General features: G+C 72.9%; 50 protein-coding genes. 21 read left to right on the plus strand and 29 right to left on the minus strand.

Features of this window, described 5'->3' with window-relative positions; genetic code table 11:
- Both M8C17_RS29045 and wecB read left to right on the plus strand, forming a co-directional pair.
- A partial coding sequence (locus M8C17_RS29045) for an NAD-dependent epimerase/dehydratase family protein (protein WP_252419759.1) occupies window positions 1-1,125 on the plus strand: 1,125 nt, incomplete at its 5' end.
- Window positions 1,126-1,183: 58 nt separating this feature from the next.
- Complete coding sequence (wecB, locus tag M8C17_RS29050) at window positions 1,184-2,308, plus strand: non-hydrolyzing UDP-N-acetylglucosamine 2-epimerase (RefSeq protein WP_252419760.1); 1,125 nt, start codon at window positions 1,184-1,186, stop codon at window positions 2,306-2,308.
- 78 nt (window positions 2,309-2,386) lie between these two features.
- On the opposite strand, the gene M8C17_RS29055 is transcribed toward wecB, so the two are convergent.
- The 4 genes from M8C17_RS29055 to M8C17_RS29070 form a co-directional block, all read right to left on the minus strand.
- Window positions 2,387-4,258 (minus strand): polysaccharide biosynthesis protein, encoded by a 1,872-nt coding sequence (locus M8C17_RS29055; RefSeq protein WP_252419761.1) that lies wholly within the window; start codon window positions 4,256-4,258, stop codon window positions 2,387-2,389.
- 146 nt (window positions 4,259-4,404) lie between these two features.
- On the minus strand, window positions 4,405-5,049 hold the full coding sequence (locus M8C17_RS29060; protein WP_252419762.1) for an acetyltransferase: 645 nt from the start codon (window positions 5,047-5,049) through the stop codon (window positions 4,405-4,407).
- Window positions 5,046-6,194 (minus strand): DegT/DnrJ/EryC1/StrS aminotransferase family protein, encoded by a 1,149-nt coding sequence (locus M8C17_RS29065; protein WP_252419763.1) that lies wholly within the window; start codon window positions 6,192-6,194, stop codon window positions 5,046-5,048. Before M8C17_RS29065 ends, M8C17_RS29060 begins: the two co-directional genes overlap by 4 nt.
- 22 nt (window positions 6,195-6,216) lie before the next feature.
- Window positions 6,217-6,909: a sugar transferase gene (locus M8C17_RS29070; RefSeq protein WP_308209601.1), complete on the minus strand. Its 693-nt coding sequence runs from the start codon at window positions 6,907-6,909 to the stop codon at window positions 6,217-6,219.
- Window positions 6,910-7,153: 244 nt separating this feature from the next.
- Between M8C17_RS29070 and M8C17_RS29075 the strand changes: the two genes are divergently transcribed.
- Window positions 7,154-8,101, plus strand: coding sequence for a DUF389 domain-containing protein (locus M8C17_RS29075; RefSeq protein WP_252419764.1), 948 nt, complete (start codon window positions 7,154-7,156; stop codon window positions 8,099-8,101).
- Here the strand turns inward: M8C17_RS29075 and M8C17_RS29080 are convergent.
- Both M8C17_RS29080 and M8C17_RS29085 read right to left on the minus strand, forming a co-directional pair.
- Window positions 8,031-8,498 (minus strand): hypothetical protein, encoded by a 468-nt coding sequence (locus M8C17_RS29080; protein WP_252419765.1) that lies wholly within the window; start codon window positions 8,496-8,498, stop codon window positions 8,031-8,033. The genes M8C17_RS29075 and M8C17_RS29080 overlap by 71 nt on opposite strands.
- Window positions 8,499-8,689: 191 nt before the next feature.
- Window positions 8,690-11,182 (minus strand): Tex family protein, encoded by a 2,493-nt coding sequence (locus M8C17_RS29085; protein WP_252419766.1) that lies wholly within the window; start codon window positions 11,180-11,182, stop codon window positions 8,690-8,692.
- Between the two features lie 125 nt (window positions 11,183-11,307).
- Between M8C17_RS29085 and M8C17_RS29090 the strand changes: the two genes are divergently transcribed.
- Window positions 11,308-12,819: a deoxyguanosinetriphosphate triphosphohydrolase family protein gene (locus tag M8C17_RS29090; RefSeq protein WP_252419767.1), complete on the plus strand. Its 1,512-nt coding sequence runs from the start codon at window positions 11,308-11,310 to the stop codon at window positions 12,817-12,819.
- A 15-nt stretch (window positions 12,820-12,834) separates the two neighbouring features.
- Here the strand turns inward: M8C17_RS29090 and M8C17_RS29095 are convergent, their stop codons facing one another.
- The 7 genes from M8C17_RS29095 to M8C17_RS29125 form a co-directional block, all read right to left on the minus strand.
- Window positions 12,835-13,977, minus strand: coding sequence for an MBL fold metallo-hydrolase (locus M8C17_RS29095; protein ID WP_252419768.1), 1,143 nt, complete (start codon window positions 13,975-13,977; stop codon window positions 12,835-12,837).
- 113 nt (window positions 13,978-14,090) lie between these two features.
- Window positions 14,091-15,119 carry a serine hydrolase gene (locus tag M8C17_RS29100; RefSeq protein ID WP_252419769.1) on the minus strand — a complete coding sequence of 343 codons (1,029 nt, stop codon included), beginning with the start codon at window positions 15,117-15,119 and terminating at the stop codon, window positions 14,091-14,093.
- A gap of 85 nt (window positions 15,120-15,204) precedes the next feature.
- The gene (locus tag M8C17_RS29105; RefSeq protein ID WP_252419770.1) at window positions 15,205-16,134 is read right to left on the minus strand and encodes an SDR family NAD(P)-dependent oxidoreductase; all 930 of its coding nucleotides are present in this window, start codon (window positions 16,132-16,134) and stop codon (window positions 15,205-15,207) included.
- Window positions 16,131-17,315, minus strand: coding sequence for a zinc-dependent alcohol dehydrogenase (locus M8C17_RS29110; protein ID WP_252419771.1), 1,185 nt, complete (start codon window positions 17,313-17,315; stop codon window positions 16,131-16,133). Before M8C17_RS29110 ends, M8C17_RS29105 begins: the two co-directional genes overlap by 4 nt.
- 206 nt (window positions 17,316-17,521) lie before the next feature.
- Complete coding sequence (locus M8C17_RS29115; RefSeq protein WP_252419772.1) at window positions 17,522-18,283, minus strand: succinate dehydrogenase/fumarate reductase iron-sulfur subunit; 762 nt, start codon at window positions 18,281-18,283, stop codon at window positions 17,522-17,524.
- Entirely contained in the window at window positions 18,280-20,217 is a 1,938-nt protein-coding gene (locus M8C17_RS29120; protein WP_252419773.1) for a fumarate reductase/succinate dehydrogenase flavoprotein subunit, read from the minus strand. Before M8C17_RS29120 ends, M8C17_RS29115 begins: the two co-directional genes overlap by 4 nt.
- A 1-nt stretch (window position 20,218) precedes the next feature.
- Entirely contained in the window at window positions 20,219-20,902 is a 684-nt protein-coding gene (locus tag M8C17_RS29125; RefSeq protein ID WP_308209603.1) for a succinate dehydrogenase cytochrome b subunit, read from the minus strand.
- Window positions 20,903-20,985: 83 nt separating this feature from the next.
- Between M8C17_RS29125 and M8C17_RS29130 the strand changes: the two genes are divergently transcribed.
- Window positions 20,986-21,915 carry a LysR family transcriptional regulator gene (locus tag M8C17_RS29130; RefSeq protein ID WP_252419774.1) on the plus strand — a complete coding sequence of 310 codons (930 nt, stop codon included), beginning with the start codon at window positions 20,986-20,988 and terminating at the stop codon, window positions 21,913-21,915.
- 6 nt (window positions 21,916-21,921) lie between these two features.
- On the opposite strand, the gene hrpA is transcribed toward M8C17_RS29130, so the two are convergent.
- Window positions 21,922-25,986 (minus strand): ATP-dependent RNA helicase HrpA, encoded by a 4,065-nt coding sequence (hrpA, locus tag M8C17_RS29135; protein ID WP_252419775.1) that lies wholly within the window; start codon window positions 25,984-25,986, stop codon window positions 21,922-21,924.
- 120 nt (window positions 25,987-26,106) lie between these two features.
- Here hrpA and M8C17_RS29140 point away from each other — a divergent pair, with 120 nt between their 5' ends.
- Window positions 26,107-26,574, plus strand: coding sequence for a cytidine deaminase (locus M8C17_RS29140; protein ID WP_252419776.1), 468 nt, complete (start codon window positions 26,107-26,109; stop codon window positions 26,572-26,574).
- A gap of 16 nt (window positions 26,575-26,590) precedes the next feature.
- Here M8C17_RS29140 and M8C17_RS29145 read toward each other — a convergent pair whose 3' ends face one another.
- Entirely contained in the window at window positions 26,591-26,950 is a 360-nt protein-coding gene (locus M8C17_RS29145) for a YciI family protein (RefSeq protein ID WP_252419777.1), read from the minus strand.
- 141 nt (window positions 26,951-27,091) lie between these two features.
- On the opposite strand from M8C17_RS29145, the gene M8C17_RS29150 reads away from it, so the two are divergent.
- Genes M8C17_RS29150 through M8C17_RS29165 form a run of 4 tightly spaced genes read left to right on the plus strand, consistent with a single transcriptional unit; the run spans window position 27,092 to window position 31,122 of the window.
- Entirely contained in the window at window positions 27,092-28,138 is a 1,047-nt protein-coding gene (locus M8C17_RS29150) for an iron ABC transporter permease (RefSeq protein ID WP_252419778.1), read from the plus strand.
- Window positions 28,135-29,223, plus strand: a complete 1,089-nt coding sequence (locus M8C17_RS29155; RefSeq protein ID WP_252419779.1) for an iron chelate uptake ABC transporter family permease subunit — start codon at window positions 28,135-28,137, stop codon at window positions 29,221-29,223. Before M8C17_RS29150 ends, M8C17_RS29155 begins: the two co-directional genes overlap by 4 nt.
- A gap of 34 nt (window positions 29,224-29,257) precedes the next feature.
- Window positions 29,258-30,175 (plus strand): ABC transporter ATP-binding protein, encoded by a 918-nt coding sequence (locus M8C17_RS29160; RefSeq protein WP_252419780.1) that lies wholly within the window; start codon window positions 29,258-29,260, stop codon window positions 30,173-30,175.
- Window positions 30,175-31,122, plus strand: a complete 948-nt coding sequence (locus M8C17_RS29165; protein WP_252419781.1) for an ABC transporter substrate-binding protein — start codon at window positions 30,175-30,177, stop codon at window positions 31,120-31,122. Before M8C17_RS29160 ends, M8C17_RS29165 begins: the two co-directional genes overlap by 1 nt.
- A gap of 121 nt (window positions 31,123-31,243) precedes the next feature.
- Here the strand turns inward: M8C17_RS29165 and M8C17_RS29170 are convergent, their stop codons facing one another.
- The 4 genes from M8C17_RS29170 to trmB all read right to left on the minus strand — a co-directional run bounded on the left by M8C17_RS29170 (window position 31,244) and on the right by trmB (window position 36,467).
- Window positions 31,244-32,152 carry a hypothetical protein gene (locus M8C17_RS29170; protein WP_252419782.1) on the minus strand — a complete coding sequence of 303 codons (909 nt, stop codon included), beginning with the start codon at window positions 32,150-32,152 and terminating at the stop codon, window positions 31,244-31,246.
- Window positions 32,153-32,365: 213 nt separating this feature from the next.
- Entirely contained in the window at window positions 32,366-33,010 is a 645-nt protein-coding gene (locus M8C17_RS29175) for a hypothetical protein (RefSeq protein WP_252419783.1), read from the minus strand.
- A gap of 155 nt (window positions 33,011-33,165) precedes the next feature.
- Entirely contained in the window at window positions 33,166-35,679 is a 2,514-nt protein-coding gene (locus tag M8C17_RS29180; RefSeq protein ID WP_252419784.1) for an RNA helicase, read from the minus strand.
- 80 nt (window positions 35,680-35,759) lie between these two features.
- Window positions 35,760-36,467, minus strand: coding sequence for a tRNA (guanosine(46)-N7)-methyltransferase TrmB (gene trmB, locus M8C17_RS29185; protein WP_374559537.1), 708 nt, complete (start codon window positions 36,465-36,467; stop codon window positions 35,760-35,762).
- Between the two features lie 130 nt (window positions 36,468-36,597).
- On the opposite strand from trmB, the gene M8C17_RS29190 reads away from it, so the two are divergent.
- Window positions 36,598-37,218, plus strand: a complete 621-nt coding sequence (locus M8C17_RS29190; RefSeq protein ID WP_252419839.1) for a hypothetical protein — start codon at window positions 36,598-36,600, stop codon at window positions 37,216-37,218.
- 7 nt (window positions 37,219-37,225) lie between these two features.
- Window positions 37,226-37,951 carry a class F sortase gene (locus M8C17_RS29195; RefSeq protein ID WP_252419785.1) on the plus strand — a complete coding sequence of 242 codons (726 nt, stop codon included), beginning with the start codon at window positions 37,226-37,228 and terminating at the stop codon, window positions 37,949-37,951.
- A 48-nt stretch (window positions 37,952-37,999) separates the two neighbouring features.
- On the opposite strand, the gene M8C17_RS29200 is transcribed toward M8C17_RS29195, so the two are convergent.
- Genes M8C17_RS29200 through M8C17_RS29210 form a run of 3 tightly spaced genes read right to left on the minus strand, consistent with a single transcriptional unit; the run spans window position 38,000 to window position 40,106 of the window.
- Window positions 38,000-38,323 carry an antibiotic biosynthesis monooxygenase gene (locus tag M8C17_RS29200; protein ID WP_252419786.1) on the minus strand — a complete coding sequence of 108 codons (324 nt, stop codon included), beginning with the start codon at window positions 38,321-38,323 and terminating at the stop codon, window positions 38,000-38,002.
- Between the two features lie 27 nt (window positions 38,324-38,350).
- The gene (locus M8C17_RS29205) at window positions 38,351-39,148 is read right to left on the minus strand and encodes an exodeoxyribonuclease III (RefSeq protein ID WP_252419787.1); all 798 of its coding nucleotides are present in this window, start codon (window positions 39,146-39,148) and stop codon (window positions 38,351-38,353) included.
- Window positions 39,149-39,185: 37 nt separating this feature from the next.
- Entirely contained in the window at window positions 39,186-40,106 is a 921-nt protein-coding gene (locus M8C17_RS29210) for a proteasome assembly chaperone family protein (protein ID WP_252419788.1), read from the minus strand.
- Window positions 40,107-40,527: 421 nt separating this feature from the next.
- Between M8C17_RS29210 and M8C17_RS29215 the strand changes: the two genes are divergently transcribed.
- The 3 genes from M8C17_RS29215 to M8C17_RS29225 all read left to right on the plus strand — a co-directional run bounded on the left by M8C17_RS29215 (window position 40,528) and on the right by M8C17_RS29225 (window position 42,440).
- Window positions 40,528-41,379 (plus strand): peptidase M23, encoded by an 852-nt coding sequence (locus tag M8C17_RS29215; RefSeq protein ID WP_252419789.1) that lies wholly within the window; start codon window positions 40,528-40,530, stop codon window positions 41,377-41,379.
- Window positions 41,380-41,485: 106 nt separating this feature from the next.
- The gene (locus M8C17_RS29220; RefSeq protein ID WP_203122442.1) at window positions 41,486-41,632 is read left to right on the plus strand and encodes a hypothetical protein; all 147 of its coding nucleotides are present in this window, start codon (window positions 41,486-41,488) and stop codon (window positions 41,630-41,632) included.
- A 49-nt stretch (window positions 41,633-41,681) separates the two neighbouring features.
- Complete coding sequence (locus M8C17_RS29225; RefSeq protein ID WP_252419790.1) at window positions 41,682-42,440, plus strand: EcsC family protein; 759 nt, start codon at window positions 41,682-41,684, stop codon at window positions 42,438-42,440.
- Between the two features lie 21 nt (window positions 42,441-42,461).
- On the opposite strand, the gene M8C17_RS29230 is transcribed toward M8C17_RS29225, so the two are convergent.
- Complete coding sequence (locus tag M8C17_RS29230) at window positions 42,462-43,313, minus strand: GDSL-type esterase/lipase family protein (RefSeq protein WP_252419791.1); 852 nt, start codon at window positions 43,311-43,313, stop codon at window positions 42,462-42,464.
- An 83-nt stretch (window positions 43,314-43,396) separates the two neighbouring features.
- On the minus strand, window positions 43,397-44,041 hold the full coding sequence (locus M8C17_RS29235; RefSeq protein ID WP_252419840.1) for an antibiotic biosynthesis monooxygenase: 645 nt from the start codon (window positions 44,039-44,041) through the stop codon (window positions 43,397-43,399).
- 136 nt (window positions 44,042-44,177) lie between these two features.
- On the opposite strand from M8C17_RS29235, the gene M8C17_RS29240 reads away from it, so the two are divergent.
- The 5 genes from M8C17_RS29240 to M8C17_RS29260 are packed head-to-tail and all read left to right on the plus strand — an operon-like array spanning window position 44,178 to window position 48,748.
- Window positions 44,178-44,441 carry a DUF6343 family protein gene (locus M8C17_RS29240; RefSeq protein WP_252419792.1) on the plus strand — a complete coding sequence of 88 codons (264 nt, stop codon included), beginning with the start codon at window positions 44,178-44,180 and terminating at the stop codon, window positions 44,439-44,441.
- A 12-nt stretch (window positions 44,442-44,453) separates the two neighbouring features.
- On the plus strand, window positions 44,454-45,869 hold the full coding sequence (locus M8C17_RS29245; RefSeq protein WP_252419793.1) for an NADP-dependent succinic semialdehyde dehydrogenase: 1,416 nt from the start codon (window positions 44,454-44,456) through the stop codon (window positions 45,867-45,869).
- Between the two features lie 50 nt (window positions 45,870-45,919).
- Window positions 45,920-46,885, plus strand: coding sequence for a TIGR03885 family FMN-dependent LLM class oxidoreductase (locus M8C17_RS29250; RefSeq protein WP_252419794.1), 966 nt, complete (start codon window positions 45,920-45,922; stop codon window positions 46,883-46,885).
- 37 nt (window positions 46,886-46,922) lie between these two features.
- Window positions 46,923-48,494 (plus strand): Na+/H+ antiporter, encoded by a 1,572-nt coding sequence (locus M8C17_RS29255; protein WP_252419795.1) that lies wholly within the window; start codon window positions 46,923-46,925, stop codon window positions 48,492-48,494.
- On the plus strand, window positions 48,491-48,748 hold the full coding sequence (locus M8C17_RS29260) for a UBP-type zinc finger domain-containing protein (RefSeq protein WP_252419796.1): 258 nt from the start codon (window positions 48,491-48,493) through the stop codon (window positions 48,746-48,748). The genes M8C17_RS29255 and M8C17_RS29260 overlap by 4 nt, the downstream gene beginning before the upstream one ends.
- Window positions 48,749-48,796: 48 nt before the next feature.
- Here M8C17_RS29260 and M8C17_RS29265 read toward each other — a convergent pair whose 3' ends face one another.
- Both M8C17_RS29265 and M8C17_RS29270 read right to left on the minus strand, forming a co-directional pair.
- A complete protein-coding gene (locus M8C17_RS29265) occupies window positions 48,797-49,330 on the minus strand; it encodes a GNAT family N-acetyltransferase (protein WP_252419797.1) in 534 nt (177 codons plus the stop codon).
- Window positions 49,331-49,551: 221 nt separating this feature from the next.
- Entirely contained in the window at window positions 49,552-52,161 is a 2,610-nt protein-coding gene (locus tag M8C17_RS29270) for a glycoside hydrolase family 9 protein (protein ID WP_252419798.1), read from the minus strand.
- 272 nt (window positions 52,162-52,433) lie between these two features.
- Here M8C17_RS29270 and M8C17_RS29275 point away from each other — a divergent pair, with 272 nt between their 5' ends.
- Window positions 52,434-53,159 (plus strand): PP2C family serine/threonine-protein phosphatase, encoded by a 726-nt coding sequence (locus tag M8C17_RS29275; RefSeq protein ID WP_252419799.1) that lies wholly within the window; start codon window positions 52,434-52,436, stop codon window positions 53,157-53,159.
- A 6-nt stretch (window positions 53,160-53,165) separates the two neighbouring features.
- On the opposite strand, the gene hrpB is transcribed toward M8C17_RS29275, so the two are convergent.
- From hrpB to M8C17_RS29290, 3 genes are read right to left on the minus strand one after another with little or no spacing between them, the layout of a single operon-like run.
- Window positions 53,166-55,739, minus strand: a complete 2,574-nt coding sequence (gene hrpB / locus M8C17_RS29280; protein WP_252419841.1) for an ATP-dependent helicase HrpB — start codon at window positions 55,737-55,739, stop codon at window positions 53,166-53,168.
- Window positions 55,740-55,767: 28 nt separating this feature from the next.
- On the minus strand, window positions 55,768-55,968 hold the full coding sequence (locus M8C17_RS29285) for a DUF397 domain-containing protein (protein WP_252419800.1): 201 nt from the start codon (window positions 55,966-55,968) through the stop codon (window positions 55,768-55,770).
- Between the two features lie 41 nt (window positions 55,969-56,009).
- Entirely contained in the window at window positions 56,010-56,834 is an 825-nt protein-coding gene (locus tag M8C17_RS29290) for a helix-turn-helix transcriptional regulator (protein ID WP_308209604.1), read from the minus strand.
- Between the last annotated feature and the right edge of the window lie 38 nt (window positions 56,835-56,872).

Raw genomic sequence — 56,872 nt, forward strand, 5'->3', positions numbered from 1 at the left:
ATGAACCTCGCGATCACCGGCGCCGGCGGTTTCCTCGGCTGGCACACACGGGTCCTGGCCCGGGCGCTCGGCTGGCCGGAGCCGACCGTTCTGACCCGGGCCGACCTGGCTGATCCCGAGGCGGTCGCCGCGAAGGCGGCCGGCGTCGACCGGGTGTTGCACCTCGCCGGCGTCAACCGCGGCGACCCGGTCGAGGTGGCGACCGGCAACGTCGAGATCGCCGCCGCCCTCGCCCGCGGCCTGAAGCGGTGCGCCGCGCCGCCCCGGACAGTCGTCTTCGCCAACTCGGTCCAGGCCGGCAACGGCACCCCGTACGGCGATGCCAAGGCGGTCGCGGCGCAGACCCTCGCCAGCACCGGGCTGAATGTCGTCGATGTCAAACTGCCGAACCTCTACGGCGAGCACGGGCGGCCCTTCTACAACTCGGTGGTGGCGACGTTCTGCCGGTTGCTCGCCGACGGCGGTCGGCCGGAGGTGCACGAGGACCGGGAGCTGCGTCTGGTGCACGTCACCGATGCCGCTGCCCACCTGCTGGGGGTGTCCACGACGGGCAGTTGGGACGCCACCATGCCGGAGCTGCGGACCGGGGTACGCGAGGTGGCCGACCGGCTCACCGCGTACGCCGCGCTCTACCGGGCCGGCGAGATCCCGGCGCTGCCCGACCGGCACGCGGTACGCCTGTTCAACTCCTACCGTTCACACTGCTTCCCCGCGCACTACCCGCTGCCGCTGCCGCGGCACGCCGACGCCCGCGGCGAGCTGACCGAGGTGGTCAAGTCGTACGGCGGGCAGGGACAGACCTTCTGTTCCACGTCCCACCCCGGCATCACCCGGGGCGAGCACTTCCACCTGGCCAAGGTGGAACGCTTCGCGGTCGTCCGGGGCAGCGCCGAGATCAGCCTTCGCCGGGTCGGCCACGACGAGGTGGTCCGCTTCCCGGTCGACGGCGACTCGCCCGTGGTGGTGGACATGCCGACCATGTGGGCCCACAAGATCGTGAACACCGGCCCCGGCGAGCTGCTGACCCTCTTCTGGACCAACGAACTCTTCGATCCGCAGCGGCCTGACACGTACGCCGAGCCGGTCGAGAGCGCGCTGCGCGAGCCGGTGGAGTCGGCGGCATGACCGTCGCCAACCGGATCGAGGACATGATGCCCACGCTGACTGCGGGACGGAGTTGACGATGACCCGGATCATGACGGTGGTCGGTACCCGGCCGGAGATCATTCGGTTGTCCCGGGTGCTGGCCAGGCTCGACGAGACGGTCGACCACGTGCTGGTGCACACCGGGCAGAACTGGGACCCGACCCTGTCCGACGTCTTCTTCACCGAGCTGCGGCTGCGCCAGCCGGACCGGTTCCTGGAGGTCGACACCTCCTCGCTCGGTCGGGTCCTCGGCGGCGTGCTGGTCGGCATGGAGCAGGCGATCGCCGAGCTGCGGCCGGACGCGCTGCTCGTGCTGGGCGACACCAACAGCTGTATCGCCGCGCTGATGGCGCGGCGGATGCGGGTGCCGGTCTACCACATGGAGGCCGGGAACCGCTGCTTCGACCTGAACGTGCCGGAGGAGACCAACCGGCGGCTCGTCGACCACGTGGCGGACTTCAACCTGGTCTACACCGAACACGCCCGGCGCAACCTGCTCGCCGAGGGCCTGCACCCGCGCCGGATCCTGCACACCGGCTCGCCGATGCGGGAGGTGCTGGAGCACTACCGGGCGCCGATCGCCAGCTCGACCATCCTGCGCCGGTTGGAGCTGGATCGGGGCGGGTACTTCCTGGTCAGCGCGCACCGGGAGGAGAACGTGGACCGGCCCGACCGGCTCCGTCGACTGCTGGACTGCCTGGTCGCGGTGCGCGACCGGTGGGGCCTGCCCGTGCTGGTCTCCACCCACCCGCGGACCCGTAAACGGCTGGAGACGCTCGCCCCGGACGCCACCGCGTTGGACGGCATCGCCTTCCACGAGCCGTTCGGCCTGCTCGACTACGTGCACCTGCAGACGAAGGCGTACTGCACGCTGTCGGACAGCGGGACGATCAGCGAGGAGTCCGCCATCCTCGGCTTCCCCGCGGTGACCCTGCGCGAGTCGATCGAGCGTCCGGAGGCGCTCGACGCCGGCGGCATCATCATGACCGGCCTCGACCCGCAGGGTGTGGTCGAGGCGGTCGAGGTGACCGTGGCCCAGGTCGCCGCGCAGGGGGTGCCCTGCCCAATCGACTACCAGGTGCCGGACACCTCCCGGAGGGTGGTCGACTTCATCCTCTCCACCGTCCGCCGGCATCACGACTGGGCCGGCATTCGCCGCTGAACCAGCGAGCCAACAGGGCCGGGACCGCGAAGCGCGGTCCCGGCCCTGTTCCGTTCGTCCGACCCGCCTGGTGGTCGGTCAGCGGGACTGCAGCGGTACGCCCAGCGGGCCGCCCACCGGGTCGGTCGGCTGGGTGCAGAGCAGCGCGAGGTGTTCGACGACCTTCGCCGCGTCGTCGTACGGGTCGAGCCCGCTCACCTCCATGGGGTCGAGCGCCGGCACGGCCACGTGGGACACCAGAGGGTGGAACGGCCGGGTGTCGACCTCGCCGGTCCCGAGCAGGTCCTCGTGGAGCTTCTCGCCGGGCCGCAGGCCGGTGTAGACGATCGGCACGGAACTGGACGCCTGGTCGGCCATCTGACGAGCGAGGTCGACGATCCGGACCGGCTCGCCCATGTCGAGCACCAGCGCCTCCCCGTCCCGGCCGATCTCGGCGGCCTGGAGCACCAGGTGGACGGCCTCCTGCAGGGTCATCAGGTAGCGGCTGACGTCCGGGTGGGTGACGGTCAACGGCCTCCCGGTCTCGATCTGCCTCTGGAACGCCGTCACCACCGAGCCGCGGCTGCTCAGCACGTTGCCGAACCGGACGCTGAGGAACGTCCCCGGGAACCGGGATGCGGCGTGCGCGGTCAACCGTTCGGTGATCCGCTTCGAGTAGCCGAGGACGCTGATCGGGTCCGCTGCCTTGTCGGTGGAGATGTTGACGAACTTCGCCACGTCCTGGCAGGCGTCCAGCACCGAGAGTGTGCCCCAGACGTTGGTCTTGATCGCCTCGCCCGGGTGCCGTTGCAGCAGCGTCAGGTGCTTGAGCGCCGCCGCGTGGAAGATGATCTCCGGGCGGCGTTCCCGGATGATCCGTCGGATCCCCTCGTCGTCCCGGAGGTCGGCGAGGATCAGCTCGGGGCCGTCCAGCATGGCCCGCCCGGCGAGCGACATCTGGAGGCTGTGCAGGGCCGACTCGTCGCGGTCCAGCATCATCAGCTCACCGGGGTTGACTTTCATCACCTGCCGGCAGAGTTCGGAGCCGATGGACCCTCCGGCACCGGTGACCAGGATCCGCCGCCCGGTCAGGCTGTTGCTGCTCAGCGGCAGGTCACCGATCACCTGGCGTCGGCCGAGCAGGTCGCTGACCTGTACGTCCCGGACGTCGGTGACGGTGATCCGGTGGTCGACCAGGTCCCGCACCGGGGGCAGCACCTTGAAGACCGCGCCGGCGTCGAGGGTCGCCTCGCGGATCTGGCGGATGAGCGCGGCGTCGGCGTTGGCCACCGAGAAGATGACGGTGGTGGCGCCGGTACGCCGGACGGAGGCGGCCACGTCGTGCCGTCCGCCCAGCACGCGCACCCGGCCGATGCGCAGGTCGCGCTTGTCCGGGTCGTCGTCCAGCGCGCCGACCGGCAGGTACCGCCCGCGCGGGTCGCCGAGCATGGCGCGGAGCAGCCCCTGCCCGGCGTCACCCATCCCGAACAGCAGCACCGGCGTCGACGACCGGACGTCCGGACGCATGGCGAGGTCGCGCCGGTGCCGGTACGCGAACCGGGCGCCCAGCATGAACAGCAGGGCGAGCGCGCCGCCGACCAGCGGGGTGCTCGCCGGGACCGGCCGGTCGTCGGACGGCAGCAGGCCGAGCAGCACGATGGCGGCCGTCGTGATGGTGGTGCCGGCGACGCCCTGGACCTCCTGGAGGCTGCCCAGCGGGTGCCGTCCGGAGTAGAGCCGGCGCAACGCCGCCACCGCCACGTGCACGACCGCCGCGACGATGCCGACGGCCGCCGCCCGGCCCAGTTGGCCCTGGGGAAGCTCGAGCTCGAACCGGGTCCACGCGGCCGCGACGAACCCGCCGATCCAGGCGGTGGTGTCGGTGGCGAGGAATCCGACGGTGCGTCGGCGGGCCCTCGCCCGTCGCGTCCGCCGGTCCGCGTCCTGCCTGTTCTCGGTGTCCTGCGGCATCTGCTGGCTCCCCTGTCCCGTCCCGACTGCTTCCGCCGACGCGGCAGGAAGGAGTACTAGGCTCTTTGTCCTTGTTACATGGCAAAGCAGCACCGTTGGGCGTTTTTGGGCTTAAGCGGTGATTAAGCTGTCTGTCCCGGCTGCTCTCAGCGGGCCGGAACACCCTTGACGGTCATCTGATCGGGCACATCCCGGACGACGCAGGCCCCGGCACCGACCGTGCTGTCCCGCCCGACCCGCAGGCCCTGCAGCACCGCCGCGGTGGTCCCGATCAGCACGCCCTCGGCCAGGTGACAGTCACCGGACACCGCGGCCAGCGGGTTGACGGAGACGAAGTCGGCGAGGCTGCTGTCATGCCCGACGGTGGCGTTCTGGTTGAGGTGCACGTGCCGGCCGATGGTGACGTTCGTGGTGACGCGGGCGCCCGGAAAGGCGACGAACCCCGGCCCGTGCTCGGTGTCCGGTCCGATGGTGGCGTCCGGGTGGACGAGGCTCGCGGCGGGGATGCCGTACCCGTCGATCCGCCTTTCGACGGCTCGGCGGACCCGGGGGTCTCCGATACCGATGACGTACCGGGTGCCGGGGGGCGCGTCGCGCAACCAGGCCACGTCCCCGAGGTACGGCACGTCGAGCCGCTGCAGCCGCTTCAGGTTCTCCTCGGAGGCGCGGTCGTCGACGACGCCCAGCAGCTCCCAGACCGGCCCACCGGCGGCCTCGCTCACCGCCCGGGCGATCGTGAGCACCTCCCGGCCGTGCCCGCCGCAGCCGGCCACCACCAGTCCCGTGGTCACGCCGCGGACCCTCCCGTCCGGACGGTCAGGAACTCGTCGATCGCGGCGAACACCCGGGCGATCTGCGGCTCGGTCAGGGCACTCCCGCTGGGCAGGGTGAGCCCGTCGGCGAAGAGCCGCTCCGCCGCGCCGGTGAGCAGGCTCTCCGCGCCGACGTGCATGGGTTGCAGGTGCATCGGCTTCCACACCGGTCGGGTCTCGATGTCGCGCTCGGCCAGGTGGGCCGCCAGGTCGTCCGCACGCCAACCGCACCGCTCCCGGTCCACGGTGATGACGGTGAGCCAGCAGTTCGACTCGGTGTCCTCCGCGCCGAGCAACTCGACGCCCGGCACCGGGGCGAAGAGCTTGGCGTAGTGGTCGCGCAGTTGACGGCGTCGCGTGATCATCCCGTCCAGCCGGAGCAACTGGGCCCGGCCGAGCGCCGCCAGGAGGTTGCTGAGCCGGTAGTTGTAACCGGTCTCGCGGTGCTCGTAGTGCCGCGCCGGTTCGCGGGCCTGCGTGGAGAGGTGGCGAGCGCGGTCGAGGAGCGCGGTGTCGTCGGACACCAGCATTCCGCCACCGGACGTTGTCATGATCTTGTTGCCGTTGAAGGAGAGGACACCGACCTGCCCGAAGGAGCCGGCCGCCTGCCCCCGGTGGCTGGCGCCGAGGGCCTCCGCGGCGTCCTCCACCAGCGGGACGCCGGCCTCGGCGCAGACCGGGACCAGGGCCTCGTAGTCGGCGCAGCTGCCGAACATGTCCACCGGCACGACCGCGCCGACCCGCTCCCCGCGCGATCGCAGCCGGCCCAGCAGGTCGGCGACGAGGTCGACGTCGACGTTGCCGGTCCGGGGGTCGCAGTCGACGAAGACCGCTCGTGCGCCGATGTACCGGACCGCGTTCGCGGTCGCCACGAACGTGAGCGTGGGCACGACGACCACGTCGCCGGGCCGCACCCCGACGCCGAGCAGAGCCAGGTGCAGGGCGGCGGTGCCGGAACTGACCGCGACGGCTCCGCCGGTGCCGACCCGCTCGGCGATGTCGCGTTCGAACCCCCGCAGATCCGGGCCGGCCGGCGCCACCCAACCCGAGCGCAGGGCCGCGATCAGGTACGACTCCTCGAGCGGCCCGACGTCGGGCGGGGACAGGTGGATGGTCTGGCTCATCGGCCGGCTCCCTGGTGGATCGTCATGCCGGTGTCCGGTCCCGCTGCGGCGGGGCCGGGCGTCGCTGCGTACCGAGGAATTCCGGGGCGGTGGCGGACCCGGCCGCGTTGATGCCCTCGCGGCGCAGCACGGTGCGCGCGGTCGTGACCAGGATCGACAGGTCGAGCCGGAGGTTCCGGCTGTCCACGTACCGGACGTCGAGGTCGAGCTTCTCCTCCCAGCTCAGGCTGTTGCGCCCGCGTACCTGTGCCAGGCCGGTGATGCCGGGCCGCACCTCGTGCCGGCGTGCCTGGTCGGGGGAGTAGCGATCGAGGTATTCCGGCAGCAGCGGGCGCGGGCCCACGAGGCTCATGTCGCCGCGCAGCACGTTCCAGAGCGTGGGCAGTTCGTCCAGGCTGGTGGCGCGCAGCCAGCGCCCCAGCGGGGTGAGTCGGTCGCCGTCGCCGACCAGGCCGCGGCCGTGGTTGGGCGGTCGCATGGTGCGGAACTTGACCACCTCGAAGGGGCGGCCGTGCAGGCCGGCGCGGCACTGGCGGAACAGCACGGGACGGCCGAGGCCCACCATGACCAGGACCGCCACCACCACCAGCACCGGCGCGACCAGCACCAGCAGCACCGCCGCGAGGACCGCGTCGAAGATGCGCTTGCCGGGTGCGGGTCGGGGCAGCAGCAGGGGGTGTTCGGGGGCGTTCGCGAGACCACCAGGCACCGGCACCGTTCCGACCTCCGAGAAGAAGCGACGCAATAACTACTTAAAGGGTTTTACCAGCTCAAGACGGGCGGCAGCTCCGAATGCCGACAGTCAGGCTGCTTCGCCCCGATCAACCCCGAAAAGCCGCGGAGGGACACGGCCTCACCGTGCGCCCTCCTGCCGTGGGTGCCCGCTCCGGTCGAGCGGTAGAGTCGCGACCGGCCGGTCGGGCGAGGGGAGAACTGGCCGGTCGGGCGAGGGGGAGACCGTGCTGCACCTGAGGGTGATCGCTCCGCCGGACCAGTCGGCGGCGGTGGTCGACCTGCTGGCCGCCGAGCCGGGGGTGACCCACCTGGTGGTGCTGCCCGGCGTCGCCCGGCAGCCCCGCGGCGACCTCATCCAGTGCGACGTGGTCCGGGAGAGCGCCGACAGCGTTCTGCAGGGACTGCAACAGCTCGGTGTGGAGGCGCACGGCGGAATCGCCGCCGACGACGTCGAGTTGACCATCTCCGCCGCGGCCGACCGCGCGGCGGAGGTGGCGCCCGGCAGCGGCGCCGACGCGGTGGTCTGGGACGAGATCGCGGCGAAGACCGGCGAGCAGACCGAACTCTCCGGCACCTACCTGGTGCTGATCATCGTCGCCACCATGATCGCCGGCATCGGCGTCCTACTGGACCAGCCGATCCTCATCGTCGGGGCGATGGTGGTCGGTCCGGAGTTCGGCCCCCTCGCCGCGCTCTGCGTGGCGCTGCTGCGCCGGCGGCTCGGCGTGATCGGGCGGTCCGTGCAGGCCCTCGCGGTCGGCTTCCTGGCCGCGATGATGGCAACCGTGCTGAGCACCTGGGCGCTGACCGCCGTAGGGCTGGTCAGTAAGGAGATGCTGCTCGCCGAGCGCCCGCTCACCGACTTCATCTGGCGGCCCGACGCGCTGTCCTGGGTGGTCGGCCTGCTCGCCGGGGTGGCCGGCATGCTGTCGCTGACCTCGAAGAAGTCGGGCAGCCTGGTCGGGGTGCTGATCTCGGTGACCACGGTGCCGGCCGCCGCCAACGTGGCGGTGGCCGCCTCCTACGGGGTGTGGCACGAGGCGGCCGGGTCGGCCCTCCAGTTGGTGATCAACCTGTGCGCGATCGTCGTGGCCGGGCTGCTCACCCTCGTGGTGCAGCAGGTCGGGTGGTGGAATCTCGCCCGCCGGTCCCGTCCTCCAAGAGCCGGGTGAGCAGGGTCCGCAACGGGATCGACTCGCCGTCGCGGCCGCCCGCCCCGACGACCAGCGGCGCCGGGCTGGGCTGCGGGTCCGCTCCGAACAGCCGGGCACGGAGGCCGCCCCGCACGGTCAGCAGGTGGAACCGGCCCGCAACGTCCACGGCCCGTTCTCCGGCCCGGTCGACGTACCAGCCGGTCAGCCCGGTCCGGTAACGTCCGCGCCCGTCGTAGCCCCGGGCGGTCAGCCGGGTGGTGGGCAGCCCTCGTCGGGTCGCCTCGGCCACGAACCAGGCCACCAGCTCCGCCGCCTCGGCCTGCTCGGCGGCCCGCCGCCGCGCGTCCGCGTCGGCGTGCGCCCGCACCGCCTGCCGCTGCCGCTCCCGCCACTCCTGGCCGTCCCGCTCACTCACGACGCCGACGGTACGCCCGCGCGTGCGACCGGGCTCAGTCGAGTACGCCAGCAGGGTCCGCCGGGCGATGGCTGGACCGCCACCTGGCTCCGCCGACCGGACCGGCGGCCACAGAGGCGAGAAGCGCCCCGGCGCTCGGGATGCGCCCGTGCGGAGCGGCATCCCGAGCGAAGTCCCGCAAGGGCGGGCGGTCAGGCCAGACCGGCGCGGCGCAGGGCGTCCGCCATCGCGTCGTTGGCCGGTGCCGGCGCGCCGTTACCCCGGCCCTGTCGCTGCTGCCCGCCGCCCGCACCCTGGCCGCCACGACCGCCCTGCCCGCCCTGCCCGCCCTGTCCGCCACGACCGCCACGACCGCCCTGACCGCCCTGACCGCCGCGCTGGTCCTGTGCGCCGCGTCCGCTCTGGGATCCGCGCTGAGCCGGGCCGCCGCGCGCGTCCTGGCCGGTCCGGTCGCCGCGGGCGCCCTGTCCGTCCCGCCCAGCGGCCGGGGCCGCCGCCGGCTCGTCCTCCAGGCGCAGGGTCAGCGAGATCCGCTTGCGGGGCACGTCGACGTCCAGCACCCGGACCCGGACCACGTCGCCGGACTTCACCACCTCGCGGGGATCCTTCACGAACGTCCGGGACATCGCCGAGACGTGCACCAGGCCGTCCTGGTGCACGCCGACGTCGACGAACGCGCCGAACGCGGCCACGTTGGTGACGACGCCCTCCAGCACCATGCCGGGCCTCAGGTCACCGATCTTCTCCACCCCCTCGACGAAGGTGGCGGTGCGGAACTCGGGCCGAGGGTCACGGCCCGGCTTCTCCAACTCGGCGAGGATGTCGGTGACGGTGGGCAGGCCGAACCGGTCGTCGACGAAGTCGGTCGCCCGCAGCCCACGCAGGATGCTGCTCTGACCGATCACGGAGCGCAGGTCCTGGCCGGTGCTGGCGAGGATCCGGCGCACCACCGGGTACGCCTCGGGGTGCACGCTGGAGGAGTCCAGCGGGTCGTCGCCGCCGGGGATGCGCAGGAAGCCCGCGCACTGCTCGAACGCCTTGGGGCCGAGCCGCGCCACCTTCTTCAGCTCCGTACGCGACCGGAACGGCCCGTTGGCGTCCCGGTGCAGCACGATGTTCTCGGCCAGCCCGGCGCCGATCCCGGAGACCCGGGTCAGCAGCGGCGCGGAGGCGGTGTTGACGTCCACCCCGACGGCGTTGACGCAGTCCTCCACCACCGCGTCCAGCGACCGGGACAGCTTCACCTCGGACAGGTCGTGCTGGTACTGGCCGACCCCGATCGACCGCGGATCGATCTTGACCAGCTCGGCGAGGGGGTCCTGGAGACGGCGGGCGATGGAGACGGCGCCGCGCAGCGACACGTCCATCCCCGGCAGCTCCTGCGAGGCGTACGCGGAGGCGGAGTAGACCGACGCGCCGGCCTCGGAGACCACCACCTTGGTCAGGTTGAGCTGCGGGTACCGCTTGATCAGGTCGCCGGCCAGCTTGTCGGTCTCGCGGGAGGCCGTGCCGTTGCCGATCGCCACCAGCTCGACGCCGTGCGTCCCGGCCAGCCGGGCGAGGGTCTCGATCGAGGCGTCCCACTGCCGGCGCGGCTCGTGTGGATAGATCGTGTCGGTGGCCAGCACCTTGCCGGTGGCGTCCACCACGGCCACCTTGACGCCGGTACGCAGGCCCGGGTCCAGCCCCATGGTGGGCCGGGTGCCGGCGGGCGCGGCCAGCAGCAGGTCGCGCAGGTTCATGGCGAAGACGCGCACCGCCTCCTCCTCGGCCGCCTGCCACAGTCGCAGCCGCAGGTCCGCGCCGAGGTGGATGAGGATCCGCGTGCGCCAGGCCCAGCGGACCGTGTCGGCCAGCCAGCGGTCGGCCGGTCGGCCGGCGTCGGACACCCCGAACCGGCCGGCGATGGCTGCCTCGTACCGGGTCGGGCCGGTCGGCGCGGCGTCCGCCTCGCCGGCCTCCTCCGACTCCATCGTCAGGTCGAGCACGCCCTCCTTCTCGCCCCGGAACATGGCCAGGATCCGGTGCGAGGGCAGCTTCGGGTACGGCTCGGAGAAGTCGAAGTAGTCGGCGAACTTCGCGCCGGCCGTCTCCTGGCCGTCGCGTACCCGGGAGACCAGCCGGCCCCGCGACCACATCTGCTCGCGCAGCGTGCCGATCAGGTCGGCGTCCTCGGCGAAGGTCTCGATGAGGATGGCCCGGGCGCCCTCCAGCGCGGCGGCGGCGTCGGCGACGCCCTTCTCCGGGTCGACGAACCCGGCGGCGGTGCCTCGCGGGTCCTGGGTGGGGTCGGCCAGCAGCGTCTCGGCCAGCGGCGCGAGGCCGGCCTCGCGGGCGATCTGCGCCCGGGTCCGCCGCTTCGGCTTGTACGGGAGGTAGATGTCCTCCAGCCGGGACTTCGAGTCGGCGGCCATGATCTGCGCTTCGAGGGCCTCGTCCAGCTTGCCCTGGCCGCGGATCGACTCCAGCACGGCGGCCCGCCGCTCGTCCAGTTCCCGCAGGTAGCGCAGCCGCTCCTCCAGGGTGCGCAGCTGGGTGTCGTCGAGCAGGCCGGTGGCCTCCTTGCGGTAACGGGCGATGAACGGCACGGTGGCGCCGCCGTCGAGCAGCTCCACGGCCGCCCGCACCTGACGCTCGGCCACGCCGAGCTCGTCGGCGATCCGCTGATGAACAGACTGGGTCACGATCTCGATCCGCCTTCGGAAGTGGGTACCGCCCTGCATTGTGCCGGGCGGCCCGGGGCGCTGTCGCCGCGCCCGGCCGGGCGACCCGGCGGCGCGCCCGCCGAGCCTGCGCTAGCGTGGCGATCATGGAAACAGCTGCGGAGCCGCGCGCCCGGCGGCTCTTCGGCGGCAGCGCCCGGGCCCTCGGTGACCTCACCGGCAACCCGTTCCGCGCCGACCGGGACCGCATCGTCGGCTCGCCGTTCTTCGCCCGCCTCGGTGGTGTCACCCAGGTGATCAGCCCGGTGGGCTCCGGCCTGCTGGTGCACAACCGGCTCACCCACAGCCTGAAGGTCGCGCAGGTGGCACGTGCGGTCGCCGAGCGGCTGACGGCCGACGAGCGGTGGCGCGAGCTGCTGGACAAGCTCGGCGGTTGCGACCCGGACGTCGTGGAGGCCGCGGCGCTCGCCCACGACCTCGGCCACCCGCCGTTCGGGCATCTGGGGGAGCGGGTGCTGGACCGGCTGGCCCGGCAGCGACTCGGCCTCACCGACGGCTTCGAGGGCAACGCCCAGTCGTACCGGATCGTCACCAGCACCGAGATCCGGGGCGCGGCCACCACCGGGCTGGACCTGACCGCCGCGGTCCGCGCGGCGATGCTGAAGTACCCGTGGACCCGGCTGGACCACCCCGACCCGCACCCGCGCACGATGGACCCGCCACCGCGTGGGGCCACCCCGCCGCCGGACGATCCGGAGAGCGGCTCGTCGAAGTTCGGCGCGTACCGGACCGAACTCGACGACCTGCGCCAGGCCCGGGAGCCGTTCGCCGGCCGCATCCCGGACTGGCAGCAGACCGTGGAGGCGTCCGTGATGGACACCGCCGACGACATCGCGTACGCCATCCACGACGTGGAGGACTTCTACCGGGTCGGTGTGCTCCAGCAGGGCGCGGTCTCCGCCGAGCTGATGGCCTGGCAGCGGGAGAGTGGGCACTTCCGGGCGATCACCGACGCGGCGCTGGTCACGGCGGCCCGGCGGCCCGGCGCGGCCATCGAGCGGCTGCGCCGGCAACTGCACCGCAAGGACGCCTGGATCGCCGACGACGACGCGTTCGCCGCCGCCGTCGAGCACGTCCGGGAGGAGCTGGTCGACGGGCTGCTGGCGATGCCGTTCGACGGCTCGATCGAGGCCGAGCAGTACGTGGCGAGGTTCTCCGCCCGCTGGTCCACCCGCTTCGTCGAGGCGATCACGGTCACCGACGAGCCGTCGGTGCGCTCGGGCCACGTGCTGCTGGGCTGTGCCCAGTGGCACGAGGTGCAGGTGCTCAAGTTCGTCCACCACCGGTTCGTGCTGGCCCGCCCGGATCTCGCCCTGCACCAGCGGGGCCAGGCCCGGCTGCTGGGCACGTTGGTGGAGGCGCTGTGGGAGTGGCTGCTCGACCCGGAGGAGGAGTCCCGGCTGCCCCGGCGGCTGCACGACCTGGTCGAGTTGGCCGAGGCGGAGCTGCACCCGCGTACCCCGGATCGGATCGGCCGGGCCCGGGGGCGGGCCATCGTGGACTTCGTGGCCCAGCTCACCGACGGTCAGGCGGTGGCCATGCTGGACGCGCTCTCCGGCCGCTCCGGCGCGCTCTGGACGGACGCCTTCGTGCTCTGAGCGGGCGAGTCCCGGTCAGGCGACGGCCTGCCACCAGCCGTCCACGGCCGGCGGGTCGTCGACCACGACCCGTTCACCCGGGCGGGGCACCGCCAGCCGGACGTCGCGGGCCTTCGCCTCGGCCCACAGGCGGTTCACCGGCTCGGCCCAGTCGTGCAGGGCCAGGTTGAACGTGGCCCAGTGCACCGGGATGAACAGCCCGCCACGCAGGTCGAGGTGGGCGTTGACCGCCTCCTCGGGGAACATGTGGATGCTCGGCCACGCCCGGTCGTACGCGCCGATCTGCATCAGCGTGACGTCGAAAGGCCCGTGCTCGGCCCCGATGGCGGCGTAACCGTCGAAGTAGCCGGAGTCGCCGGTGTAGAAGACCTTGCGTCGGGCACCGGCGACCACCCAGGAACTCCAGAGCGTGCCGTCGCGGCGCAGCCCCCGGCCGGAGAAGTGCTGTGCGGCGGTGGCGGTGATCTCCAGCCCGGCGACCCGGTGTGACTCGGCCCAGTCCAGCTCGATGATCCGGTCGGCGGGTACGCCCCACCGGTCCAGGTGCGCGCCCACCCCGAGCGGCACCAGGAACGGTGCGGACTGCCCGACCAGCAGCTCTCGGACGGTCGCCATGTCCAGGTGGTCGTAGTGGTCGTGGGAGATCAGGATGGCGTCCAACGGCGGCAGCTCGTCCAGGCGCACCGGCGGCTCGTGCAGCCGGCGGGGACCGACCAGGCCCGACGGCGAGCAGCGCTCGCTCCAGACCGGGTCGAGCAGCACCCGCCGACCCTCGATCTCGATCAGCGCCGAGGCGTGGCCGTACCAGACGATGGTGAGCTCGTCCGTGGCGTCGGCGGCCTGCGGTGCGCTGGGGCGCAGCAGCGGCACCGCGGTGCTGGGACGCCGCTTCTGCTTGCCGAAGATCAGCTCCCGCAGCAGGTTGCGACCCGGGTCGGCGACCATCGTGCGGGTGCCGGCCTGGTTGTGGAAGGTGCCGTCGCGGAACTGGGGCGAGCGGGCGGCCCGTTCGGCGCGGGCTCCGGTGAGCCGGCCGCCGAGTGCCGCCGGCACGTCCCGGGCCACCCAGGCCAGGCCGGCGAGTGCGGCCAACCCCGCCGCGCCGCGCATGCGTCGCCCGAGCGACCGTTCGACGTCCGTGCGTTCCGCTGGTGCCATCGCCGTCCCTCCGCCGTGTCCCGCACTACACGGTAGTCACCCGCGACGGCTCGCGCCCCGGCGGTCGCCCCACCGGATCGGTCGCCATCTCGACGACCGATCCGGGATCGGGCTCAGCCGCCGTTGCTGGGCTGCCGTGGTGCCACCCGGTACGCCGTTCCAGCGCCGGTGAGCTGGTCCACGGCCTTCAGGAACCGGGGGCCCATGGCGGCCCGGGCCTGCACCGCCGGGTGGGTGGCGCCGAAGTCGTCGGCGTCGGCCTGCCCGTCGGCGAAGAGCGCGTAGGTGAGCACCGCGGCGCCGGACCGGTCGAAGATGATCCCTGCCTCGTGCCGGGCGTCGGCGAACCAGCCGGCCTTCGTGGCGATCCGGGCCCGCTCCTCGGAGGACATGGTGCGCCGGATGCCGTCGGTGAACGCCACCGGGGCGCGCAGCAGCCCGAGGAGGAACGCCGTCGAGGTGGGGGAGAGCAGGGTGCCGGCGACCAGGGCGCGCAGCAGGTCGTGCGTCTCCCGGGGCGTGCTGGTGCCGAGGAAGAACCGGTTCGGGTTGGCGACCGGCTCGACCTGGGTGTTCGGGAAGCCCTTGGCTACCAGGATGGAGTTGATCTCGGCGGCCGGGGCGACCAGCCCGCACAGCCGCACGGCCGTGTCGTCGGAGACGGTCAGCAGATTGGCCAGCACGTGCCCGAGGGTCACGCTGCTGGGGTACGCGCCGTCGAGGCTGAAGATGCCGTCGCCGCCCGGCACCACGATCGCCGCCGTCACCTCGACCCGCTGGTCCAGGGTGAGCAGCCCTCGGTCGACCTTGTCCAGCACGGCCGTGGCGACCGCGATCTTGTTGACGCTGTACGCCTCGATCCGCCGGTCCGCCTCGTCCGTCACCGCCACCACCGGCGGGCCGGCCGGGTCAGCCACGCTGATGTACGCCTGCCAGTTGCCGCCGGCCCCCGTGCTGTACCGGGTGTAGCTGGCGGCGACCAGGTCGGCGGGCTGGGCCGGAGTGCTGGGGTAGACGCCAGGGGCCGGTCGGGAGCCCGGGCGTTCGGCGGCGCTCGCCGGGGTGGCGGCGCCGAGCACCGTGCCGGCCGTGGCCACCGTGCCCAGCCCGAGTGCCGTCCTGCGGTTCAGTCGGATGGTCAATCGTCTCCCCCATCGTGGTGCGCCGGAGCGCTTGCCGGACCACCACCCTAGGCGAGTTGATCGATGCAAGATGCCCCCCGACCGCTCACCCGAGCCGCCGGCGCAGCACGGCGCCGGCGGGCCCGGGCAGGCTGCGGGCGAGTTGCCGCAGGTCGGGGAGGTATCCCCCGCGCACCGCCTCGCCGGCCGGGTTCGGGGCGAAGACCGTGCCGTCGTGCGCGGCGACCGACTGTCCGCTCAGGCCGGCCAGCCGCATCAGCGGCCCGACGAGGACGTCGTAGAGGCCCGGCACCACGGTGAAGCCGACGCGCATCACCGCGTTCAGTCGACCCACGGAGATCTCGCGGCGCGGCCGGTCCACGCAGTCCACGATGGCCCGGGCCACCCGCTGCGGCCCACTGATCGGCGGTGGGGGCCGGCCGATCCGGCCCAGATAGTTGGCCGCCTGCCGGTACACGGGGGTGTCGACGCTGCCGGGGTTGACCAGGCACAGCCGGATTCCGGGGCTGTCGCGCAGCTCCTGCTGGACCGCCCGGGCCAACCCCCGCAAACCCCACTTGCTGGCCACGTAGGCGCTCATGTACGGCGCGGTGATGTACCCGAGCACCGAGTTGGTGAGGATCAGGGTGCCGGCACCGGTGGCCCGGAAGTGTCGCAACGCCACCCGTGCCGCGCCGGCGGCAGCCAGCAGATCGGTCCGCACCACCTGGTCGAAGACCCGCTCGGGCAACTCGTCGAAACGACCGTAGGCCATCACCGCGGCGGTGTGCACCCAGACGTCGATGCGGCCGAACCGGTCGACGGCCGCGTCCGCGAGTGCGTCCAGCGCCCCCGGCCCGGTGACGTCGGTCGGCACGGTCAGCACGTCGACGTCGGGGCACTCCGCGCGTACCTCGGCCAGGGTTTCCGCGGCGCGGGCGGCGAGGACGAGGCGGTCGCCGCGCTCGGCGAACGCCCGGGCCGTCGCCCGACCGATCCCGCTGGTCGCGCCGACGATCACCACCACCCGGCTCACGGTTCGAGCACGACCTTGATGCAGCCGTCCTCCTTCTTCTGGAACATCTCGTACGCCTGCGGCGCCCGAGCCAGCGGCACCCGGTGGGTCCGCAGGTCCTCCACGCCCAGCGGGTCGTCGTCGCCGGACAGCAGCGGCAGGATCTCGTCGGTCCACCGGCGCACGTGGCACTGCCCCATCCGTAGTTGGATGCCCCGGTCGAACATCTCCATCAGCGGCATCGGGTCCGCCTCACCGCCGTAGACACCGGACAGCGAGACGGTCCCGCCACGGCGGACCGCCTTGATCGCGGCGTGCAGGACAGAGAGCCGGTCCATGCCGACCCGGTCGGTCATCGTCTGGGCCAGCTTGTCCGGCAGCAGTCCGACGGCGGCGTGCGCCAGTTTGCCGACCGGCGAGCCGTGCGCCTCCATGCCGACGGCGTCGATCACCGCGTCCGGACCGCGCCCGTCGACCAGGTCGATGAGGGCGCCCGGTACGTCGTCCAGCTCGCGGACGTCGAGCACCTCGATGCCGTGCCGGCGGGCCATCTCCAGCCGCTCGGGCACCAGGTCCAGACCGATCACCCGGCCGGCGCCGAGGTGCCGGCCGATCCGGGCGCAGAACTGGCCCACCGGGCCCAGCCCGAACACGGCCAGGGTGCCGCCGGGCGGGGTGTCGGCGTACTTCACCGCCTGCCAGGCGGTGGGCAGGATGTCGGAGAGGTAGAGGTAGCGCTCGTCGGCGCCGGTCTGCGGGATGGTGATCGGCCCGAACTGGGCCTGCGGGACACGCAGGTACTCGGCCTGCCCGCCGGGGACCGAGCCGTAGAGGGAGGTGTAGCCGAACAGGGCCGCGCCCTTGCCCTCGCTGCTGACCTGGGTGGTCTCGCACTGGGCGTAGAGCTGGCGCTGGCACATCCAGCAGCTGCCGCAGGAGATGTTGAACGGCACCACCACCCGGTCGCCGGGCTTGAGCCGGGTCACGCCCGATCCGACCTCCTGGACGATGCCCATCGGCTCGTGACCGAGGATGTCGCCGGGCTTCAGGTACGGCCCCAGCACCTCGTACAGGTGCAGGTCGGAGCCGCAGATCGCGGTCGACGTGATCTTCACGATCGCGTCGGTCGGCTCCTCGATGCGAGGGTCCGGCACCTCCTCGACCCGTACGTCCCGCTTGCCCTGCCAGGTCAACGCCTTCATGTCTGATTTCCTCCCTCTCTCCCTGCCTGACTGCTACCCGGGGAAGGGGAGTTGAACCGGCGGCGAGTGTCCTTCCCGACGTGCTGGCCGGAGTCGGAGGTGCTCGTGCCGGCTCGGCATTTGTGAGACCAGATGCCGACCGCCGCACCCCCGGCAGGAGGTACGGCGGTCGGTGCGGGCCGTGGCGGGCGGACCCGCCGGCCGGCTCAGGAGCCGGGGGTGTCGCCGCGGGTGGCGGTCGCCCGAAGGTAGTCGCGGTTGAGCCGGCCGATGGTGTTCAGCGGGATGCCCTTCGGGCAGGCCGGGGTGCACTCGCCGGCGTTGGTGCAGCCGCCGAAACCGGCCTCGTCGTGCGCGTCGACCATGCCGATCACCCGGGTGTACCGCTCCGGCTGGCCCTGCGGCAGCAGCGAGAGCTGGGTGAGCTTGGCGGCGGTGAAGAGCATGCCGGACCCGTTCGGGCAGGCCGCCACGCACGCGCCGCAGCCGATGCAGGCCGCCGACTCGAAGGCGGCGTCCGCGTTGGCCTTGGCCACCGGGGTGGAGTGCGCCTCGGGCGCGCTGCCGGTCGGCGCGGTGATGTAGCCACCGGCGGCGATGATCTTGTCGAAGGCGCCCCGGTTGACCACCAGGTCCTTGATGACCGGGAAGGCGCTGGCCCGCCACGGCTCGATGTCGATCGTCTCGCCGTCGGTGAACTGCCGCATGTGCAGCTGGCAGGCGGTGGTGCCGCGTTGCGGCCCGTGCGCGTCACCGTTGATCATCAGACCGCACATGCCGCAGATGCCCTCGCGGCAGTCGTGGTCGAACGCCACCGGGTCCTCGCCGGCGAGGATCAGCCGTTCGTTGAGCACGTCGAGCATCTCCAGGAACGACATGTCCGGAGACACGTCGTCGACCGGGTAGGTCACCATCCGACCCTTGTCCTCAGGGCCCTTCTGGCGCCAGATGCGCAGGGTCAGGTTCACTTGTAGCTCCGCTGCGTGGGGTGGACGTATTCGAATTTCAGGTCTTCCTTGTGCAGCACCGACGGCTCACCGGTGGCGGTGAACTCCCAGGCCGCCACGTACGCGAACCGGTCGTCGTCGCGCTGCGCCTCACCGTCGGGCGTCTGGTGCTCGGCCCGGAAGTGCCCGCCGCACGACTCCTCGCGGTGCAGGGCGTCGATGCACATCAGCTCCGCCAGCTCGAAGAAGTCGGCCACCCGGCCGGCCTTCTCCAGCGACTGGTTGAGCCCTTCGCCCTCGCCGGCGACCTTGACCCGCTGCCAGAACTGGTCACGCAGGGCACGGATCTCGTCGATCGCCTTGCGCAGCCCGGCGTCGCTGCGCTCCATGCCGCAGTGCTCCCACATGATCTGGCCCAGCTCCCGGTGGAACGAGTCCACGGTCCGGTCGCCGTTGACCGCCAGCAGCCGCCGGATCCGGTCCTCGACGTCGGCGCGAGCCTCGATCGCCGCCGGGTGGGTGGCGTCGACCTTGTCCAGCGGACCCGAGGCCAGGTAGTTGGCGATGGTGGTGGGCAGCACGAAGTAGCCGTCGGCCAGGCCCTGCATCAGCGCCGAGGCGCCGAGCCGGTTCGCGCCGTGGTCGGAGAAGTTCGCCTCGCCGATCACGAACAGGCCCGGGATGGTCGACTGGAGGTCGTAGTCGACCCACAGGCCGCCCATCGTGTAGTGCACGGCGGGGTAGATCCGCATCGGCACCTCGTACGGGTCCTCGCCGGTGATCCGCTCGTACATCTCGAAGAGGTTGCCGTACTTGGCCTCGATGGCCTTGCGGCCCAGCCGCTCGATCGCGTCGGCGAAGTCGAGGTAGACGCCGAGCTTGGTCGGCCCGACGCCCCGGCCCTCGTCGCAGACGTTCTTCGCGGCGCGGGACGCGATGTCCCGGGGGACCAGGTTGCCGAAGGAGGGGTAGATGCGCTCCAGGTAGTAGTCCCGCTCGTCGTCGGGGATGTCGCGGGGGTTGCGGTCGTCGCCCTTGGTCTTCGGCACCCACACCCGGCCGTCGTTGCGCAGCGACTCGCTCATCAGGGTCAGCTTCGACTGGTGGTCGCCGGAGACCGGGATGCAGGTCGGGTGGATCTGCGTGTAGCACGGGTTGGCGAAGTACGCGCCCTTGCGGTGCGCCCGCCAGGTGGCGGTGACGTTGCAGCCCTTGGCGTTGGTGGAGAGGTAGAAGACGTTGCCGTAGCCGCCGGAGGCGAGCACCACGGCGTCGGCCATCTCGGTGCTGATCTCGCCGGTGACCAGGTCCCGGACGACGATGCCGCGGGCCTTGCCGTCGACGACGACCAGCTCCAGCATCTCGTGCCGGGCGTTCATCTCGACGTTGCCGAGGCCGATCTGCCGCTCCAGGGCCTGGTACGCGCCGAGCAGCAGCTGCTGGCCCGTCTGGCCCCGGGCGTAGAAGGTGCGCTGCACCTGGGCGCCACCGAAGGAGCGGGTGTCCAGCAGGCCGCCGTACTCGCGGGCGAAGGGCACGCCCTGGGCGACGCACTGGTCGATGATGTTGACCGAGACCTCGGCCAGCCGGTGCACGTTCGACTCGCGGGAGCGGAAGTCGCCGCCCTTGACGGTGTCGTAGAAGAGCCGGTGCACCGAGTCGCCGTCGTTGCGGTAGTTCTTCGCGGCGTTGATGCCGCCCTGCGCCGCGATCGAGTGCGCCCGGCGCGGGCTGTCCTGGTAGCAGTAGGACTTGACGTGGTAGCCCTGCTCGGCCAGGGTCGCCGCGGCCGAGCCGCCGGCGAGGCCGGTACCGACCACGATCACGGTCATCTTCCGCCGGTTGGCGGGGTTGACCAGCTTGGCTTCGAAGCGCCGCGTGTCCCAGCGCTTCTCGATGGGGCCGTCGGGAGCCCTGGTGTCGGCGATCGGGTCGCCCTCGGTGAAGAGTTCCATGTCAGGACACCAATCCGGTGAGTACGGCGAACGGGACCACCAGGTATCCGGCGCAGAGCGCCACGGCGAAGACCAGCGCGGCGGCGCGCGCCCGGCGCTCACCGCGCGGGGTCTGCTGACCGAGGCTGCGGAACGCGCTGAAGGCACCGTGCCGCAGGTGGAAGCCCACCGTGACGATGGCGAGGGTGTAGAAGAGCGTGACGTACCAGCGCTCCGGCGCGAAGTCGGCGACGACGTTGCCGTACGGCTTGCTGGCGTCACCGACCGGGTTCAGCGTGCCGGTGGTCAGGTCCAGGATGTGGTAGATCACGAACAGCAGGATGATCACCCCGCCCCAGCGCATCGTGCGGGCCGCGTAGCTGCCGTTGATCTTCTTGCGGTGGGCGTACTTCACCGGGCGGGCCGCGCGGGCGCGCCGGGCCAGGACGGTCGCGGCCACGATGTGCGCGACGACGGCCACCACCAGCACGGTGCGCAGGATCCACAGGAACCAGACGCCGGGCAGCAGCGGCTTGCCGATGTCGCGCAGCCAGTGCGCGTAGTGGTCGAACGACGTCGCGCCCGTGAACACCTTCAGGTTTCCGAGCATGTGCGCGATCAGGAACAGGGCCAGCAGGATGCCCGTCACCGCCATGACGGCCTTGAGGCCGACGTTCGAGCGGATGGGCGACCGAGTTTTCGTGATTACCACACGACCGACGCTAGGAGCACTTGATTCAGTCGTCCAATGCATCGAAGTCGTAGTCTTGATAGCCATAAGCTATGTAGATGCAGCTCCATCAGCTCCGGTACTTCGTCGCGGTGGCCGAAGTACGACATTTCACCCAAGCCGCCGACATCGTGGGGATAACCCAGCCCTCACTCAGTAAGCAAATTCACGCTCTGGAGACCGACCTCGGGGCGCCCCTGTTCGAACGGGTACGGGGCAACATCGCCCTCACCGCGGCCGGGGAGGTGCTGCTGCCGCTGGCCACCCGGATCCTCGCCGACGTGGACACCGCGACCCGGGAGGTCCAGGAACTGGTCGGGCTGCGCCGCGGTCGGGTCCGGCTCGGCGCCACCCCGAGCCTGGCCACCTCGCTCGCCCCACCCGTGCTGCGCCGGTTCCGCGACGCGCACCCCACCGTCGACCTCAAGGTCGAGGAGGGCGGATCCCAGGACCTGGTGCGCGACCTGCTGCGCGGCGACCTCGACCTGGCTCTGATCATCATGCCGGCCCAGGGCGCCGACCCCGGGCTGCGCGTCGACCCGATCCTGCGGGAGAGCCTCGTGGTGGCCTCGGTGGCGGAGGTGCCGACCGCCTCGGCAACCGGCGAACTGCGCATCACCGACCTGCGTGACCAGCCGATGGTGATGTTCCGCGAGGGCTACGACCTGCGCGACGCCACCATCCAGGCGTGCCGGGAGGCCGGCTTCGAACCGGCCTTCGCGGTGGACGGCGGCGAGATGGACGCGGTGCTCAGCTTCGTCGAGGCGGGGCTCGGCATCGCACTGGTGCCCGGCATCGTCCTGGCCCGCCGACCCGGCGTACGGATCACCCCGCTGGCGCCACCCGGGGTGCGGCGGACCATCGCGGTTGCCCGCCGGCGCGACGTCGTGCCGACCCACGCCGGCCGGGAGCTTCGCCGGATCCTGCTCGACTACATCCAGACGGCGATCGACCGCGACGACCTCCCGCCGGGCGTGGACCCGCTCTGAGCGCCGTCAGCGGCCCTCGGCGTCGTCCATCGCCCGGTAGATCCGCTGCTCCGAGACCGGGTACGGGGTGCCCAGCGCCTGGGCGAAGACGTTCACCCGCAACTCCTCGATCATCCAGCGGATCTGCCGGACGGCCGTCTCCTGCCGCCGGGCCGGCGGCAGCGCGGCGAGCAGGTCGGCGTACTCCTTCTGCACCGCCGCGATCCGGTCCTGCTGCTGGCGGTCCCGCTGCGGGTTGCCCCCGAGCCGGTCCATCCGGCGCTCGATGGCGGTGAGGTAGCGCAGCAGGTCTGGCAGCCGCGCGTACCCGGCCTCGGTGATGAAGCCGGCGTGCACCAGCCCGGCGAGCTGGTTACGGATGTCGGCCAGCGCGGCCACCACGGCGAGGTTCCGGGTGGCACCGAGCCGCTGCTCGACGGCGTACGCGGCGGCGAGCACCTTGCGCGCCCGGTCCATCACCTCGACCACGGTGTCGACCAGGTCGGCGCGAACCTTCTCGCGCAGCGCCGCGAACCCCTCGGCGTCCCAGGCCGGCCCGCCGGCCTCGCCGATCAGCCGGTCGATGGCCGCCCCGGCCGCGTCCTCGATCAGCTGCTGTACGCCGCCGTGCGGGTTGCGGCTCAGCGCCAGCTTCGCCTCGTTGCTCAACCGGCCCTGCAGGAACCGCGCGGGGGACGGCACGGTGAGCCGCAGCAGCCGTCGGGTGCCGGCCCAGTGCGCCGCCTCCGCCTCGGCCGGGGTGTCGAAGACCCTCACGCCGACCGTGGTGCCCTCGTCGACCAGCGCCGGGTACGCGGTCACCGCGTAACCGGCGCGGACCTGCTCGATGGTGCGAGGAAGATCCCCGATGCTCCACTCACGGAGGCCCGTCCGGGCGACCTCCGGTGCGGCGGCCGCCACCACCTGGCGTACCTCCTGGCGGAGCTGGCGTTGCAGGGCCGTCAGATCCTTGCCCTCGGCGACCGGCTTCTCGTCGTCGCCGAGGACCCGGAAAGTCACCCGCAGGTGCGCCGGGAGCTTGCCGGGTTCCCAGGCGTCGCGGGGCACGGTGACCCCGGTCATCCGGCGCAGCTGCCCGGTGAGCGCGTCCAGCAGCGGTTCCTCGCCCGGCGTGATCGCCGCGAGGGCGGCGCGGGCGTAGTCGGGCACCGGGACGAAGTTGCGGCGGATCGCCTTGGGCAGCGTTCGGATCAGCGCGATCACCGTCTCCTCGCGCAGCCCCGGCACCTGCCAGTCGAAGGTCTCCGCCGGCACCTGGTTGAGCAGCGGCAGCGGAATGTCCACGGTGACGCCGTCGGTCGGCGTGCCGGGCTCGAACCTGTAGGTCAGCGGCAGGGTCACCCCGTCGGCCCGCCACTCGTCCGGGTAGTCGGCCTCGTCCACCCCCGCCCGCCCGTCGTTGACCAGCAGGTCGCGGGTGAAGGTCAGCAGGTCGGGCTGGTCCCGGCGGGTCTTCTTCCACCAGGAGTCGAAGTGCCGGCCGGAGACCACGTCGGCCGGGATCCGCTGGTCGTAGAAGCCGAAGATGGTCTCGTCGTCGACCAGGATGTCCCGGCGCCGGGCCCGGCTCTCCAGCTCCTCGATCTCGGCCAGCAGCCGCTTGTTGTCGGCCCAGAACTGGTGGTGGGTCTGCCAGTCGCCCTCCACGAGAGCGTGCCGGATGAACAGCTCCCGGCTCAACGCCGGATCGATCCGCCCGAAGTTGACCTTGCGAGAGGTGACCAGCGGCACGCCGTACAGGGTGACCTTCTCGTAGGCCATCACCGCGGCCTGCTTCTTCTCCCAGTGCGGCTCGCTGTAGCTGCGCTTGACCAGGTGCTGCGCGAGCGGTTCGACCCACTCCGGCTCGACCCGGCCGGCGATCCGGCCCCACAGCCGGGAGGTCTCCACCAGCTCGGCGGCCATCACCCAGCGCGGCGGCTTCTTGAACAGCGCCGAGCCGGGGAAGAGCGCGAACTTAGCGCCCCGGGCACCCAGGTACTCGTGCTTCTGCGCGTCCTTCAGGCCGATGTGCGACAGCAGGCCGGGCAGCAGCGACTGGTGCACCTTCGGGGTGTCGATCTCCTCCGGCAGGTCCGCGCCGCCACGGCGGCCCCGGCCGGCGTCCGCGTCGTCCGAGGTGTCGCGCGCCGGCCGCCCACCCCGCCGGTCGCCCTCCTGCGGGGTACGCAGCACCTGCCGCAGTTGGCTGACGATGTCCTGCCACTCGCGGATCCGCAGGTAGTTCAGGTACTCCGCCTTGCACATCCGGCGGAACGCGCTGGAGGAGAGCTCCCGCTGCTGCTCCCGCAGGTAGCGCCACAGGTTGAGGTAGGCGACGAAGTCGGACTCCTTGTCGGCGAACCGGGCATGCGCCTGGTCGGCCTGGGCCTGCTTCTCCGCCGGCCGCTCGCGCGGGTCCTGGATGGAGAGCGCGGCGGCGATCACCAGCACCTCGGTGGCGCAACCGTTGCGTTCGCCCTCGACCACCATCCGGGCCAGGCGCGGGTCGACCGGCAACTGGGCCAGGCGCCGGCCCAGCGCGGTGAGCCGCTTCGCCGGGTCCGCCTCGGTCGGGTCCAACGCGCCCAGCTCGTGCAGCAGGTTGACGCCGTCGGTGATGTTGCGCTTGTCCGGTGGGTCGATGAACGGGAACGCGGCGAGGTCGCCGAGCCCGATCGCCGTCATCTGGAGGATGACCGACGCCAGGTTGGTGCGCAGGATCTCCGGGTCGGTGAACTCCGGCCGGGACAGGAAGTCCTGCTCGTCGTAGAGGCGGATGCAGATGCCGTCCGAGGTGCGGCCGCAGCGGCCCTTGCGCTGGTTTGCCGACGCCTGGGAGACCGGCTCGATCGGCAGCCGCTGCACCTTCAGGCGACTGGAGTAGCGGGAGATGCGGGCGGTGCCCGGGTCCACCACGTACTTGATGCCGGGCACGGTCAGTGAGGTCTCCGCGACGTTGGTGGCGAGCACCACCCGGCGCGAGGAGTGCGCGGCGAAGACCCGGTGCTGCTCGGCGGAGGACAGCCGGGCGTACAGCGGCAGGATCTCGGTGCCGAGCAGCGACCGCTTCTTCTGCACCAGCTTGCCCAGGGCGTCGGCGGTGTCTCGGATCTCCCGTTCCCCGCTGAGGAAGACGAGGATGTCGCCGGGGCCCTCGGCGGCCAGCTCCTCGACGGCGTCGCCGATCGCCTGGATCTGGTCGCGGACGTTCTCCTCGTCGCCGTCGCCGTCCTCCTCGCCCTCGGCGAGCTCGACCAACGGCCGGTAGCGCACCTCCACCGGATAGGTCCGCCCCGAGACCTCCACCACCGGCGCCGGTACGCCCTGCGGCTCGTCGCCGGTGGGCGGCCCGGCGAAGTGCCGCGCGAAGCGGTCGGTCTCGATGGTCGCCGACGTGATGATCACCTTGAGGTCGGGTCGGCGGGGCAGCAGCTCCCGCAGGTACCCGAGGATGAAGTCGATGTTGAGGCTGCGCTCGTGCGCCTCGTCGATGATCAACGTGTCGTACTGGCGCAGCATCCGGTCGGTCTGCAACTCGGCCAGCAGGATGCCGTCGGTCATCAGCTTGACGAGGCTGCGCTCGCTGACCTGGTCGGTGAAGCGGACCTTGTAGCCGACCACGTCACCCAGTTCGGTGCCCAGCTCCTCGGCGATCCGGTCGGCCACCGTCCGGGCGGCCAGCCGCCGGGGCTGGGTGTGCCCGATCAGCCCGTGCACCCCGCGGCCCAGCTCGAGACAGATCTTGGGGATCTGGGTGGTCTTGCCGGAGCCGGTCTCGCCGGCGACGATCACCACCTGGTGATCACGGATGGCGGCGGCGATGTCGTCCTTGCGCTCACTGACCGGCAACCCCACCGGGTACGTGATGACGGGTACGGCTGCCCGCCGGGCGGCGATGTGCTGCTCGGCCCGGGCCAGGTCGGCGGTGATCTCGGCCAGCGCCGCCTCCCGGCGCTGCGGATCGCGCAGCTTGCGGGCACCGTCCAGTCGCCGTTGGAGGCGGCGCTGGTCGCGGAACATCAGAGGGGAGAGGCGGCGGTGCAGCTCGCGAACCGGGTCGGTCGCGGCGGAGGCGGCTGGATTCTGCATGTCGTGCCCAAGGATAGGCAGCCCGGCGGCGCACCGCCGCTGGGTTACCGCGCGGGCGGTCCTTCGACGGCTGCACGGCGGTCTAGAGTTGGCGGCCGACGTCGAGCGCTGGGGGGCCGGATGGAGCTGCGGGACACCGACCGGGCGCTGGTGCAGGCCGCCACGGCCGTGGCCAAGCTGCGCTGCCGCAGCGCGAACCACAGCGTGGCGGCGGCCGCCCGGACGGCCGACGGGCGGGTCTTCACCGGCGTCGACGTCCGCCACGTCACCGGCGACGCGTGCGCGGAGATCGTCACGGTCGGCACCGCCGCCACCCAGGGCGTGACCGAGCTGGAAACCATCGTCGTCGTGGGGGACCGGGGGCGCGAGGTCGTATCGCCCTGCGGGCGGTGCCGGCAGGTGCTGCGCGACTATTTCCCGGCCCTGCGCGTGATCGTCGGTCCGGTGGACGCCCTGCGCGTCGTCGCGATCGGTGAGCTGCCGCCGGAGACGGACGCCCGAGCCGACCAGCGGGTCGACCCGGGCGCATCCCTGGCCTCGGATGTGGTGCCGGTGGCGACGGCGCCGCCGGCTGACCGGGCCGGCTGACCCCGCCGGAACCGGCTCAGTCGCCGGCCGCCGCCTCCAGCATCGACCGGGGCACCGGCACACCCTCGAACCGCAGGATGCCCTCCGGGAGCATCCAGCTCATCACCTGCACGGCCAGCCGGCCGGCCCGCACCGCCGGATCGTTGTGGTACAGCTCGCGGGCCGCCTCCGGGTCCACCGAGAGCACGACGAAGCCGCGCAGCCGCTCGTCGTCGGGGTTCAGGAACGGGCCGGCCGCGAGCACGTGGCCCTGCTCCACCAGACCCGCCTGGTGGGCCAGGTGGGCGTCCTGCAACCGGTCGACCGCGTCCTGCGGCAGCTCCGGGGCGTCCGCCGGCCGGATCAGGAGTACGACCGTGTGCTGGTCGAATCGCATGCCCCCACCCTAGGCGCGCGTGCCCCTCGGCGCGGGCGTCCGCCCTGGTCAGCCGCCCCCGGATCGATGAGCGCCAGTTAGGCGACCCTCAGCACGTCGGCTAAGGTAAGGCGAACCTAAGCGCGAACGTGCAGGAGACTCGTGACCACCCTCGTCGCCCGGCCGACCCCGGCCCGCAACCGGACCGGCACCCGCACCGGCCGCCGGGTGGCAGTCACCGTCGCATCCGCGCTCGTGCTGCTGCTCACCGTGCTGGCCAGCTTCGCGCTGGGCAGCCGGCAACTCGGCATCGACCAGGTCTGGCACGCCCTCGTCGCTCCGGACGGCGGCGACGCCACCACCATCGTCCGCGAGTTGCGCATGCCGCGCACCGCGCTCGGCCTCGCTGTCGGCCTCGCGCTCGCCGTGGCCGGTGTGCTGTTCCAGGCGCTCACCCGCAACCCCCTGGCCGAACCGCGCATCCTCGGCATCAGCGCCGGCGCGTCGTTCGGCGTGGTTCTGGCCATCTCCGTCTTCGGCGTCGGCACGCTCGCCGGGTACGTCTGGTTCGGCATCGCCGGAGCGCTGCTCGCCGGGCTGCTGGTCTTCGCCATCGCCGCCCGGACCCGGGAGGGCGCCAGCCCGGTCACCCTCGCGCTGGTCGGCGCGGCGCTCGACGCCAGCCTCGCCTCCGGGGTGTACGCGCTGCTCAGCATCGACGCCCGGACCTTCGAGGAGTACCGGTTCTGGGTGGTCGGCGGGCTGGCCGGCCGGGACCTGTCGGTCGCCGCGCAGGTGCTGCCCTTCGTCCTCGCCGGGCTGGTGCTGGCCGCCCTGGTGGCCCGAGGCCTGGACGCGCTGGCCCTCGGCGACGACGTGGCCCGCGGCCTCGGCAACCGGGTCGGCCTGGTCCGCCTCGGTGGTGGCCTCGCCGCCGTGCTGCTCACCGGTGCCGCGGTGGCGGCCGCCGGGCCGGTCGCCTTCGTCGGGCTGGCCGTGCCACACCTGGCCCGCGCCCTGGTCGGCGTCGACCACCGCTGGACCCTCACCGTCTCCGCCCTGCTCGGGCCGGCGCTGCTGCTCGGCGCCGACGTCGTCGGCCGGCTCGTCGCCCCGCCCGGCGAGATACCGGCCGGGATCATCACCGCCCTGATCGGCGCACCGCTGCTGGCCGTCCTGGTCCGCCGCGCCCGGGTGGTGACCGCGTGAGCATCATCGACCCCTCGACCATCCACGCCGACGTGTCGACCCGTACCGCCGGTGCACGGCTGCCCGGGCGGTCGCTGCTGCGGATCGGCCCGGTCAGCCTCCAGGTCCGCCGCCGCGCGGTGCTGGTGGCCGTCGCGCTGACCGTGCTGCTCCTGCTGGCCGTGGTGCTCAGCCTCTCCCTGGGCACGCCCTACGTCGCCCCGGCCGACGTGCTGCGCGCGCTCTCCGGCGCCGGCACCCCGTACGACCTTGTCGTCTTCGACCTGCGGTTGCCCCGGATCGTGCTCGCCGCGGTGGCCGGAGCGGCGTTCGGGGTGGCCGGCACGCTCATCCAGAGCGTCGCGCGCAACCCCCTGGCCAGTCCCGACGTCATCGGCATCACCCAGGGCGCCGGGCTCGCCGCGACGGTGGCGTTGACCACCGGGATGGGCGCCGTGCTCGTGGCCCCCACCGCGCTGGTGGGCGGCCTGCTCGCCGCCGTGCTGCTGTTCGCCCTCGGCGCCCGGCACGGGCTGGCCGCGCAGCGGTTCGTGCTCGCCGGGGTGGCGGTCGCCTTCGCCTTCCGGGCGCTGACCGAGGTGGTCATGCTCAGCGCCGACCCGATCGACGGGCTGCGCGCGCAGATCTGGCTGATCGGCACCCTGGCCGGCAAGGGCTGGACCGAGGCCGCCTGGATCGCCGGCACCCTCCTGGTGCTGCTGCCGGTGCTGGCCTGGGCCGGCTGGGCTCTGAACAGCACCGCCGTGGACGACGACACCGCCCGCGGCGTCGGGCTGCGCCCGGTGGCCCGCCGGATCGGCCTCGCCGGCACCGGCGTACTCGTCGCCGCCATGGTCACCGCCCAGGTCGGTGCCGTCGACTTCGTGGCGCTGGTCGCCCCCCAGGTGGCCCGGCGGCTGGTCCGGGCCGAACGACCGCCGCTGGTCTGCGCCGCGCTGCTCGGCGCGCTGCTGCTGGTGCTCGCCGACCTGGCCGGCCGGCGGCTGATCGCGCCCACCCAACTCCCGGCCGGCGTGCTGACCGCCGCGATCGGCGGGCCGTACCTGATCTTCCTGCTGCTGCGCGGACGGCGGCGGTCCTCGTGACCGGCACCCGCCCCGGCCCTGTGAAGGAGTCGTGATGCTCTCCACCCGCGACCTGGTCGCCGGCTACGACGAGCGGACCGTGCTCGACGGGCTCGACCTGGACCTGCCCGCCGACGCGTTCACCGTGATCGTCGGGCCGAACGCGTGCGGCAAGTCCACCCTGCTGCGGACCATGGCCCGGCTGCTCACCCCCCGCCGCGGCACCGTGCTGCTCGACGGCAGCGCCATCCGCGACCTGCCGACCCGCGAGGTCGCCCGCCGGCTCGGCGTACTGCCGCAGAGCCCGCTGGTGCCCGAGGGCGTCACCGTGGCCGACCTGGTCGGGCGCGGACGGCAGCCGTACCAGCGGTGGTGGCGGCAGTGGTCGGCCGAGGACGGCGCGGCGGTCGACCAGGCGATGGCCCTGGCCGACGTGGCCGGCCTGGCCGACCGGCCGGTGGACAGCCTCTCCGGCGGTCAGCGGCAGCGGGTGTGGATCGCCATGACGCTGGCCCAGGACACCGAGGCCCTCCTGCTGGACGAGCCGACCACCTTCCTCGACCTCGCCCACCAGGTGGAGGTGCTGGACCTGCTGCACCGGCTGCGCGTCGAGCGGGGCCGCACCGTGGTGGCCGTGCTGCACGACCTGAACCAGGCCGCCCGCTACGCCGATCACCTGGTCGCGATGCGCGACGGTGCCGTGGTGGCCGCCGGGCCACCCCGGGAGATCCTCACCGCGGACCTGGTCCGCGACGTCTTCGGGCTGGCCTGCGTGGTCGTGCCCTGCCCGGTGACCGGAGCACCGCTGGTGGTGCCCGCCCACACCGGCGGCACCGCCCTCCGCGGCTCCGCCACCCCGTCCGCCGCCGCGGACGACTCCGATCCGTCGGGTGCCTCCGTGCCCGACGCCCGACCCGCCAGCGGCGATGCGGCCACCCCGCTCGCCGGCTCGTACCCCTCGAAAGGACTCTGATGCGTCGTCTCGTCGCCGCCCTCACCGCGGCCGTCGCCCTCGGCGTCGGACTCACCGCCTGCGGTGAGAGCGACCCGGTCGCCGGCTCCACCACCGGGGAGACCCGGGAGATCACCCACGCCATGGGCACCACCAAGGTCCCCGCCGAACCCAAGCGCGTCGTCGTCCTCGACACCGACAAGATCGACACGGCGCTCTCGCTGGGCGTCACGCCGGTCGGCGCGGCCACCGCCGGTGAGGCCAGGAGCTGGCCGACGTACTTCGGTGCCGAGAAGCTCACCGGCATCAAGGAGGTCGGGGTGCTCACCGAGCCCGACCTGGAGGCGATCAACGCGCTGAAGCCGGACCTCATCCTCGGCAGCAAGTTCCGCCAGGAGAAGTTCTACGACGAGTTGGCCGCCATCGCGCCCACCGTGTTCACCGACAAGGTCGGCATCACGTGGAAGGAGAACTTCCTCCTCGACGGCAAGGCGCTCGGCCACGAGCAGCAGGCCAAGGACCTGCTCGCCGCGTACGAGAAGCGGGCCAAGGACTTCGGCGCGACGCTCGGCGACGCCGCCGCCCGCAAGGTGTCGATCGTCCGGTTCATGCCCGGCGCCATCCGCGTCTACGGCCCGGACTCGTTCTCCGGCATCGTCATCGGCGACACCGGCCTGGGCCGCCCCGAGCGGCAGATGCTCGCCGCCAAGGAGGACAAGCGCTTCGACCAGGTCAGCCCCGAGCGGATCAACGAGGTCGACGGCGACGTCATCTTCGTGACCGCGTACGGCGACAAGGCCGCCGCCGAGCAGGCCAAGATGACCGGCGGCACCCTGTGGAAGGGCCTCGGCGCGGTCAAGGCCGGCAAGGCGTACCCCGTTGCCGACGAGGTCTGGATGACCGGCATCGGCGTCGGCGCCGCCAACAAGATCCTCGACGACCTCCAGAAGTACGTCCCCGCCGCCTGACCGACCCGGCGCGCTCTCCGGGCGCCCGCGCCAGCGCGTCATGGCCCCAAGATCGCGCACGATCCATGAAGTAGTGGCCTTCCCCGGTAGGGGAGGCCACTACTTCTGTGTTTGAGCACGATCATCGTGTCCAGGGGGAGCGGGACCGTGCGCGCAGGGCGGCCCTGACCTCGGCGAGGAAGCCGTCGAAGTCCTCCCGGAGCCGCTTGGCAGTTGCGTGCAGGACGATCCACTCGCCGCCGAGCAGTCGGTTGAGCCGCCGGCGGTCCCGGTGGAACTGCTCCGGATCGTCGTGCCAGAGCCCGTCATACTCCACCGCCACCTTGAACTGCGGCCAGGCCAGGTCCAGCCGGGCCACGAACCGGCCCTGGTCGGTGACGATCCACTGCGTCTGTGGTCGGGGCAGTCCGGCGAGCACCAGCCGCACGCGGGTGCGGGACTCCTGTGGTGACTCCGCGCCCGCGTCGGCCAGGTCGATCGCGCGCAGCAGGGACCGCCAGCCCCGCCGACCCGCCCGGCTCAGCGCGTATTCCCGCAACGCCGGCACGTCGGTGAGCCGGCTGGACAGCAGGGCGTCGATGACGACCACCGCCTCGACCACCTGGAGCCACCGAGCGAGGTCCCAGCAGGTCCGCGCAGGGCTCGTCACCGTGACCCCCGCCCGGTTCACCGTGTCACCGGGGTCGATCTCGCCGTGGTGGACCCGAAGGCCTGCGGTCGGCCCGATCCGGGTTTCCCGGGGCACCAGCACGTCGAGCGGCTCGCTCTGGCCTGGGGTCGCGCAGCCGTACAGGGCCGCCGCGGCACGCCCGGCGATGGCCGCGCCAGGCGGGATCAGCCAGCGTCCGACGGCGGCGCACCTGGTCCGGTGGGTGACTCTGACCCGAGCGTCGGCGTAGACGTCCCGGAAGAGCGGCCGCCACGCGGAGCTGCGGAGGTCGTTGCGGGTCAGCAGGCCTCGTGAGACGGCGACCGAGCCGCGGAAGATCCGACCGCGCAACTGCGGCGGCCGGCGAGGAGCTTTCGGCATGGCCTCCAGGCTGACCGATCGCGCTGCCCCACGGCGCCCCTGTGGATAACCGCGAACTCGGCGTCGGCGTCTGACCCCCCGGCACCCGGTGGTCTCGTCCGAACATGGATGTAGTGGCCTCCCCGGGAACGGAAGACCACTACATCCAGGATTGAGCGTGATCTTGTCGGACGGGCCGCAGCGAACGGCCTTGCGGGCGGAGGGGTTGGTCCGTCAGGCGGCGGGGGACCAGATGGCGCGGAAGGCGGCGGCTTCGCCGGCCAGCCAGCGTTCGATCTGCTCGGGCTTGGCGTCGGTGGGCATGCGGTGGGTCTGGCCGCGCCGGACGTCGACCAGGACCGGCTCGGCGTGCGGCAGCACCGCGTCCATGTGTCGGGCCATCAGGTGCAGGGTGGCGAGCACCGACTCCTCACTCGGCGGGGTCTCGTCGAAGTGCAACCGGATCGCCTCGGCGTGGCCGTCGGCGTGCCGTACGCCGAAATGGGGGTTGATCTTGACCGGTAGGTCGCCCAGCATGGCCAGGGCGTCGCGGGTCTGGGCCAGGTCGAGGGCGGCCGGGTCGCCGAGGGAGTGCAGCCAGGCCGTGGCGCCGGGCACCAGCGCCTGGTAGAGGGGGCGCCAGCGTGGCTTGACCACGTCGACCACGCCGGCGAGGTGGGTGCCGCCGGTGTGGAAGGCGATGTCGGCCTTGAGCGCCTTGACGAACTGGCCGTGCGGGTTGAAGCCGGAGCGGCTGGCGCGCTGCTTGCGCAGCCCGCCCACGAAGGTCGCCTTGGTGGGGCCGTTGCGGTCGACGTAGCGGGTGAAGCCGAGCAGCGTGGCGTAGGGGGTGAGGGGCGTGGAGGCGGGCGCGGTCACGGGCGTCCTCCCGGGTCGTAATCCTGCAGGTCAGGAACTCGATTAGTACATACATTCTAATCGACGGGTCTGACATCGCCCAGTGAAACCGGGGCTGCGGAAGACGCGACAAAGGGGGCCACCCGCGACGGGCGACCCCCTTCGGTGAGAACGCGTCAGAGCTGGCCGACGTCGGTGATCCGGACGACGGCCGCGCCCACCTCGTCCGAGGCGGCCAGGTCGACCTCGGCGCTGATGCCCCAGTCGTGGTCCCCGTCGGGGTCGTCGAAGATCTGCCGGACGGTCCACCGCTCCCGACCCTGCTCGATCATGAGCAGCGCCGGCCCGCGGGCGTCCGGTCCGACGCCGATCGAGTCGTACGCCTCGAAGTACGGCTTGAGCGCGTCGGACCACGCGTCGTAGTCCCAGCCGTCCGCGGCGTCCAACTCGGCGAGCAGATCCCAGCGGCGCAGGGCGGCCAGCTCGACCCGGCGGAACAGCGCGTTGCGCACCAGCACCCGGAACGCACGGGCGTTGCGGGTAACCGCCGGTGGCCGGTCGGTCAGGTTGGCGTGCGCCTGGGCCACCTCGGCCACGTCGGACGGGTTGCGCAGCCGCTCCCACTCGTCGATGAGGCTGGAGTCGACCTGGCGGACCAGCTCGCCCAGCCACTCGATGAGGTCGATCAGCTCCTCGGTCTTGGCGTCCTCGGGCACGGTCTGCCGCAGCGTCTTGTACGCGTCGGCCAGGTAGCGCAGGACGAGGCCCTCCGAGCGGGTCAGCCCGTAGAACTGCACGTACTCGGTGAAGGTCATGGCCCGCTCGTACATGTCGCGGACGACGGCCTTGGGGGAGAGCTGGTGGTCGGCGACCCAGGGGTGCCCCTGCCGGTACATCTCGTACGCGGCCTCCAGCAGCTCCGCGAGGGGCTTCGGGTGGGTCACCTCGTCGAGCAGTTCGAGGCGGGCCTCGTACTCGATGCCCTCGGCCTTCATCGCGGCGACCGCCTCGCCGCGTGCCTTGAACTGCTGCGCGGAGAGGATCTGCCGGGGGTCGTCGAGGATCGACTCGATCACCGAGAGGACGTCCAGGGCGTACGACGGGGACTCGGCGTCGAGCAGCTCGATGGTGGCCAGGGCCAGAGGGGAGAGCGGCTGGTTGAGCGCGAAGTCGAGCTGGAGGTCGACGGTGAGTCGGATCCGCCGGCCGGTCTCGTCCGGCTCGGGCAGTTCCTCGACCACGCCACCGGCCCGCAGTGCGCGGTAGATGGCGATCGCCCGGCGGATGTGCCGGCGCTGGGCGGCGGGCTCCTCGTGGTTGTCGGTGAGCAGGTGCCGCATCGCGGTGAAGGCGTCCCCGGGCCGGCCGATGACGTTGAGCAGCATCGAGTGGCTGACCTGGAAGCTGGAGGTCAGGGGCTCCGGCTCGGCGTCGACCAGCCGGTCGAAGGTGGGCTGACCCCAGCCGATCGAACCCTCCGGCGGCTTCTTGCGGACCACCTTGCGCCGCTTCTTCGGGTCGTCGCCGGCCTTCGCGAGGGCCTTCTCGTTGTCGATGACATGCTCGGGAGCCTGCACCACGACCCGGCCGATGGTGTCGTAACCGGCCCGGCCGGCCCGCCCGGCGATCTGGTGGAACTCCCGGTTCTTCAGCAGACGGGTGCGGACCCCGTCGTACTTGGACAGGCCGGTGAACAGCACGGTGCGGATGGGCACGTTGATGCCCACGCCGAGGGTGTCGGTGCCGCAGATGACCTTGAGCAGGCCGGCCTGCGCGAGAGTCTCCACCAGCCGGCGGTACTTGGGCAGCATGCCGGCGTGGTGAACGCCGATACCGTGCCGGACCAGCCGGGACAGGGTCTTGCCGAAGCCCGAGGTGAAGCGGAAGCCGCCGATCGCCTCGGCGATCATGTCCTTCTCGGCGCGGGTGCAGACGTTGACGCTCATCAGCGCCTGGGCGCGTTCCAGTGCGGCGGCCTGGGTGAAGTGCACGACGTACACCGGGGCCTGCTTGGTCTCCAGCAGCTCTTCGAGCGTCTCGTGCAGCGGCGTCATCGCGTACGAGAAGATCAGCGGGACCGGCCGCTCGGCCGAGCGGACGACGGCGGTCGGCCGCCCGGTGCGCCGGGTCAGGTCGTCGACGAACCGGGTGGTGTCTCCCAGGGTGGCGGACATCAGGATGAACTGGGCCTGCGGCAGCTCGATGATCGGCACCTGCCAGGCCCAGCCCCGGTCGGGCTCGGCGTAGAAGTGGAACTCGTCCATGATCACCTGGCCGACGTCGGCCCGGGCGCCCTCGCGCAGCGCCAGGTTGGCCAGGATCTCCGCGGTGCAGCAGATGATCGGGGCGTCGGCGTTGACGCTGGCGTCGCCGGTCAACATGCCGACGTTCTCGGCGCCGAAGACCTCGCAGAGGGCGAAGAACTTCTCCGACACCAAGGCCTTGATGGGCGCGGTGTAGAAGGTCGTCCGGCTGTCGGCCAGTGCCGCGAAGTGCGCGGCGACCGCCACCAGGCTCTTGCCCGAGCCGGTGGGCGTGTTCATGATCAGGTTGGCGCCGGAGACGATCTCGATGACCGCCTCCTCCTGATGGGGATAGAGGTCGAGGCCGCGCTCCTTCGCCCAGCCGGCGAACGCGTCGAAGAGGGTGTCGGGGTCGGCGCTTGTCGGCAGCGCGGCGGTGAGCGTCATATCCCGTCCATGGTGCCTGGATCATGACCCTTCGCGCCAACCGGTGGGCGGCCGGGGTGCCCACCGCGCCCGGAAGGGCCCTACCGGCGGCGGTAGATCAGGTCGGCCACCGGGCGGCCGGCCGTGAGCGCCCGCCGTTCGAACTTGGTCACCGGGCGGTGCGCCGGACGTGGTGCGAACCCGCCGTACGCGTCCACCAGCCCCGGGTCCGCGTCCAGGGTCTCCCGCATCGCCTCGGCGTACTCGGCCCAGTCGGTCGCGCAGTGCAACGTGCCGCCCGGGGCCAGCCGGGAGCGCAGCAGCGCCACGTGCGCCGGCTGGATGATCCGCCGCTTGTGGTGGCGGGCCTTCGGCCACGGGTCTGGAAAGAAGACGTGCACGGCGTCGAGCGAAGCCTCCGGCAGGCCGTTGACCAGGTCCAACGCGTCGCCGAGGGCCACCCGGACGTTGCCCAGGCCACCGCGGTCCACCAGGTCGAGCAGGTTCGCGATTCCCGGCGTGTGCACCTCGACCGCCAGATAATCTCGATCCGGGTCGGCGGCGGCCATCGCGGCGGTGCTGTCGCCCATGCCCGAGCCGATCTCCAGCACCACCGGAGCCCGGCGGCCGAACAGGTCGGCCAGGTCGATCGGAGGGACCGGCCGACCGGGCACGTCCAGGCCGTACGTGGACCAGAGCCGGTCCAGCGCGTCGGTCTGCCGGCCGCTCATCCGGCCCCTGCGGGGGTGGAAGGTGCGGATCGTCCGGCTCGCGGGCGGGACGGCGGGGTCATGGTCGGTGGCGGTCACAGCGACCCGAGCGTACGCGACGCCGTCGGCGGATCGGATGTGATGTGCGACCGGGAATGAGAGGATCGATCTGGTACGGCAGGTCGGGTGGTCCGCCGCCCGGTTCGGCCGCACGGCGTCGAGAGGGGGCATCGTGACAGTGACCCGCGGCGGCGTGACCCTGTCGGTGGTGACCGTGCTCGCCGGCCCCCTGCTGGCCGCCGCCCCCGCGCACGCCGCTCTCGTGCCCACCGGTCCGGTGGCCGCCCCTTCCGTGCTCGCCGCGCCGACGCCCGGGTCCCAGCCGGGAGGCCCGCCGGGCGGTGCACCGCAGCCCGCCCCGGTGGACGTCTTCGTCGAGGTGAGCCCCAGCACGGTGCAGCCCGGCTACCTGGTCGGCATCCGCGCCAGCTGCCGCGACAACTCGATCGGCGCCACCGTGGTCTCCGACGCCTTCGGCGCGGTCGGGGTGCAGCCGCAGCGTGGAGTGCTCACGGCCGCCCCGATGGTCCGAGACCGCACCCGCCCCGGCAACTACCGGGTCAAGCTGGAGTGCCGCGACGGCGAGACCGCCTCGACCATGCTGCAGGTGGTCAAGAAGGTCCCGGTCCAACCCAGTCGCGGGCCGGCCACCGGTTTCGGCGGCGGTGCCGGCGGGATCACCGGCAAGCTGCTGCTGCCCGGTGGCGCGGCGCTGACCATCACCGGGCTGATCCTCGCCGTGGTGGCCCTGCGCCGGCCGCGTACCGTCCGTGGCGTCGCCCGCCACTGAGGCCGCCATGGAGATCTTCCGTCCCTCACCGCCGCCGGCCGGGCACCCGTCCGCCGAGCACCCGCCGGTGGCGTCCCGGCCGCCGACCGCTGTCGCGCCCCGGCGCAGCCGCCCGACGGGCCGGAGCCCGTGGTCGGTGCCCGTGGCCGTGCTGCTCGTGCTGGCCGGGGTCTTCGCGACCGGGGCGGGGCTGGGTCGCTCGGTGGGCCCGCTCGACTGGGTCGGGACGGGCGCTGACCGCGCGCCCCGCAGCGAGTCGGTCGGGCTGTCGGCCAGCCGTCCGGTGCGTCTCTCGGTGCCGGCGATCAAGGTCGCCGCACCCGTGGCGCCGGTCGGGCAGGCCCGGGACGGTTCGATCGCCGTACCGCCGCTGGAGCGGCACAACGAGACGGGCTGGTACGACCGGGGTCCCACGCCCGGCGAGCCCGGCCCGGCGGTGATCGTCGGGCACGTCGACACCAAGAGCGGCCCTTCGGTCTTCTACGAGCTGGGCAAGCTGCACCCCGGCGACCTGATCGAGGTGGCCCGGGCGGACAAATCGGTGGTGGTGTTCCGGGTCGACACAGTCGAGCACTTCCCGAAGGACCAGTTGCCCGCCGATCGGATCTACGGCCACGACGGGCCGCCGGGTCTGCGACTGATCACCTGCGGTGGCCAGTTCATCGGCGGCCGCACCGGCTACGCCGACAACGTGATCGCCTTCGCCACCTACCAGAGCTCCCGCCCCGCCTGACCATCCGGCCGGCCCGCCGCCCCTCGACACCGCCGATCCGGCGCGGCGCTAGGGCTGTGGGGTGGGGACGTGCAGAGCGACCTCGAACTCCAGCAGGCTGGCGCCGCTGGCTACCGGCGGCCGCTGCTGCTCGCCCGGCGCGGTGGCGTGTGCGGCGCGGGACGGACCGGCGGCCCACGCCTGGTACGCCTCCTCGGTCTCCCACCGCGTGTAGACGAAGTAGCGGGTCTCGCCGGCCACCGGCCGGAGCAGCTCGAAGCCGAGGAAGCCGGGGGAGTTCTCCACCGTCCCGGCTCGGGCGGCGAACCGCTTCTCCAGCTCCGCACCGGCGCCCGGCGGGACCTCGATCGCGTTGATCTTCACGACTGCCATCTGCCCACCCTAGCCACGCCGCCGGGCTCAGAACGCCTCGACCACCGGTACCAGGTCGGCGTCGACCACGATCGGGGCGTGGTCGGACGGGCCTTTGCCCTTGCGGGCCTCCCGGTCGACGTACGCGGAGCGGACCGCGCGGGTGAACGGCGCCGAGGCGTACACCAGGTCGATCCGCATGCCCTTGTTCTGGTGGAACATCCCCGCCCGGTAGTCCCAGTAGGTGAAGGGGTGCGGCCCCTTCATCGGGGTCGGCACCACGTCGCTGAGCCCCAGGTCGCGCAGCGCCGCGAGGGCCGCCCGCTCGGCCGGGGTGACGTGCGTCGAGTGGGTGAAGACCGCCGGGTCCCACACGTCGGCGTCGGTCGGGGCGACGTTGAAGTCCCCGCAGACGGCCAGCGGGAGCCCACCGGCCAGCTCCGCGTCCAACGCGTCGCGCAGCGCGGCGAACCAGGCCAACTTGTACGCGTAGTGCGGGTCGTCCGGTGTGCGGCCGTTGGGCACGTACACCGACCAGACCCGCACCCCGTCGCAGGTGGCGGAGATGGCCCGGGCCTCCGGCTCGGGAAAGCCGGGCTCACCGGCGAACCCGACCCGGACGTCGGCCAGACCGACCCGGGACAGGATGGCCACCCCGTTCCACCGGCCGTCGCTGTGGCTCGCCACGGTGTAGCCCAGCTCGCCCACCTCGGCCACCGGGAAGGCGCCGTCCGGGCACTTGGTCTCCTGCAGGCAGACCACGTCCGGCCCGGTGCTGGCCAGCCACTCCAGCAGCCGGGGCAGCCGGGCCTTCACCGAGTTCACGTTCCAGGTCGCCAGGCGCATGTCCCCAGCCTGCCGCATCCGCCGCCGTGACGCCCGGTCAGCTGCCCGGGGTGTCGCCGGGACGGGTCTGTTCGGCCAGGAACCGTTCCAGCTCGGCGCCGAGTTCGTCGGCGGTGGGCAGCGGGCCGGCGTCCGGGGCGAGCAGGTTCTTCTCGCCGCGACCCCGGGCGAACGCGTCGTACTGCTCCTCCAGGGCCTGGACGAGGGCGGCCGCGTCCTCGGTCTGGGCGACCTGCCGGTCGATCTCCACCCGGACCACCTCGGCCGACGAGCGCAGCCCGTCGCCGGGCAGCAGCAGCCCCGTGCTCCGGGACACCGAGGTGAGCAGCACCTCGGCGGCGGCCGGGTACTCGGTCTGTGCCACGTAGTGGGGCACGTGGGCGGCGAAGCCGAGCGCGTCGCGGCCCTGCTCGCCGAGGCGGAACTCGAGCAGGTGGCCGACGCTGCCGGGCACCTGGACCCGCTGCAGCCAGGGCTCGTACCCGGCGATCAGCTCCGGTCGCGTGGCGTGCGCGGTCACCCCGGTCGGCCGGGTGTGCGGCACCGCCATCGGGATCGAGTTGAGGCCCACGGTGAGGCGGACGTCCAGCCGGGCGGCGAGCCCGGCGACGGCGGCCACGAACCGCTCCCACTGCAGATCCGGCTCGGGGCCGGTGAGCAGCAGGAACGGGGTCTCGTCGTCGTCGTGCAGCAGGTGCAGCTCCAACTGGGGGGCGTCGACGCTCTCCCAGTGGTCCTCGACGAACGTCATGACGGGCCGTCGCGAGCGGTAGTCGAACAGCTGGTCCACGTCGAAGGTGGCGATCGGCCGACTCTCCAGCGAGGTGAGCAACTGCTCGCGGGCCAGCCGGCTGGCGTTGCCGGCGTCCACGAACCCGGTGAGGGCCTGGATCATGACCGGTTGCCCGAGGTCGGGCAGATCATCGGTGAGCTGGTAGAGCTCGTGTGGGTCGAGCACCGGTGCGGACCTCCCTGAAATGTGCCTACGGGATGCCGACGCGACGGACGGCACCCGGTTCGGGCAACGTACCCGCCATCCTGGTGCATTCCTGCGGCGGGCGATTCGTCGCCCGGCCGATGGGCACGACAGGACCAATCACCCGATTACCCCGCCCGGGTCGGCATCGTGGGCCGATCGGGGGAGGGCGGTTCGGCCCAAAGGCCGAGTTTGTCGATCATGTCGGTTCGCGGGGCCGGATGTCCGCCGGTGTCGCCGCCCGTGCCGACCTGCGTTCCGCGCCGGCTTCATCCGGTACGCGAGGTCCGTTCCCCGGGCGGGTCGACCCGCCCCGGTCGTCCACCGGAACACCCCGATTCTGTGGCGATCGCCACGTGATCACCGTGCGTGATCGGGCTTTCCATCTGCCTAGCCTCGGCTGATGCGTGACGACGGCACCCTCGACGACCCGAACGCCCCGAGCAGCCCCACTACCGATATGGAGGATGGCACCTCAGCCGAACGGACAACCGCCGCGAGCCGGCTCCGGGCGTACGCCAGGGACCTGACCGGTCGACGCCGGGCCCAGGTGGCTCTGGCCACCGGCGTGGTCTGCTGCCTCGGCCTGGCCGCCGTCGCACAGGTTCGTGACGACTCCGCCGGCGCGGCTGGCCGGGTCGATCCGCTCGCCAGCAGCTCCGAGCTGCTCCAGCGAGCCGAGCAGCAGCGGGCCTCCCGTGGCCTCGACCGTGTCGCCGCCCCCAGCACCCCCTCCGCCGCCGCGACCTCCAGCGACCCGGACACCAGCTCGCGCACCCGCAAGGCCGCGCCCGCGCGCCCGACCGACCCGGCGCCGGTCGCCGGGCTGGACAATGACCAGATGGAGAACGCCGAGGCGATCGTCCGCACCGGCCGCGAGATGGGCGTGCCCCGCCGTGGCCTGGTGATCGCGGTGGCCACCGCCATGCAGGAGAGCAACCTGTACAACGTCGCCAGCGGCGTGCTGCCCGAGTCGCAGGACCACCCGCACCAGGGTGTCGGCTGGGACCACGACTCCGTCGGGCTGTTCCAGCAGCGCTCCAGCAGCGGCTGGGGCCCGGTCGGGCGGCTGATGGACCCCGAGTTCGCCACCCGGCAGTTCCTCACCGCTCTTGAGCAGGTGCCCGGCTGGCAGCACATGCGGCTCACCGACGCCGCCCAGGCGGTGCAGGTCTCCGCGTACCCCGAGCACTACCAGCAGCACGAGTGGCGCGCCACCAGGGTCGTCGAAGCCATCGTGCCGAGCGGGCGGTAACCTACCGCCCACTGTGGACTGTCGGGGTTGAGCCTGTCGCGTCCCGGGTACATCCGTTGCGGGTTCGGGGTACACATGACAGCAGGACCACCGACAGGAGGACGTTATGTCACTGATGCAGCGGATCAGCGCGTTTCTGAAATCACCGAAGGGGCAGCAACTGGTCGACCGGGGCCGGCGCGAGATGGCCAAGCCCGGCAACCAGCAGAAGCTCAAGGGGTTGGCGGCCCGGTTCTCCAACCGACGCCGCTGAGCGCTGCGCCGGCCGTCCTGCCCGCCGTACCGACCCCTGGGGAGACCCGGTGACCGACACCCCACCCGTCGGCGGCTCGCCCGCCGTGCCCACCCCCCAGCCGTCCGCCGGCCTGCCGGCCGGGCCGGTGGACGCGCCCGAGGGCCCGCCGGCCCGGCTCTGGGACCGGATGCGCGACGACCCGCAGTACGCCCCGGAGCACCTCGCCCTGGAGGCGGTGCGCCGGCTCGGGCCGGAGGCCGCACAGTGGGCCGCCCGCGCCCGGGCCGATCAGCCCGGTGTCTCGGCCGACGCCCTCGCCGACCAGGCCACCCGTAAGTTCGTCAACCTGGCCCGCCTCTCCGGTGCGGTGTCGGGCGCGGCAGGGCTGCCCGGCGCGGTGCTCGACGTGGGCGTGCTGGCCTGGACCCAGGCGCGGATGGTGCTGCACATCGCCGCCGCGTACGACGTCGACCCGCTGCACAACGACCGTGCCACCGACCTGCTGGTGCTCCAGCGGGTGCACAAGGTCGCCGAGAGCGCCCGGCTGGCGCTCGGGGTGGCCGCCGGCCGGGAGCGCGCCGACGCGCTCTTCGGCCTGGGTGGGCGCCAGCGCCCGCTCGGCCAGGTCATGCTGAAGCTCGGTGTCCGGCTGGCGCAGATGGCCGGTGTCCGGGCGGCCAAGCGGATGGTCGCCAAGATCGTGCCCGGTGCCGCGATCGTGCTCGGCACCTGGGCGAACTCGTCGGCCACCAAGGATCTGGCGGGGCGCTCCCGGGCGCTCTACCGCCCCCGCGGCACGACCGTGCCGGAGCCCCGCCGCTCCTGATCCCGGGCGCGCGCGGGGCGCTCAGTCGGCGAGGCCGGAGGAGCGCCAGGTCACCTCGGCGAGCCGACCCTGCCCGCTGACGTTGGGGTGGAACCAGTCCAGCGGGTTGAGCATGTCGAGGCTGAACCGGACCTTGTGCACCGCTCCGCCGTCGTGCCGGCAACGCGAGCCGTACGCCCGGCACGCGGCCACCAACTGCGTGTTGTACGCGTCGATCCGGTCCCGAACGGCGGCCCGACGGGCCCGGTCGGCCGGCGCGGTGGAGGTCGCCTCGGCCAGCAGGGCCGGGCAGACGCCCCGCTTCCAGGCGCGCACCGCCCGCGAGTCGCCGTGCCCGACCTCCCAGAGCCGGTACAGGTCCGGAATGCTCACCACCAGCACCCGGGCCTTCGGTCGGCCGGTCCGCAGCACGCGCAGGCCCCGGTCGACGTCGGCCCGGAACTGCGCCACCGGCGTCATCGCGTCCACCCCGCCCCGGCAGGCGTCGTTGGCGCCGATCAGCACGGTGACGTAGTCGGCGCGGTCGCGTACCGCTGCCTTGGCCTGGCCTTCCAGCGCGTCGGCGCGCGCCCCCGGCCGGGCGTGGTTGTACCGCCGGTCGCGGATCGCGGAGTCCTGGTCGAGCAGCCGCCGGTAGTGGCTCCGCACCCGCAGGCCGTCGCCGGTCGACCAGGAGTTGCGTTCGCAGGAGGTCAGCACCAGGCAGGAGGCGAAGCCGGTGCTGATCGAGTCGCCGAGCGCGGCGATGCCGCCCGGCCCGCCGGGCTGTCCGCCGCTCGTGGTGGGGCGGGGTGTCGCCGAGGTGCCGCCCTCGCAGGCCAGCGCGACCAGCGCGGCGAGGCAGGCCAGGGCGGCGACCCAGCGTCGAGGCATGACATCCCCCGTCTCGCAGCACAGAGCGACAGCGCGGTAACTCTATGCGTAGGACGTGGTTTTGCCCAGGCTCGACGGACCGCTCATTCGTGCATGCCGCCCGGACGCCCGGCGGGACGGTTGGACGATCGCCGCCTCGGCGTGGGCCGTGGCTCGCCGTGCAGCCACCAGTGCAGCGCCCGGGTGATCCGGGGCAGCACCAGGTAGGTCATCAGCGGGGTCAGGCAGAGCGTCATCAGCAGCACCCGGGCCGCCAGCGGCACGTCGGCGAGAAATCGGCTGGTCAGCAGGGTGGCGGTGAGGCTCAGCGGAAAGAACGCCAGCCAGATGGTCACCGCCTGCTTCCATCTCGGCGGCGACGCCGGTGGGATCGGCTCGACCGGGTCCACCCAGTGCTCCATCGGCGGGTCGAACCAGCCCTCGATCCCGGTGCGCCGCTCGACCCGGGTGTGCTCGACGATGCCCTGCGCCGAGCTGAGCCACCAGTGTCGCTGCGGCGACTCCTCCCACCGGTGCAGCGTCTCGGCGTCGGCGAAGCGGTAGAGCATGTGCCACTCGGGCGAGCCCGGGCCGCTCTGCACCCAGCCCGCGCCGAGGAAGCCCGGGAACGCCTCGGCCAGCGCGGTGCCCGCCCGCATCCAGGCCACCATCTCGCTGGCCCGGGCCGGATCGGCGCGGCGGGCGATGGCGACGGTCACCGGCACGGCCTCGGTCATGCTCGTGGACATGGACATGCGCCCATCCTGCGGGCGGCGGGGCTTCCGTGGCGAACGGATGTAAGCGAGCCCACCGTCGACGCTCGGCGCGACCGACCGCAGTGCCCCGGGCCGGTTAAGGCCGGCGATCGGGGGTAGGTCGGGGGGTATGACGAGATCGCAGCCCCGGCGTGCCCGCGGCACGGTCGGCCACGCGAACAGCGCGCTGAACCTCCGGCTCACCCTCGCCGGCTTCGGGTTGGTGATCATGGTGCTCTTCGCGGTGCTGGCGTTCTGGGCCGGCATCGCCTGGCTCGGCGTGCTCTGCGCGATCTTCGCCGTGGTCGCCGTCGTCGACCTGGTCGTCATCCAGCGCCGCCGTGCCGCCCGCCGCCGCGAGGAGCCGGGCGTCAAGCACTCGCTGTTCGAGTGACAGGAGGACGAGATGCCCATCGCCACCACCAACCCCGCCACCGGCCAGGTGCTCAAGACCTACGAGGCGATGTCCACCGAGCAGCTCGACGACGCCATCGAGCGCACCGACCTCGCGTACCAGCAGCTCCTCGGGACCACCGTCGAGCAGCGCGCCGGGTGGATGAACGCCGCCGCCGACCTGCTGGAGGGCGACCGGGACGAGATCGCCCGGATCATGACCACGGAGATGGGCAAGACGTACGTCGCGGCGCAGGCCGAGGTGACCAAGTGCGCCTCCGCCTGCCGGTTCTACGCCGACCGGGCGCCGTCGTTCCTCGCCGACGAGCCGGCCGACGCCACCGCCGTCAAGGCGACCCGGGCGTTCGTCCGCTACCAGCCGATCGGCGTGGTGCTCGCGGTGATGCCGTGGAACTTCCCGCTCTGGCAGGTGATCCGCTTCGCCGCGCCGGCGCTGATGGCCGGCAACACCGGCCTGCTCAAGCACGCCTCGAACGTGCCGCAGACCGCGCTGCTGCTGGAGGACGTGTTCCGTCGGGCCGGCTTCCCCGAGGGGGCGTTCACCGCCCTGCTGGTCGGCTCGGACGCCGTCGACCGGATCCTCAGCGACCCCCGGGTACGCGCCGCCACGCTCACCGGCAGCGAGCGCGCCGGCCGCTCCATCGCCCAGTCCGCCGGCCGGGAGCTGAAGAAAACCGTGCTGGAGCTCGGCGGCAGCGACCCGTTCGTGGTGATGCCCTCGGCCGACCTGGACCGGGCCGCCGAGGTGGCCACCACCGCCCGCTGCCAGAACAACGGCCAGTCCTGCATCGCCGCCAAGCGGTTCATCGTGCACACCGACGTGTTCGACGCCTTCGCCGAGAAGTTCGCCGCCAACATGGCGGCGCTGCGGGTCGGCGACCCGATGGACACCGACACCGACGTGGGTCCACTGGCCAGCGAGGGTGGTCGCGACGAGGTGCACGCCCAGGTGCGCGACGCGGTGGACAACGGCGCGACGGTGCTCTGCGGCGGTGAGCCGCCGGCGGGTGAGGGCTGGTTCTACCCGCCGACGGTGGTCACCGACCTCACCCCGCAGATGCGGATGTGGCGCGAGGAGGTCTTCGGGCCGGTCGCCGGCCTGTACCGGGTGTCGTCGTACTCCGAGGCGATCGAGGTGGCCAACGGCACGGCGTTCGGGCTCGGTTCGAACGCCTGGACCCGGGACCCGGCCGAGCAGGAGCGCTTCGCCACCGACCTGGACGCCGGAAACGTCTTCATCAACGGCATGACGACCTCCTTCCCGGAGCTGCCGTTCGGCGGTGTGAAGAACTCCGGCTACGGCCGGGAGCTGTCCGCGCTGGGCATGCGGGAGTTCTGCAACACCAAGACGGTCTGGGTGGGCGACGGCGCGGCCGCCTCGGCCGGTGCCGGCGCGCACGCCGAGTAGCGACGAGAGGGCGGTTCAGCCGGGCGCCGTCGTGGGTAGGAAGTGCACCCATGACGGCGTTCGGCTTTCACGCGTCCCACGAGCAGATCCACCCTCGCGCCCTGCTGGAGGCGGTGATCCACGCCGAGCGGGCCGGCTTCGACGCGGCCATGTGCTCCGACCACTTCTCCCCGTGGAGCACCCGGCAGGGCGAGTCGGGCTTCGCCTGGTCGTGGCTCGGCGCCGCCCTGCAGGCCACCGGCATGTCGTTCGGCGTGGTCAACGCACCCGGCCAGCGCTACCACCCGGCGATCATCGCGCAGGCGATCGGCACGCTCGGCGCGATGTACCCGGGCCGGTTCTGGGCCGCGCTGGGCACCGGCGAGGCCAGCAACGAGCACATCACCGGCGACCCGTGGCCGCGCAAGGACGTGCGCGCGGCCCGGCTGCGCGAGTGCGTGGACGTGATCCGGGCGCTGCTGGCCGGCGAGGAGGTCAGCCACGACGGCCTGGTCCGGGTGGACCGGGCCCGGCTGTGGACGCGCCCCGAGGAACCACCGGCCCTGGTCGGCGCCGCGGTCAGCGTGGCCACCGCCCGGTGGTGCGCCGAGTGGGCGGACGGGCTGATCACCGTGAACGCCCCGGTGGCGCACCTGCGCGAGATGATCGACGCGTACCGGGACGCCGGCGGGCGCGGGCCGCTGCACCTGCAGGTGCACGTCAGCTGGGCGCCGGAGCAGGCGCAGGCCGAGGCGATCGCGTACGACCAGTGGCGCAGCAACGTCTTCGCCCCGCCGGTCTGCTGGGACCTGGAGACCGTCGAGCACTTCGACGAGGTCTCGGCAGACGTACCGGCGCAGCGGGTCGCCGAGGTGGTGAACATCTCGGCCGACCTCGGCCGGCACGTCGGCTGGCTGGAGGAGTACCTGGAGCTGGGCTTCGACCAGATCGCCCTGCACCACGTCGGGCAGGAGCAGCGCGGGTTCCTCGACGCGTTCGGCTCGGAGGTGCTGCCGAAGCTGCGGACGGCCGGGTGATCGGGAACGCTTCCCCGGCCCCCTAGGCTCCTACCCCATGGAAAGCCTGTTTCCGGTCGTCGTCTTCCTGGCGGTCGCCACCCTGGGCGCTGCGCTGGCGCGCCGGCTCGGCCTGCTCGCGCCGATCCTGCTCGTCGTACTCGGCCTGGCGTTCTCCTTCGTGCCGGGCTTCCCGCACGTCCGGCTCGACCCGGAGCTGGTGCTGGTCGGCATCCTGCCGCCGCTGCTCTACGTCGCGGCTCTGGAGACGTCGGTGCCGGCGTTCAAGAACAACATCCGGCCGATCCTGCTGCTCGCCGTGGGTCTGGTGCTGTTCACCGCGTTCGTGGTCGGCTTCGTCCTGCACCTGCTGCTGCCGCAGGTGCCGTTCGCGATCTGCCTGGCCCTCGGCGCGGTCGTCGCGCCACCCGACGCGGTGGCCGCCACGGCGGTCGCCCGGCGCGTCGGCCTGCCCCGCCGGGTGGTCACCATCCTGGAGGGGGAGAGCCTGATCAACGACGCGACCGCTCTGGTACTGCTCCGGGTCGCGACGCTGGCCACCATCGGCTCTGCGGTCGGCACCGCCGAGGTCGCCGTCGAGGTGCTGCGGGCCACCGGCGGCGGCATCCTGATCGGCGCGCTCGGCGCGCTGGTCTTCGGCTTCCTGCACCGGCGGATCAACGATCCGCTGCTGGACAACGCGCTGTCGTTGATCATCCCGTTCGCGGTGGTGTTCGCCGCCGAGGAGGTGCACTCCTCCGGTGTGGTCGCGGTGGTGGTCACCGGGCTGGCGCTCGGCCACAAGCTGCCCCAGCTGCTGTCGGCGGCCTCCCGGTTGCAGATCGGCGCGTTCTGGAGGCTGGCCCGGTTCCTGCTGGAGGGGTTGGTCTTCCTGCTGGTCGGCCTCCAACTGCGGGAGGTCGTGCGGGACCTCGACGAGCCGATCGGCTCGCTCACGCTGATCACCCTCGCGGTGCTCGCCACGGTCTTCCTCACCCGGTTCGTATGGCTCTTCCCGGCCACCTACCTGGCCCGGCTGGTGCCCCAGGTCCGCCGCCGGGACCCGGCCCCGTCGCTGAAGTTCCCGATCGTCATCGGCTGGGCCGGGATGCGTGGCGTCGTGACGCTGGCCGCCGCGCTGGCCCTCCCGCTGACCCTGGCCGACGACGCGCCGTACCCCCGGGCGCTGTTCATCTGGCTGGCCTTCGCGGTGATCGTGGTCACCCTGGTCGGCCAGGGAGCAACGCTTCCGCTGGTCGCCCGCAAGCTGAAGCTGCCGCAGGACGACCCGGTGCAGGACGCGCTGTCGGCCGCCGGGGTGCAGCAGCAGGCCAGCAGGGCCGCCCGGGAGCGCCTGGACGAGCTGGCCGACAGCGCACCCGACGCGGTGGTGGACCGGCTGCGCCGGGCGCTGGACGACCGCACCAACCTGGCCTGGGAACGGCTCGGTGGCGCCGAACGCGAGACCCCGTCCCAGGCGTACGGTCGGCTCCGACAAGAGATGATCGACGCCGAGCGGGACGTGTTCCGGGCTGCCCGGGACGCCGGTCGGATTCCCGAGGAGGTGCTGGTGCGGGCCTATCGTGACCTGGACCTGGAAGAGTCGTTGCTGCGGGAGGTCGAGAAGTGAGCTGTCAGCACCTTGCCGAGGCCGGTGCCGTGGAGCCGGGCACCACCGAGGAGTGCCCGGACTGCGTCGCCATCGGCAACGACGACTGGGTGCACCTGCGGGCCTGCCTGACCTGCGGGCACGTCGGCTGCTGCGACTCGTCGCCCTACCAGCACGCGACGAAGCACTTCGAGTCCACCGGCCACCCCGTCATCCGTTCGGTGCAGCCCGGCGAGGCCTGGCGCTGGTGCTACGTCGACGAGGAGATCGGCTGACGGGCCCGACGACTGGAGACGGCCCGGCGTCAGCGTCGGGGCGAGCGGTCAACCGAGCCGACGGATGAGCAACTGCCCGGGCCACGGGTCGCGTCCCGGTCGCGTGACCGTGAACGAGTCGGTGGCGGTGAAGCCGCAGCCCTCGTAGAAGCGGACCAGCGCCCGGTCATCGCCGCCGTAGCAGTCCACCCGCAGCAGGCCCAGCCCGCGCGCCCGGGCCAGGTCCGCGGCGTGCTCCAGCAGCCGCGCCCCGAGCCCCCGGCCGGTGTGCGCCCGGTCGGTGACCAGCAGCCGCACGTACAACTCCGGCTCGGTCGGCGGGGGTACGTCGTCGGTGGCGGCCCCAACCACCAGCGCGCCGACCGGCCTGTCGCCGAGCATCGCCAGGTGCAGGCCGCCGCCGGACGCCCAGTCGTCGGCCTGGGCGATCCGGCGCGGATCGGTCGACGCCGGCTCGGTGCCCCACTGGCCGGTCCGGCCGCGCGCCGCCAGCCACGCGGTCGCGCCGTCGAGCAGCCGCAGGACGGCCGCGGCATCGGCGGGACCACCGGGACGAATGGTGACGCTCTGCTGGTCGGTCATGCCCACCATGCTGCTACACCTCCGGGCGGTTGACCAACGCCCACCGGGTCAGCGCAGGGCTGGCCAGGCCAGCCATGATGCCGACGGTAGGCAGACCGGGCGACACGGGCGGTCCCGAACGACGCGAGGCCCGTCACACCCACCCCTGGCCCGGGTCCACGTGATCCGGAGGGCTGGTGGCCGCCCCCGAGGGGGAGCGGCCACCAGCCGTACCGGTCAGGTCAGGCCAGTGAGCAGGCCCCGCCGTTGACGGTGACCAGGCCCGGGTTGGGGTTCGCGCCGCCCCCGGTTGTCGCGTTGAAGCCGAACGTCACCGTCCCGCCAGGAGCGATCTTGGCGTTGTACGACTCGTTGCGCGCGGTCACCGTCGCGCCGGACTGGGTGACCTTCGCCAGCCACGCCTCGCGTACCCGCTGGTCCCCGGTGAACGCGAACCGCACGCTCCAGCCGTTGATGGCCGTGGCGCCGGTGTTGCGCACGGTCACCTGCGCGGTGAACCCGGTTCCGCCCTGCCAGGCGCCGTAGTTGGTGTAGCTCACCGCGCAGGTGCTGGCCGGCACCGCGCCGGCGTCACCCTGGTCGGCCAGGAACGAGGAGATCCAGGCCAGCGCGGAGTTCCAGTTGATGGCGACCTCGTTGGTCGCGTACGAGTTGATGTCGTCGACGTAGCAGAACATCGGCTTGCAGCCGGCGAGCAGTTGGGCGGCGAACGGGTCCTGGAGGGCTGCGTTCGGGCCACCGGCGAGGGAGCCGGCCGGAGGGCGCGGCAGGTTCGGGTCGAGCTGGTGGCCGAAGATGCGGCTGTGCTGGTTCTGCGCCGCGTGCTCGCCCCACCCGGTGACGTAGGAGATGTTCAGCGCGTTGCGGCCGAGCACGTAGTCCATCGCCTGCACGGCACCATCGCGGTAGACGGGATTGCGGGTCAGGTCGAAGGCGGTGGCCAGCACGACCGCGTTGTTGATGACGTTGCTGTTGCCGCCCCAGAAGTAGCTGTTGGCGTCCCCGGGCATCGGCAGTCCGTACGCCTGCCGGCGCAGCTCGGTGAGGTACGCGTCGGCGGCGGCGGTGACCGAGGCGCGGACCCGGGCCAGATCGGCGGCGGGCAGCCCGTTCGGCACGGTGGCCAGGTCGAGGCGGCCGAGCGCGGCGACGCTCTGCCAGCCGAAGCCGCGCGGGTCGAACACGTCGCCGGTGTGGTGCGGCGAGGCGGTCAGGTCGGTCAGGTAGGTCTGCGCGCCGGTGGTCAGGTACAGCTCGGCCGCCGCCCAGTAGAACTCGTCGGTGACTCCGGTGTCGTCGTACGCGCCGCCGCCGGTGCTGTCGGCCGGGCTGGCGTACACCGCGGGGTGGGCCTTGGCCGCGGCGTAGGCCGTCTTCGCGGCGGTGGCGCAACGGCCGGCGAACGCCGCGTCGTAGGGGGCGAAGAGCCGCGCGCACTGGGCGGCGGTGGCGGCCAGGTTGAGCGTGGCCGCGGTCGACGGCGGGTGCAGCTCGCGCGGCTGCGGGTCGTCGTGCGGGGCGAGCGGCAGCCCGGTCCAGTTCCGATCGTGGATCTTGTGGTGGACCATTCCGGCGAGCGGCTTGCCGGCCGGCACCTGCATGCGCAGCAGGAACTCCAGCTCCCAGCGGGCCTCGTCGAGGATGTCCGGTACGCCGTTGCCGCGTTCCGGGACCCGCAGTGTGCTGTCACCCAGCGCGGCACCGCCGTCGGCGGTGGCCGCCGTTCTGGTCCGCTCGAAGGTGTTGAGCAGTTGGTAGGTGGCGATGCCGCCGTTGACGACGTACTTGCCGTGGTCGCCGGCGTCGTACCAGCCGCCGCGTACGTCCAGCGAGTAGTCGCAGACGCCCGGCTGGCACGGCACGTTGGTGTCGCCCTGGTTGGGTGCGACGCCGAGGTGGCCGGCGGGCCGGGCGTACTCGTCACCGATCAGGTCCCCGTCGATGGCGATGCCGCTGCGCTGGGCGTAGAAGAACTGCAGAGAGTCGGAGCGCAGCTGGTCGTAGAGGGTGCCGGAGACGTCGAACGGGTGGCTGTTCTCGCCGTCCACGGTCAGGGTCAGCCCGCTGCCCGGGGTGCGGTGGCTGGAGAAGTCGACCGTGTGCACGTTCTGTCCGGAGGCGGCGTCCACGCCGCGCGCCGTGGTGGTGCCGCTGGCGAGGACCGCGCCGCCGGCCGAGCGCAGCTGCCAGGGCAGCGGCTCGGTGGCCGTGGTGACCACGGTGGCGTTCTTCGGCCCGCCGGGCAGGTAGCCGACCTGGTTGACCCGTACCCGTGGCCCGGTGTCCGGCTCGTACGGCTCGGGTGGCTCGCCGCCGCGCAGCGAGACGTCGTCCAGGCAGACGGTCTGCGACTCGGCGGCGCCACCGACCTGGAAGATCAGTTGGGCGGCGGGATTGTCGTCGGGGACGGTGAAGGTCTGCTCGACCCGCTGGGCGGTGCCGGTGGCGGCGGCGTCCACGGCGGCGTAGGTCGTGTAGGGGGCGCTGCCGAGTTGCAGGACGGCCTTGACGGCGGCACCCGGGGTGGCGGAGACGGTGAAGCCGAGGGTGTATTCGGCGCCGGCGATCAGGGGGACGCCGTCCTGGCCGATGCCGGCGTCCCACGGGTTGGCCAGCCCGCCGGGGACGGTGGTGCAGAGCCGGCCGTCGGTCACCGCGAGGGCGCCGGTGCCGAAGGAGAACCAGGGGCTCACACCGGCGCTGAAGTCGCCGTTGTCGATCTGCTCGGGGGCGTCCGGTGGCGGGTCGGCCTGGGCCGAGCCGGCGCCCGCGCCGGTGAGGGCCAGTGCGGTCGCCGCGGCCAGCAGGAGGCGGCGTCGGGATGGCGTCACGGGGAGTCCTTCCGGGACGAGAAAAGTGGGGACGGGTGGTGGTGGAAGCTGGGAGCGCTCCCAGGTGTCGGCTCGATGTTTCCAGCGACGATGCCACCTGTCAATCGATCCGCCTGGATGGCTTTCGGGGCGCTACGAGGGCCGCGGGTCGCAACGAGGACGGAACCGACGCCCGCGACGCGCCGATGCGGCACGTGAGATTGACCGCGCCACGCCCCGTCGTCCTGATCTCCTAGAGACAACTGCGCCCTTCGCCTGGCAGGCTGCCTCCCATGACCCTGAAGCTGCGTTCCGTGGGAACGAGCGACCGTGGGCTGATCCGCAGTGGAAACCAGGACGCCCTGCACGCCGGGACCTGGCTCGTCGCCGTCGCCGACGGCATGGGCGGGATGGCGGCCGGTGACCTGGCCAGCGCGCTCACCATCGACGCGGTCGCACCGCTGGACGTGGAGACCCCAGAGGACGCCCTGGTGGCCGCGCTCCAGGGCGGCATCGCCCTGGCCACCGCACGGATCCGGCAGGCCGTCGCCGAGGATCCCGAGCGCCAGGGCATGGGCACCACGTTGACCGCCCTGCTCTTCTCCCGTACAGGCAGTTGCCTGGCGCTGGCACACGTCGGCGACTCCCGGGCCTACCTGTTCCGCGAGGGCGTGCTCAAACAGGTCACCCGGGACGACACCTTCGTCCAGATGCTGGTGGACCAGGGTGTGATCACCGCCGACCAGGCGAGCAGCCACCCGCGGCGTGCGGTGGTCACCCAGGCGCTCCAGGGCGACGACGTCTCCCCGTCGTACGCGACGATGGTGCCCCGGGTCGGTGACCGGTGGCTGCTGTGCAGCGACGGGCTCTCCAACGTGGTCCGCCCGGACACCCTCGCCGAGGTGCTCACCGGCTACCCGGACCGCGCCGCCTGCGCCGGCAAGCTGATCGACCTGGCGCTGCACGCCGGTGGTCCGGACAACGTCACCGTGGTGGTGGCCGACGTGGTGGAGGAGTAACCGGCCTCAGCGCCGGCGAGGCGTGGCGCGTCGGGTGGGTGTCGCCGTGGACGGGTCCTCCGGCCACGGGTGCCGGGGATAGCGGCCGCGCAGCTCGCCGCGGACCTGCGGGTAGCCGGTGCGCCAGAACGACGCCAGGTCGGCGGTGACGGCCACCGGTCGCCCGGCGGGGGAGAGCAGGTGCAGCAGCACCGGCACCCGACCGGCGCCGATGCGTGGGGCCGCCGGCCAGCCGAACGTCTCCTGGAGCTTCACCGCCAGCACCGGCGCCGCCGGGTCGCTGTAATCCACGCGGATCCGTGAACCGCTGGGCACCTCGATCCGCTCCGGCGCCAACTCGTCGAGCTGGGCGGCCTGCTTCCAGGGCAGCAGCCGGCGCAGCGCCGAGGCGACGTCCACCCGGGCCAGGTCGGCGCGGCGCCGGGCGCCGGCCAGCTCCGGCCCGAGCCACGTCGGCGCGGTCGCGAGCAGCGCCTCGTCGCTGACGTCCGGCCAGTCGGCACCGAGATGGTGCCGGCCGAACGCCAGCCGCTCCCGCAGGGCCCGGGCCGCCGGCGTCCAGGACAGCAGGCCCAGCCCTTCCTGGCGCAGACCGGTCAGCAGCGCCTCGGCCACCTCCGCCCGCTCCGGGCGGTCCAGCCGGCGCTCCTGCAGCTCGATGGCCCCCAGCCGGGTCACCTCCCGCGCCACCACGTCCCCGCCGGACCAGCCGACCTCCCGGCGCGTGGACACCAGCGGCCCGGCAGCCTCCCGGGCCGTCGCCTCGTCCACCGGCGTCGCCCGGCGGATCCGGGCCGACGGCGCGCCGGGCGTGCGGTCCGCGACGGCCACCGCCAGCCAGTCCGCCCCGACCAGCCCCGACCCCGCCGCCAGCTCCGCGGCGGTCCCACCGGTCATCAGGTACGCGGACCCGCCCGGCCGCCGGACCCGCGCCAGCCGTTCCGGATACGCCAGTCCCACCAGCAGCCCGGCGGCCAGGTCGTCGGTGAGCCCTCCGGAGCCGGTACGCCCGCCACCTCCCGGACCGCCGGATCGGCCAATCCGGTCGTCGTCGGCGCGGCCCCCGGGCGTGGAGCCGGCGGGCAGCGCGGCGCGCAGCCGGCGCACCTCGGCACGCCAGCGGGCCGTCGCTCCCGGGTCGACACCGGTGCGCAACCGGCGCCAGCCGGCGACCAGGTCGTCGCCCGGGCCGGCCGCGCTCTCCTCGGCGAGCAGGGCGACCACCTCGGCCGCGCGGTCGGCGCCGACCCGACCGGCGCCGTCGAGCAGCGCCCGCGCCAGCCGGGGATGCGCGCCGGCGGCGGCGATGGCCCGTCCCCGCCCGGTGATCCGGCCGTCGGCGTTGACCGCGCCCAGGGTGGTCAGCGTCTCCCGGGCCACCGCCATCGCCGCCGCCGGTGGCGGGTCGGGCAGCGCGAGCCCGACGCCGTCCGGCTGCCCCCAGGCGGCCAGCTCCAGAGCGAAGCCGGTCAGGTCGGCGGTGGCGATCTCCGGCTCCGGCCGGGCGGGCAGGCGCTCGTGGGTCGCCGCGGACCAGCAGCGGTAGACGGAACCGGGGGCCTCCCGGCCGGCCCGGCCGGCCCGCTGGGTGGCGGCGGCTCGGGAGACCGGCACGGTGATCAGCGCACCCAGACCGCGGGCCAGGTCGACGCGGGGCACCCGGGACAGTCCGGCGTCCACCACCACCCGTACGCCGGGGACGGTCAGGCTGGTCTCGGCCAGCGCGGTGGCCAGCACCACCCGGCGACGGTCGGCCGGGCGCAGGGCGGCGTCCTGCTCGGCGCCGCGCTGCCGGCCGTGCAGCGGGAGCAGTGCGACGCTGTCCCGCAGGTCGGCCAGCCGGCCGGTGACCGCCGCGATCTCGCCGGCCCCGGGCAGGAAGACCAGCACGTCCCCGTCGTGCTCCCGCAACGCCCGCCGGACGGTGGCCGCCACGTGGTCGAGCAGGGCCCGGTCCACCGGCCCGGCCCCGGGCGGGGCGACCGGCCGGGGTGGCGGCGCCCAGATTCGCCGCACCGGGTGCAGCGCGGACTCGGCCCGTACGACCGGAGCCGGGGCGGGCCCGCCGAGCAGCGCGGCGAAGCGGTCGGTGTCCGGAGTGGCGGACATCGCCAGCAGCCACAGGTCCGGCCGGAGGGTGGCCCGCGCCTCCACCGTGAAGGCCAGTGCGAGGTCGGCGTCGAGTTGCCGCTCGTGGCACTCGTCCAGCAGCACGGCGCCGGTGCCGGGCAGCTCCGGATCGTGGTGCAGCCGGCGGACCAGCAGGCCGGTGGTGACCACCTCCACCCGCGTGGCCGCGCTGACCCGGCGTTCACCGCGTACCGCGTAGCCGACGCGCTCGCCGACCCGCTCGCCGAGCAGCTCGGCCATCCGCCGCGCGGCGGCACGCGCGGCCACCCGCCGGGGCTGCGCGATCACGACCCGGCCGGTGACCCGGTCGGCCACGGCCAGCGGCGCGAGGGTGGTCTTGCCGGTGCCCGGCGGAGCCACCAGGACCCCGGCGCCGGCCGCGTCGAGCGCCGCGACCAGCGCGGGCAGCACCGGGCGTACCGGCAGGTCCAGGGTCACGTCGGAGAGCACGGCCCAGTCTCGCACCGGCCCCGGCGACTCAGCGCGGGTGCACCTCGCCGACGCCGCGCAGGAAGGTACGCCAGGCCGACGGGCCGAAGGCGAGCACCGGGCCGGAGCGGTCCTTGCTGTCCCGGACGGCGACCTGACCGTCGGCTGTCGCGACCTCCACGCAGTTGCCGTTGCCACTGCTGCGCGTGCTGGTGCGCCAGTCCGCCCGGGTCAGGTCGAGCGCCGTCATCCGCCGTACCTCTCGTCTGCGTCAACGTGCCGCAGACGCGGTCACGCAAAGTTACGAGAAGCCTGCTCGAGGCGGGTCAGCGACGCCGCCGGATCGAGCGCCATGCGGCACAGCTCCTCGTGCAGAAGGCTATACCCGAGCACCTGGTCGGCATCCTCCAGTGCCAGGCCCATCGTGAGGTTATCCAGGTAAACCACGGACGCGTCGGCCGCGTCGGCGAAGTTGAGGATCACGTACGGCGTGCTCATCGCCGGGTGTCCACCGGCCGCGAACGGCAGTACCTGGATTGTGACGTTGGGTAACTGCGCGATGCGGCTCATGTGGACCAACTGTTCGGCCATCACGGCGGCGCCGCCGACCGGGCGCAACAGCACCGCCTCGTTGAGCACCACCGACAACTGGACCGGGTCGTCGCGGCGCAGCACCTCCTGCCGGTGCAGTCGGGCGGCCACCTTGCGCTCCAGTCCGTCCTCCCCGGCGGTGCGGCGGTAGATCTCCCGGGCGTACGCCTCGGTCTGCAACAGCCCGGGCACCGACTCGGCCTCGTACGTGCGCAGCGCCGCGGCCTCGGCCTCCAGCCCGACGTAGAACTCGAACCACTCGGGCAGCACGTCGCTGTAGTTCTGCCACCAGCCGCGCTGCTGGGCGCCCCGGGCGATCTCGATGAGGGCCTCGGCGTCGGCTCCGGTCACCTCGTAGAGGGCCAGGGCCGCCCGGACGTCGCGCGGCTTGATGCCGATCTGCGCGGTCTCGATGCGGGACAGGTTGCTCTTGGACATGTCGAGCTGACGGGCGGCCACATCGAGGGTCATGCCCGCGCGTTCCCGGAGCTGGCGGAGCTCCCGGGCGATGCGCCGACGGCGCACGGTGGGGCTGGCGGCGGGTCGATTGGCGGGCGTGGTGA

This window comes from Micromonospora sp. RHAY321, assembly GCF_023896955.1.
Classification (GTDB): domain Bacteria; phylum Actinomycetota; class Actinomycetes; order Mycobacteriales; family Micromonosporaceae; genus Micromonospora.

Coding starts and splice junctions, on each gene's coding strand:
- wecB (WP_252419760.1), top strand. CDS start 1,184: ATGACCCGGATCATGACGGTGGTCGGTACCCGGCCGGAGATCATTCGG.
- M8C17_RS29055 (WP_252419761.1), bottom strand. CDS start 4,258: ATGCCGCAGGACACCGAGAACAGGCAGGACGCGGACCGGCGGACGCGA.
- M8C17_RS29065 (WP_252419763.1), bottom strand. CDS start 6,194: ATGAGCCAGACCATCCACCTGTCCCCGCCCGACGTCGGGCCGCTCGAG.
- M8C17_RS29090 (WP_252419767.1), top strand. CDS start 11,308: ATGGAAACAGCTGCGGAGCCGCGCGCCCGGCGGCTCTTCGGCGGCAGC.
- M8C17_RS29095 (WP_252419768.1), bottom strand. CDS start 13,977: ATGGCACCAGCGGAACGCACGGACGTCGAACGGTCGCTCGGGCGACGC.
- M8C17_RS29110 (WP_252419771.1), bottom strand. CDS start 17,315: ATGAAGGCGTTGACCTGGCAGGGCAAGCGGGACGTACGGGTCGAGGAG.
- M8C17_RS29120 (WP_252419773.1), bottom strand. CDS start 20,217: ATGGAACTCTTCACCGAGGGCGACCCGATCGCCGACACCAGGGCTCCC.
- M8C17_RS29130 (WP_252419774.1), top strand. CDS start 20,986: ATGCAGCTCCATCAGCTCCGGTACTTCGTCGCGGTGGCCGAAGTACGA.
- hrpA (WP_252419775.1), bottom strand. CDS start 25,986: ATGCAGAATCCAGCCGCCTCCGCCGCGACCGACCCGGTTCGCGAGCTG.
- M8C17_RS29140 (WP_252419776.1), top strand. CDS start 26,107: ATGGAGCTGCGGGACACCGACCGGGCGCTGGTGCAGGCCGCCACGGCC.
- M8C17_RS29145 (WP_252419777.1), bottom strand. CDS start 26,950: ATGCGATTCGACCAGCACACGGTCGTACTCCTGATCCGGCCGGCGGAC.
- M8C17_RS29160 (WP_252419780.1), top strand. CDS start 29,258: ATGCTCTCCACCCGCGACCTGGTCGCCGGCTACGACGAGCGGACCGTG.
- M8C17_RS29165 (WP_252419781.1), top strand. CDS start 30,175: ATGCGTCGTCTCGTCGCCGCCCTCACCGCGGCCGTCGCCCTCGGCGTC.
- M8C17_RS29170 (WP_252419782.1), bottom strand. CDS start 32,152: ATGCCGAAAGCTCCTCGCCGGCCGCCGCAGTTGCGCGGTCGGATCTTC.
- M8C17_RS29180 (WP_252419784.1), bottom strand. CDS start 35,679: ATGACGCTCACCGCCGCGCTGCCGACAAGCGCCGACCCCGACACCCTC.
- M8C17_RS29195 (WP_252419785.1), top strand. CDS start 37,226: ATGGAGATCTTCCGTCCCTCACCGCCGCCGGCCGGGCACCCGTCCGCC.
- M8C17_RS29200 (WP_252419786.1), bottom strand. CDS start 38,323: ATGGCAGTCGTGAAGATCAACGCGATCGAGGTCCCGCCGGGCGCCGGT.
- M8C17_RS29205 (WP_252419787.1), bottom strand. CDS start 39,148: ATGCGCCTGGCGACCTGGAACGTGAACTCGGTGAAGGCCCGGCTGCCC.
- M8C17_RS29215 (WP_252419789.1), top strand. CDS start 40,528: ATGCGTGACGACGGCACCCTCGACGACCCGAACGCCCCGAGCAGCCCC.
- M8C17_RS29220 (WP_203122442.1), top strand. CDS start 41,486: ATGTCACTGATGCAGCGGATCAGCGCGTTTCTGAAATCACCGAAGGGG.
- M8C17_RS29230 (WP_252419791.1), bottom strand. CDS start 43,313: ATGCCTCGACGCTGGGTCGCCGCCCTGGCCTGCCTCGCCGCGCTGGTC.
- M8C17_RS29235 (WP_252419840.1), bottom strand. CDS start 44,041: ATGTCCACGAGCATGACCGAGGCCGTGCCGGTGACCGTCGCCATCGCC.
- M8C17_RS29240 (WP_252419792.1), top strand. CDS start 44,178: ATGACGAGATCGCAGCCCCGGCGTGCCCGCGGCACGGTCGGCCACGCG.
- M8C17_RS29245 (WP_252419793.1), top strand. CDS start 44,454: ATGCCCATCGCCACCACCAACCCCGCCACCGGCCAGGTGCTCAAGACC.
- M8C17_RS29250 (WP_252419794.1), top strand. CDS start 45,920: ATGACGGCGTTCGGCTTTCACGCGTCCCACGAGCAGATCCACCCTCGC.
- M8C17_RS29255 (WP_252419795.1), top strand. CDS start 46,923: ATGGAAAGCCTGTTTCCGGTCGTCGTCTTCCTGGCGGTCGCCACCCTG.
- M8C17_RS29265 (WP_252419797.1), bottom strand. CDS start 49,330: ATGACCGACCAGCAGAGCGTCACCATTCGTCCCGGTGGTCCCGCCGAT.
- M8C17_RS29275 (WP_252419799.1), top strand. CDS start 52,434: ATGACCCTGAAGCTGCGTTCCGTGGGAACGAGCGACCGTGGGCTGATC.
- M8C17_RS29285 (WP_252419800.1), bottom strand. CDS start 55,968: ATGACGGCGCTCGACCTGACCCGGGCGGACTGGCGCACCAGCACGCGC.